The sequence below is a fragment of the Pseudochrobactrum kiredjianiae genome, from assembly GCF_030362795.1.
Taxonomy (GTDB): domain Bacteria; phylum Pseudomonadota; class Alphaproteobacteria; order Rhizobiales; family Rhizobiaceae; genus Pseudochrobactrum; species Pseudochrobactrum kiredjianiae.
Map to the genome: position 1 here is coordinate 57672 of NZ_JAUCBM010000003.1, position 57671 is coordinate 115342.

Consider the following 57671-nt stretch of genomic DNA (forward strand, 5'->3'; position numbering starts at 1 on the left):
ACGGTGAGCGGACTTCCATCCGGACCGATGACGTACTTTACTCGTGGTCTTACCAGATCGGTCATTGTACTCTCTACACAACACTCAAGGACCTAATCACGCTTCACGATAGCGTCACAGCTTTAAAAAAGAGCTAAGCACTCGGTAAGGCTCTGGTAATAAATAATAATTTTTATTAATCATTAAGCAGAAGAAGCTTGAAAACGCCATATTTTGGTCGTTTTAAGCGTTTTTCACGTGTTTTCGTGTCAAAAAAAAATATTAAAAAAACGCGTTTAAGCTGCGGCATCTTGGCAAGGCGGTTCAGAATGGCCTATATAAGGGGAGAATTTGAAGCAAGATATCGGGTTATTGCCCGGATATGGATCCAATCATGAAACTGAACAGCCTCGATTTACCGGGTAAACCGGAAGATACACGCATTGTTGTTGCAATGTCTGGGGGCGTTGATTCTTCGGTCGTTGCCGGTATTCTTAAACGTGAAGGCTATGATGTTGTTGGCGTAACCCTTCAGCTGTATGATCATGGCGCTGCCGTGCACCGTGCCGGTTCCTGCTGTGCAGGACAGGACATCGAAGATGCGCGCCGTGTTTCTGAAAGCTTGGGCATCCCGCATTACGTCCTGGATTATGAAGCACGCTTCCGCGAAGCCGTTATTAATCCTTTTGCCAATAGCTATGTGAGCGGTGAAACGCCGATTCCATGTGTTGCCTGTAACCAGACAGTAAAATTTGCTGATCTGCTGGCCACAGCGCGCGATCTGGGCGCGGCGGCACTTGCGACCGGTCACTATATCCGCAGCGGCGAGAACGGCGACCACAGAGCTTTATTCCGTCCTGTTGATGCGGATCGCGATCAGAGCTACTTCCTTTTTGCCACTACGCAGGAGCAGATCGATTATCTGCGTTTCCCGCTGGGCAATCTGCCAAAAGCGCAGGTTCGCGAAATGGCTGAGGAAATGGGACTGACTGTTGCCAAGAAACAGGACAGTCAGGACATCTGTTTTGTTCCGCAGGGCAAATATTCCGACATTATTTCCCGTTTGAAGCCGGAAGCCGCAACACGTGGTCATATCGTGCATATTGACGGCCGTGTTCTCGGCGATCATGAAGGTATTGTTCATTATACCGTTGGTCAGCGTCGCGGGATCGGCATTGCTACCGGTGAACCGCTTTATGTGGTGCATCTGGACGCTGCCCATGCGCGCGTTATTGTTGGCCCACGTGAAGCGCTTGAAACGCATAAAGTATTCTTGCGTGATGTGAACTGGCTGGGCGATGGTTCGCTTGATGATCTGCCTGCAGAAGGTGTTGAAGTTTTTGCCAAGGTTCGCTCAACGCGTCCGCCAAAGCCTGCTGTGCTGCATCATGCAGACGGACAGACCTGGGTGGAGCTGATCGACGGCGAAAGCGGTATCGCTCCGGGACAGGCCTGTGTGCTCTATTCCGATGACAGCAATACGGCTCGTGTGTTTGGCGGTGGTTTCATTGCCCGCTCAGAACGCGCGCCTGAAGCTGAAAAAATGCTGCGTGAACTGACAGGGAGTGGCGCAGCCGCGACATCAAAGTCGATTTCTGCTGCCTGATACAGTCTGAATAATCTGAAATGCTTGAACAGCCCTAATCCAGTGGATTAAGGCTGTTTTGCTTTGTGCTTTTTGAAATAGGGATCATTTGGCAAGCAGATATGGTCAACTGTCAAACTCCCTAAAACCATTAGATACGGCATTGTTAGAGTTTGGCTGTTTGAGGGGCATGTGAAAGAGGCAGAGCGACCTGTGTGTGCAAAGTCGGGTACGTGGCGCTCTGATAACCCTCAACCGGTATCAAGTAGAGAATAGTGGCTCACAGTTGCCTGTCCGGCTGGCTGCAGCGTTGAAAGCGTAGCCGATGGTAGGTCGGATTGATCGCCATTGTATGGCTACTCGCAGAGCTGCTTTAGTCGCCAATCTGTCAGTGTTCAGTCGATTTATTGTGCAGACTAAAAAAGCTGTTCTGTCTGTGAGTGTTTTGGGTTGTTTCTGCATGGCGAAAACAGCGCATTTATAACACCTGAGGCTGAAGCCGTTATTCGCAAAATTTATATGTCTCATCAATAAAATTGAGGTGACGGAATTTATGAAAAAAGAGTATTGAAATTCATATATTTACGAAAGCTGAAATTTTTATATACGGTCATTGTCATGCAACCTAAGATTGTTATGGCAAAATTTTGAGACGTAAGTTTTGCTTTTTGATCTTTTATAATGATGCGTATTTTGGCTCAGGCAGAAGCTGATATTCGGGCTAAACTGGCCTTGTTTTTCAGTGCAGTGCCGTTTTCAGTCTAAGATTTACAGAAAGCTGGAGCGGCTCAGGCAAGACAGTGCAATGCCGGAAGCTGTTGCAACATTCAGGCTGTCAAACTGGCGCGACATAGGAATACGCGCTGTCTGTAGTGAGGAGAGAAGATGGTTTGGTAATCCTTCGCCCTCTGTGCCCAGCAGTAGCGCTGTGCGACCGTTTACGGGCATATCGTAGAGTGATTGCGTGCTTTGCGGAGACAGGGCTATGAGGTTAACTCCGGCCTCTGCGACAGTCTTCACAATATCATCAATCTTGCCGGAATGGGCATATGGCACCTGCAAAGTAGCACCGACCGAAACCCGGATTGCTTTGCGATAGAGCGGATCACAGCAGGTTTCATCCAGCAGTACACATGCGGCCTCAAAGGCAGCAGCATTTCGAAAAATCGAGCCAATATTGTCATGATTGGATATGCCGCAAAGAATAAGCATCTGTGCGTCTTCTGGCAGATTATCAATTAATTCACTGATATTATTTGGATTTTTTCGAATGCCAACGGCAAGAATACCGCGATGAACGTGAAATCCGGCAATCTGATCCATATCTGCTGCGGAGACCGCATAGATGGGAGTATGTGCTGGACATATCGATAAAATATCCTGAAGGCCGGCCAGTTTATTTTCAGAAATAAGAAGAGATTCCGCTTCAAACTGTGCGGAATTAAGCAGAACGCGTAAAACAACTTTGCCTTCTGCGATAAAGCGAGACTGACGTCCTGTCAGATCTCTTTCTTTAATATTGAGATAAGCGCCGAGGCGCTTATCTTCTAAGTCATTGATAAATATTACGGAATTATTCACAGTCTGATCGTTCATCCGTTCAGTTAAGCGAATGCTTCCCGTCGTCTTTCACTGCGTTCCAGATAAAGACCGCCCAGTGTTGATAGTACCAGTTCAATATGCGGTGATGAAACAACGTAATAGATTGTCTGAGCATCGCGTCTTGTTGAAACAAGATTAAGCGCACGCAGCTTGGCAAGATGCTGAGACAATGCTGACTGACTTAAGTCAATTGCTTTCGCAAGACTTCCGACAGACATTTCATTGTGCAACAACTTACAAAGGATCAGCAATCTTTTGTTGTTTGCAAGCGCTGACAGAAAGTCAGCGGCCTGATCTGCATTATCAACAAGATTTGCGTATATGTTGTCATGTTTCATGTGCAGTCCTACCCCCGTATGACAGCAATTTTGATGATACGCTTATAAGAAAAATATCAGCGCACTATTACAACTACCAATAGAATTAATATTTGCAAGAATTATTTTAAAAGTCTCAGAATAATTACTCTTTCCGGCACTGGATCAGCGACCGGAAAAAACACCTTTAATTTTCAGTGCCGAGCATGTTCGAAAACGATAAAATGCCGTTTTCATTCGAAATGTGACTAAATTTGTATTATAAATAATTCTTAAACATAGGCCGGAAATATTTCCCCTGTGGAAATGCATGGCATCGGCATATAGTTTTTGTGAGAACACATTTCTGTGAATTACCGCTGGTGTTATTCATGAGCGGCCTTAAACCCATCCGCAGTAGCTTTTACTACAAGTAAATCACGACTGCGGACGGGAGAGGGACGAGAAGCTTTAACTTATTCCGGCTTATGCGGATGATGAAGCGCTTAATGAGCGTGTAAAATATCTTCCGGTTTCAAATGGAACGCTTTACCAAAGCCGCCATTCAGGCCGGCGCTTTCAATGTTGAGGCGGAAAATCACAAAATCGCCGAGGTCAATGTAGAGTTTAACTTTAGGACGCTTTTGCAAGAATAAATCGCGCAGACGCTGGTAGCCTTCGCGATCGCGCGTAAATTTCTCAGCCACACAAGCGAGTGTAATACGCGGATGTACCAGCGGATCGCCTTTATCTGCCGGTTCACCCAGCAAAAGTGAGCAGACAGGATTGGCGTCGAGCGCAGGTGTGTGGGTCGCAAGACCGGAGGCCAAAAGCAGGGGCGTATTATCTGTATCTGTGGTGATAGCGACACGGGTAACGCTCGGACGGCCGGAGGCGGGATCGAGCACGGCAAGCGATCCATAAGTCGCATCGGTCATCAGCCGTAAAGCCAGATCGCGTGCTTCATCGGTGGTCTGTTGAATAACATCTTTCTTTTCACTCATAATCCTGCCTCAAATTTCTATCTTATTGTGATCTGTCAATGACTTGCGTAACGCGGAGTACGCTTATGCGATTCTGGTCTTGCATCATGCAAAATGCTGCTGCATGGGCTATTAAAGCATAAAATCGTACCGTTATGCTCATGATTTTGAAACGGTTCAAATTACAAAATTTCTTTTAAATATCAAATATATGTTACTGTATGCTAATCGTTTAGAAGGGATTTAAATTTCAAGGCGTTGACCTAGACGTAAAATAAACTTGCCTTTTTACCACACACAATGCTTCTTTACCGTTCAGACTGCGACGTGAGGCGTTGCAGCTTGTTATCGGGTGGAGGCCTATAATGAAATTTCACACTAAACTTCTTGCTGCGACTGCGCTGACTGCTGCCATGATGGCCGGTTACTCAGGCGCCGCATCCGCCAAGACACTGGTTTATTGCTCGCCGGCATCGCCGGAGGGTTTTGATCCGGCACCTTATACTGGTGGTGATACTTTTGATGCGGCTGCGCATCCGGTTTATAACCGTCTTGTTGAGTTCGAAAATGGCACAACCAATGTTGAGCCAGGTCTCGCAGAGAAATGGGAAGTTTCCGAGGATGGTTTGGAATATACATTCCATCTGCGTCAGGGCGTAAAGTTCCAGACAACGGATTTCTTTACACCAACCCGCGAGTTTAATGCGGATGACGTGCTGTTCTCGTTTGATCGTCAGCGCAACAAAGATAATCCATGGCATGAATATACTGCAGGTATTTCCTACGAGTATTTTGACAGTATGGATATGGGCGTACTGATCAAAGACGTTGTTAAGGTCGACGATCACACAGTTAAATTTGTTCTGACCCGTCCTGAAGCACCGTTTATCGCTAATATTGCGATGCCGTTCGTTTCGATCATGTCGAAAGAGTACGCGGACAAGCTTGAAGCTGATGGCAAAAAAGAAAACCTGAACCAGTTCCCAGTGGGTACCGGTCCGTTTACTTTCGTTGCTTATCAGAAAGACGCGGTTATCCGTTATAAAGCTAATCCGGATTTCTGGGGTGAAAAACAGAAGATTGATGATCTGGTTTTCGCGATCACGACTGATGCTGCTGTGCGTGCACAGAAGCTGAAGGCTGGCGAATGTCACCTGATGTCCTATCCGGCTCCTGCCGATATTAAAGGCCTTCAGGAAGACAAAAACCTTAAAGTTGATCAACAGGCCGGTCTGAACGTTGCTTATCTGGCTTACAACACCTTGACCGCTCCGTTTGACAAGCCTGAAGTGCGTAAGGCACTCAATCAGGCTGTGAACAAGCAGGCAATTATTGATGCGGTGTTCCAGGGCTCTGGCCAGGTTGCTAAAAACCCGATTCCACCGACAATGTGGAGCTATAACAACGCCGTTGAAGACGACAAGTATGATCCGGACGCCGCTAAGAAGGCTCTCGAGGACGCTGGTGTTAAAGGCCTGAGCATGAAGCTCTGGGCGATGCCTGTTTCCCGTCCTTATATGCCGAATGCCCGCCGTACAGCGGAGCTTATTCAGGCTGATTGGGAAAAAGTTGGCGTTAAAGCAGAAATCGTATCCATGGAATGGGGCGAATATCTGAAAAAATCATCGGAAAAAGACCGTGATGGTGCTGTTATCATGGGCTGGACCGGTGACAATGGTGATCCGGACAACTTCCTCAGCGTCTTGCTGTCCTGCGTAGGTGTTGGCAACAACAACCGTGCGCAGTGGTGCTACAAGCCATTTGATGATCTGATCAACAAAGCGAAGATCACTTCGGATAAAGATGAACGTACCAAGCTTTATGAAGAAGCACAGGTAGAGTTCAAGAAACAGGCTCCTTGGAATACACTGGCACATTCCACTGTTTATGTGCCTATGTCCGCTAAGGTTACGGGCTTTAAGATGAGCCCGCTCGGTGATTACCGTTTCGACGGTGTTGATATTTCCGAGTAATATTTAAGGGAGAATGACCGGGCGCTGAGTGAAATATTTCAGCGCCCGGTCTTGCTATATTCATGATACGATTCATTTTAAGCAAAATTGCCTATCTGGTACCGACGTTTTTCGGCATCACTATTCTTGCTTTCGGTTTTGTGCGCGTTCTGCCGGGTGATCCGGTTCTGCTGATGGCGGGGGAGCGCGGCGTATCGCCGGAGCGACATGCGGAGCTGATGAAACAGTTCGGTTTTGACAGGCCGATGTGGCAACAATATCTGGACTATATCTGGAATTTGCTGCACGGCGATTTCGGCATGTCTATGGTCACCAAAAAACCGGTGATTACCGAATTTATGACCTTGTTTCCGGCGACAGTTGAGCTGGCGTCTTGTGCTATTCTTCTGGCTGTGCTGATCGGTATTCCGGCCGGTGTGATCGCCGCTGTCAAGCGCGGTTCCTGGTTTGATCAGACCTCCATGGGCGTTGCTCTTGTTGGCTATTCGATGCCAATTTTCTGGTGGGGCTTGCTGCTGATTATCCTGTTTTCAGGTATACTACAGTGGACACCGGTATCGGGGCGTATTTCGCTGATGTATTTCTTCCCTCCGGTTACAGGCTTCATGCTGATTGACAGCCTTTTATCCGGACAGAAAGGCGCGTTTGCCTCAGCAGTCTCGCATCTGATCTTGCCGACTGTTGTTCTGGCGACAATTCCGATGGCGGTGATTGCACGCCAGACCCGTTCGGCAATGCTGGAAGTGCTTGGTGAAGATTATGTTCGTACAGCACGAGCCAAAGGTCTCGGCCAGCGTCGCGTTATCGGTCTGCATGCGCTGCGCAATGCGTTGATACCGGTTGTGACCACGATTGGTTTGCAGGTCGGTGTTTCGCTTGGCGGTGCTATCCTGACTGAAACTATTTTCTCCTGGCCGGGGGTCGGCAAATGGATGATCGACAGTATTTTCCGTCGTGACTATCCGTCAGTTCAGGGCGGTTTGCTCCTGATCGCGATCCTTGTGATGGTTGTTAATCTGGTTGTTGATTTGCTTTACGGCCTGATCAACCCGCGCATCCGGCATAAGTGAGGTTTCCAATGAGTAATTCTACGCTACCAATGGAAAAGCCGGTTGATGTGTCGTTCCGACGCCAGCTTGCAGATTTCTGGTATTATTTCAGTGTTAACCGTGGTGCGGTTATCGGTCTGTTCGTCTTTGTAACACTGTTTCTAGTGGCTGTTTTGGCACCCTTGATTGCGCCGCATGATCCAACACAGCAATATCGAGATGCATTGCTAACCCCGCCGGTCTGGCAGGAGGGCGGCAAAGCTGCCTATCTTCTTGGTACCGATGCGGTTGGCCGCGATGTGTTGTCGCGACTGATTTATGGCTCGCAATATTCACTGTTTATCGGTCTGGTTGTGGTGGTGCTGTCGCTGGTTTCCGGTGTGACGGTCGGCCTGGTTGCCGGTTTCTTCGGCGGTGTGGTTGATACAGTCATTATGCGCGTGATGGATATCATTCTGTCCTTTCCGTCGCTTATTCTTGCGCTGGTTCTGGTGGCTATTCTCGGGCCTGGCCTGATGAATGCGATGATCGCGATTGCTTTGGTGTTGCAACCGCATTTTGCACGTCTGACCCGTGCAGCCGTTATGGCAGAAAAGAACCGTGAATATGTGATTGCGGCCCGACTGGCTGGTGCCAGTCGCCTGCGTTTGATGTTCAAAACCATTCTGCCGAATTGCATGGCACCGCTGATTGTGCAGGGCACTTTGTCCTTCTCTAATGCGATCCTTGATGCAGCAGCTTTGGGCTTCCTCGGTATGGGCGCACAGCCGCCGACACCGGAATGGGGTACAATGCTTGCGGAAGCGCGTGAATTTATCACTCGTGCATGGTGGGTTGTGACTTTCCCGGGTCTTGCCATTCTGATTACTGTTCTTGCCATTAATCTGGTGGGTGACGGTATGCGCGATGCGCTTGATCCAAAACTGAAGAGGAGCTGAAAATGGCTCTTTTGGAAATTAAAAACCTTACGGTTGCCTTTGATACATCAACCGGTGCTTTCAAAGCGGTAGACGGCATCGATATTTCTGTCGATGCAGGTGAAGTGCTGGCAATCGTTGGTGAATCCGGTTCCGGAAAATCAGTTGGCATGCTGGCAGTGATGGGGCTGTTGCCTAAAACGGCGACCGTTACTGCTGATAAGATGGAGTTTGATGGTCGTGACCTGCTCAACATGAGCGATAAAGACCGTCGGGCTATTATCGGTCGCGAAATTTCGATGATTTTTCAGGAGCCGATTGCCAGTCTCAATCCGTGCTTCACCGTTGGTTTTCAGCTTGAGGAAGTTTTGCGCTTCCATCTTGGAATGGGCAAAGCGCAGCGCCGTGCCCGCGCCATTGAATTGCTGGAGCTGGTCGGTATCCGCGATGCGGGAGATCGTCTCGGCAGCTATCCGCATCAGATGTCCGGCGGCCAATGCCAGCGTGTGATGATTGCAATTGCGATTGCCTGCAATCCGAAGCTGCTGATTGCAGATGAGCCAACGACAGCGCTTGATGTGACCATTCAGAAGCAGATTCTCGATCTGCTGATGCGGTTGCAGGAAGAACACGGTATGGGACTGCTGATGATTACCCATGATATGGGTGTTGTGGCGGAAACCGCAGATCGTGTGATCGTGCAGTATAAAGGCCATAAAATGGAAGATGCGGATGTTCTCTCGCTGTTTGAGAACCCGCAAAATCCCTATACCAAAGCGCTGCTTTCAGCCTTGCCGGAAAATGCAACCGGTGACCGTTTGCCAACGGTTTCGGATTTTGTTTTGCAGAATGCCGCACCGTCAGGAGCTGCCCTATGAGTGAGATCGTTCTTGAAGCCCGTAATATCGTGCGGGATTATCACAGTGGCGGTGGTTTGTTTTCCAAAGCAAAGACTGTCCATGCGGTGAAGAATGTCAGCTTTTCGGTTGAGAAGGGCAAGACGCTGGCGATTGTTGGTGAGAGCGGTTGCGGCAAGTCAACGCTTGCCCGCATCCTGACTTTGATTGATCCGCAGACATCCGGTGAATTGCTGATCGACGGGCATCCGGTCAATATTGCGACTGATGGCCTGACTCGTGAAATGCGCCAGCGCGTGCAGATCGTGTTTCAGAACCCTTATGGTTCGCTCAATCCACGTCAAAAAATTGGTGACGTGCTGGCTGAACCGCTTTTGCTGAATACCAATATGTCAGCAAAAGAGCGTCAGGAAAAAGCGATGCAGATGTTGCTCAAGGTCGGTCTTGGCCGTGAGCATTTCAATCGGTATCCGCATATGTTCTCCGGTGGTCAGCGTCAGCGCATTGCAATTGCCCGTGCTTTGATGCTCAGCCCGCGTTTGCTGGTGCTGGACGAGCCGGTATCGGCGCTTGATTTGTCGGTACAGGCGCAGGTGCTCAATCTTCTTGCTGATTTGCAGGAAGAGTTTGATCTGACCTATGTCTTCATCAGTCATGATCTGTCCGTGGTGCGTTATATCGCTGATGAAGTGATGGTGATGTATTACGGTGAGGTGGTTGAATACGGCACGCGTGATGAAGTGTTTAATCATCCGCGCCACGACTATACCAAGAAGCTGTTTGCGGCCACACCACGCTCGGATGTTGAAAGCATTCGTCAGCGTGTTGCAGAACGTGCGAAAAAACGCTCTGCTGCTTAGAGCGCATCCCGAAAAGTGTGAAACGGTTTTCGGATAAGATGCGCGTTAAAGCAAATGATTAGAGCGCTAATCTGATCCAATCAGATCGAAATGTGCTCTAATAAAGCTGATTAGAAAATAGAAACGCCGCGCTGATTGCTCAGCGCGGCGTTTTTATTGAAGTTTAAGATTTATCTCTGATGGCGGGTAAGGCTCCGCACTACGTCATCTGCAGAGATTTTGCCGACAATTGCGCCATTATGCACCACGCCGACATCACCATTATTACGCACCATCGCCTGCATAATATCCTGAATAGGTGTGTCTGGCTTGGCGGTCGCCGCAAAAGGACGCGGCGGTGCACTGCGGTCAAGTGCTGACATAATATCGGCTGCCAGCAGAACGCTGAGCGGATTCATATTCGCGACGAAATCGGCGACATAGTCATTGGCTGGTTTGCTGAGAATATCCTGACCATTGCCGCACTGAATGATACGGCCACCTTCCATGATTGCGATGCGGTTGCCGAGCTTCATCGCTTCATCCAGATCATGGCTGACAAAAACGATAGTCTTTTTCAGATGGTCCTGCAAATGCAGCAATTCATCCTGCAAACGTGCGCGGATCAGCGGATCAAGAGCGGAAAAGGGCTCGTCCATCAATAGGATTGGTGCGCCGGTGGCAAAGGCTCGGGCAAGGCCGACACGCTGCTGCATGCCGCCGGAGAGTTCACCGACTTTGCGTGTTGCCCAGTCCTGTAAACCAACGAGTTCCAACTGATGCGCGACTGCCTCTGTGCGGTTCTGCTTTTTAAGGCCTGCAATTTCCAAGCCGAAGCCGACATTATCGGCCACCGTGCGCCATGGCAGCAGGCCGAATTGCTGGAACACCATTGAGATCAGATGGGTACGCAGATAGCGCAAATCTTTCGCGCCGGCATCTGTGACATTAAAGGCCTGATTGTCGTGATAGACAGTGACACAGCCACGGCTGATCGGAGTGAGGCGGTTGATGGCACGGAGCAGCGTGGATTTGCCGGAGCCGGACAGCCCCATCAGAACGAGCAGCTCGCCCTCACGAATATCCAGTGAACAATTATGAACGCCAAGGATATGTCCGGTTTCTTCCTGAATTTCCGTGCGGCTAAAGCCCTGATCGGCAAGATCAAGCGCGCGATCTGTCTTATTGCCAAAAACAATACTGATATTTTGAAGGCTGATTGAAGCCATGATTATTTTTCCCTGCCCGGACGGAAGATGCGGTCGAGAATAATAGCGACAACAACAATGACTAATCCGGCTTCAAAGCCAAGCGCGGTATTCACGGAGTTCAATGCGCGCACAACCGGCACGCCAAGGCCATTGGCACCGACAAGCGCAGCAATCACCACCATCGACAAAGACAACATGATGGTCTGGGTGAGGCCTGCCAGAATTTGCGGCATGGCATAGGGCAGCTCAATCTTCCAGAGCAATTGCCGACGGGATGCGCCAAAAGCCTCACCGGCTTCTTTCAGGTGGGCAGGTGTTGAAGAAATACCGAGATGGGTCAGGCGTACAGGAGCAGGCAGCACGAAAATTGCTGTGGCCAGCAGCCCCGGCACCATACCAATGCCGAAAAACACAATCGCCGGAATAAGATAGACAAAGGTTGGCAAGGTCTGCATCAGATCGAGGATCGGGCGAATAGTTGCATAAAGCTTTGGCCGGTGCGCAGTCGCAATGCCGATTGGCACGCCGAGCGCCATACAAATGAAGCAGGCCGAGAGAACCAGCGTTAATGTTTCCAGTGTCTGATCCCAGTAGCCCTGATTGAGAACGAAGAGAAAGCCGAGAATGGTCAGGACTACAGTTGAGATTTTGCGCTGCAAACCCCATGCAATCGCTGCAAAAATCGCAATCAATATAAACGGATGAGGAAATCTAAGTGCCGTCAATAGGCCATCAATCAGTGTCTGCATAATGGCGGCAAAGCCGTCAAACAGCCAGCCAAGATTGTCAGTTAACCAGGTGACAGCGTTTTTTGCCGTGCGCCCGACGGGAATTTTTTGTGATGTCAGCCAGTCCAAAAGTCAGGCCCCCGTTTCCTGTCAGTTTATTTCGAAATATTTTGCGTGCCGAAAGGCGTTGCAAATCTGAAACAGCTGTCCTGAGGGTCAGGACAGCTGCTTTTCTTCAAATATTAAAGACCGAAAGCTGCTTTCACTGTTGCCAGTCCGTCTTTACCATCCACTGTGGTGACGTCTTTCAGCCAAGGGCTGAGCGCGTCCGGATTGGCTTTGATCCATGCGGTCGCTGCTTTTGCCGGATCCTCACCATCATCGAGAATTTGACCCATGATCTGGTTTTCCATTTCAAGGGTGAATTCGAGATTGGTAAGGAATTTACCGACATTCGGGCATTGCTCTGTATAGCCGTTCCAAACATTGGTTTCGACTTTTGCACCACCGAGGTTCGGACCAAAGAACTCATCGCCACCTTCGAGATAACGCATATCAAAGCGCGAATTCATCGGATGCGGTTCCCAGCCTAAGAAGACTACAGGCTTTTTGGCTTTAATATCTTTGGCGACCTGTGCCAGCATGCCTTGTTCTGAGGATTCGGCAAGATCGAAACCTTTAAGGTCAAATGCGCCTTTGGTGATCATGTCAAGGATCAGGCGATTGCCGTCATTGCCTGGCTCAATGCCGTAGATTTTATTGCCGAGTTTGTCTTTGAACTTGGCAATATCGGCGAAGCTTTTCAGGCCTTCATCATAGGCAAATGCAGGGACTGCCAATGTATATTTGGCGCCGGTCAGATTAGTGCGCAGGGTAATGACAGTTTTATCATCAAGATAAGGTTGCAAATCCGCGGCCATAGACGGGTTCCAGAAACCGAGGAACACATCAATGTCTTTCTTGCTCAGTGATGCATAGGTCACCGGAACGGACAGAATTTTGATGTCGGTTTTATAGCCAAGGGTTTTGAGAATTTCTGTTGTGACGGCAGTGGTCGAGGTAATATCTGTCCAACCGACATCAGAGAAACGGATGGTTGAGCAGGCTTCAGGCTCCGCAGCCATTGTACCGGAGCTGCCGGCGAAAAGTGCAGCGCAGGTAAGCGCCAGAGCTGCTGCCCGATTTTTCGTTATCGACAGTTTGGTTGGGTACAGATGTGTTGCTGACAGGAAATGCATGAATCTCTCCATTGACCGGATTATATTTATTTATGCAGAGCATTTCCGCTTCCCCGAAACTGCTCTGTTGTTGATTTTATGCAGTTTGAACAGAAAACCGCAGCACAATTTTGCGCGACATGTTCCGGCCCCTCAAGGTTAAACAAGCATCAAAGTCCGGAGTCTTCAAGCTGTTTTGTTCCTCTAGAATCCGCAAACACGACAATTAAAGTCGGAATGAGGCAGGCTAAAAATAATATGCAGTAATTTCAAGGCTAAAGCTGAAAATTAAATTCAGAATCACCATTGAATGCCGGATGTCCCGTTTTATATCCCGATAAGAATACCTAAATTGACGGTAAGGATGCGGCTTCAAAACACTTTCTGTCTGTAGTGACGTTTCAGTGTTTAACGACATCTGCTTGAATATGCGCATCATGATTTAAAAATCCGGTGCTGTTGCGTATTTCTGTGAAACTATGCAAGGGTTTACGGGAAAAATGTTTTGTCCGGTTTCAGGCTGATCAGCATGCCGGATATGAGCTGAAATAAAGGACGAGGCTGTGAGGATCATCGGAAATATCTTTGCTTTTATAGGGCGTATGATTGCAGCATTGCTGCGCCTGATCGCTGTGCCGCTCGCCGCGCTCTGGCGCGTTTTTCGCCGTTTGAGTGTCTTGTGGAAAACCATTGTCGCGGTGGTCGTTATCGGCTGGGCGGGCCTCTATGGCTACTTCATGATTCAGACACAGGTCTGGACAAATTTTGATCCGGACTATCCGGCCAAATATGCCTATCAAAACGCTGTTACGCCGGGTGAGGCGGTTGATCCTGCCAAAAATATTATGCCGCTGACTACGCCGGAGCCTGCAAAAGAGCTAGTTGATACAACTGCTGTGCCTGCTGACACAACTAAGGATACTGCAGAAAATGCTCCGGCAAATCCGGAAAACACAGAGCAACAGCCAGCGCCGCAAAGTGCATTTTCGCAGTCTTCGAAGCCACGGGTTTGTGCGCCGTCTGCCTTGGCTGAGGTAACGGCAGAATTGACAGATTTCAACGTCAATCAGAATGCGTGGATTTCATCCATGCTGTTTTATAAAGTCGGCTTCTTCGGGATGGATTGGGACAGGACGCCGTTTCTGGATAATAAAGCATCTTTCCAGCGCGGTGTGCATTCGGCTGTCCGTCGTACCACGATTGAGCTGGTGGATTCCCTTGGGCGTCTGCGCGGAACATCGCAGATTGACGGCGACTTGCAGAAAGCGCGCGGAAATATGCAGTTCCGTGAAGATACATGGTATTTCGGCCTGAGCCCGTTTGGCCCTAAAACACCGACACCAAGCTATTATCGTTCTGCAATCAAGGAACTGCGCTCGTTCAATGCGCGTCTTGAGAATTGCGAAGCGACCTTTGATGCGCGTGCGGATAATCTCATCCAATATGTTGACCGTATTGCCAGTGATCTTGGTTCGACCTCGGCTATTCTGAAAGACCGCTCAGACAATTATCATGCAGGCTGGTTTGATACCCGTGCGGATGATCGTTTCTGGTTCGCCTATGGCCAACTCTATGCCTATTATGGTTTGATCCGTGCAACGCATTCTGATTTTAAAGCTGTTCTGGCAGAAAAACATCTGGATGGTCTGTGGGATACAATGGAGCAGCAACTGCGTTCCGCATTGGATATGCAGCCGGTGATTGTTTCCAATGGGCGTCAGGACGCATGGTTTACGCCTTCGCATCTGACAACGATGGGTTTCCACATCCTGCGTGTACGTTCCAATCTGGTGGATATCCGTCAGGTTCTGGAGCGCTGATTATCAGAGCAGCTATGTTTTAAATCACTCTGCCGCATGCTAGAGCGGTTCCTGTTTAATGGAACCGCTCTAGCATGCGGCAGAGTTTTTTATCAGGATGAGACTATGGAATTACCGGCTGCATTGAGACAGGCTGTGGATGCACAATTGCAGGGCGTTGCACTGGCTGATTTGCAGCGTGCGTCGGCTGTTTTGAGCCGTCGTTATCGTGCTGAAACCCGTGACGGTAAGTGGCACTTATCTGACGAACTGGCAGCATATGCTTATCTGGCGGCACGTTTGCCTGCGACTTTTGCCGCTGTCACCTCTGCTTTGCAGGAAACTGCGCATATATGTGATGCGTTTTCTCCGCGTACTCATTTGGATATTGGCGCAGGGCCGGGAACAGCGCTTTGGGCTGCATCTGATGTCTGGCCGGAGATCGAACAATCCCGTTTGCTGGAGGGCAGCAGTGCTATCCGCACAGTGGGCGAGAAGCTTTCAGCCCATGCGCCGGTTGCGGATGTGCAATGGGTGGCAGCCGATGTCACAACAGGTTTGAAAAATGCAACCGCTTCGGATCTGGTGACGCTTGCCTATGTGCTGGATGAGCTGAATGAAGCGGCGCGTCAGAAGTTGCTTGTGCAATTGTGGAACCTGACACAAGGCGTGTTTGTGATTGTCGAACCCGGTACACCAGCTGGCTGGCAACGTATTCTTGCTGCGCGTAGCCAATTGCTGGCTTTGGGTGCGCATGTTGCTGCACCTTGTACACATAGTTTGTCTTGTGCGGTACAGGCGCCTGACTGGTGTCATTTTTCGCGGCGCGTTGCGCGAACCAAAATCCACCGCATGACCAAAGAGGCGGATGTGCCGTGGGAAGATGAGAAATTCAGCTATCTGGCGGTATCGCGTCAACCGGTTACTCTTGGCGGACAACGCGTATTGATGCAGCCGAAAATCGGTGGTGGTAAAGTCACTGCCAAGCTCTGCCATACGGATGGTACTGTTGCGGAACAGCTGATTACCAAGCGCGATAAAACCTTATTCGCGCAGGCGCGACGTGCCGATTGGGGCGATCTGATCGGAGCAGAGTAAAAGTTGAGATACAAAAAAAGCCCGCTGAAAGCGGGCTTTTTAAGTGAAGGATTAGAAGCGGTAGGTGATACCTGTACCGATCAGCCATGGGTCAAGTTTCGCTTTGCCGCTCATTTCTGTGCCGCCGACAGTTACGTCGAAGTTCGGACGCAGATAGAGCTTTTTAACGTCAAAGTTGAAGCCCCAATGATCGTCGATCATATAGTCGAAACCAACTTGAAGCGCGCCGCCAAAAGTGTTCTTAATCTTCAGATAATCGGTATCGTGGTTCTTCTGATTATAGAAGAAGGTGTAGTTCACACCGGCACCGATATATGGCTTGAAAGCGCCAAAATCAGTGAAATGATATTGCAGGGTCAGGGTTGGTGGCAGCAGCCATGTTTTACCTACATCCAAGCCATCAATAGCGCCTTTGCCGGTAATGTTGGAATAGGTTGTGCCGAGGATCAGTTCAGCCGCAATATTGTTGGTGAAGTAGTAGGAAATATCGAGTTCCGGAACCACAGTATTGGATGATTTCAGACCCGAACCCGGTACCTGATCCACATGGCCTTTATTTTCTGTGATTACACCGAGTGCACGAACGCGAACCTGCCATGGACTCAGTGCAACCGGAAATGCCTCTGTAACCTGTGGTTCTACCGGTGCGACAACGGCATCGGCAGCCAGAACCGGCTGCACTGCAAGAGCAGTAAGTGCTGTTGCGGCCAGAAGGGCGCATGTGTGGCGGTTTGCCGGAAATAATGCCATGTCAGATATCCTCAAAGCTCAGAGATGCACAGGTTAAATTAAGTTGTGCTTATGAATGCATGTAAGATGACAGGCAGCAAGGAGCTCTCCATTGATTGAAATCAATGAAGCATAGCAAAACACCGCATTACATATTGATTGTAATGCGGTGTGATAAAATTAACACGCCGATGAGTGCGTTCTTTTATAATCATTCATAATAATTTTATGTATATAACACTCTTTTCAAGTGCTTTTTACTGAATGAATCAAGTTATAATCAGTTCAATATTTTAAAATCGATTGCGATTATGCGGTTCATTATAGTCTAGTTGAGGGCCAAGCGGTACAACGCCGGTTGGATTGATGGTTTTATGGCTCATGTAATAATGATTTTTAATATGAGCGAAGTTAACCGTGCCGGATATACCTTCCATCTGATAAAGTTCACGCACATAGTTTGAGATATTCGGATAGTCGGCAATACGCGCTTTATTGCATTTAAAGTGCCCGACATAGACCGGATCAAAACGGATCAGCGTGGTGAACAGACGCCAGTCTGCTTCTGTCAGGCGGGTGCCTGCCAGATAGCGCTGTTTGCTGAGAATATCTTCAATCTTATCCAGAGCATCAAACACATTATTATAAGCTTCTTCATAGGCATCCTGTGCAGTGGCAAAGCCTGCACGGTAAACGCCGTTATTGATATTCGGATAGACGAACTCATTGAGGGCATCAATTTCACTGCGCAGTTCTTCCGGATAAAAATCTAACGATGCATCGCCGAATTCATTGAAAGCCGTATTGAGCATACGGATGATCTCGGCGGATTCATTGGAGACTATCGTCTGCTGCTGCTTGTCCCATAAAACAGGCACAGTCACGCGGCCGGAATAATGCGGATCGGCGCGGGTATAAATTTCATAAAGGCGTTTCGCGCCATAGAGATGATCCGGTGTTGCGCCGTCTTTACCGGTGAGTGTCCAGCCTTCTTCCGCCATCAGGTAATCAACAACAGAAACGCTGATGACATCTTCCAGCTTTTTCAAGGCGCGGAAAATCAATGTGCGGTGTGCCCACGGACAGGCGAGGGATACATAAAGATGATAGCGTCCGGCTTCAGCTTTAAAACCGCCGGTACCGCTAGGGCCTGCGCTGCCATCCGCTGTAATCCAGTTGCGAAATTGTGATGCGGAACGGACAAATCGGCCATCATTGGCCTTGGTATCATACCATTGGTCGTGCCATTTTCCGTCAACTAAAAGACCCATGAGACTATCCTTTATAGTGGCCGCTCTGAGCCGGATTATTCAACGGCAGCGGCATAAAACCTAAACCTTAATGTAGTGCAAAATATCGAAATGTCTTGTCTGATCTGGCAGTTTTTGCGGAACACGCTGTCCTGAAAACAGGACGATACTTGCATTGCTGCATTTTTCATTGGGGCTCTTTACGATGAAAAAGAATGATGCTAAGCAAACATATCCGCATCAGTTTGCGGCTATTCACCTTTCAGGAGAACGGAATTGACAGGTCTGCAGTTCATCCGACGATGAGATTGTAAACGGTGCGCGGCACCGGTGGAACCCTGTTTGCGTTTATACGCCCTTTGATGGCGACCGAAGAACGCGAAAATTCTGAATACAAAATCTCTGAAATTGTGATGTGCCATGTTGCAGACTGATCTGACTTATACGCAGGAAACCTGCGTCCACGATGCGGAAATCGAAGAAATCAATGAACTTGCTTTTGGTCCGGGCAGATTTGTCCGTGCGGCGGCACGTATCCGCGAGGGTGGGGCGCATGATCGCGATTTGTCTTTCGTGGCGCTTCATGGCGGCCGGATTATCGGATCAATCAGAATGACACCGATTGCAATCGGCACGACACCAGCTTTGTTGCTGGGGCCGTTGGTTGTGCGCGATGGCTGGAAAAGCCGCGGTATTGGCCGGATTTTGATGAACCAGTCGATGGAAGCCTCGGCACAAGCCGGACACCGGCTGAGCCTGTTGGTTGGCGACGCACCTTATTACAATGCGTTTGGCTTTGTGAAAGTGGATGCCAATAAAGTTATAATGCCGGCACCAGTTAATCCTGAAAGATTGCTGGCTTGTGTCCTGCCCGGAGCAGAGCATTTGTCGGGCCCTGAACTGCATGAACTTGCAGGGCGGGTAAAGCATCTCAATCAGCTTTCATCTTAAAAATAAGGCGGTTTCAGTGATCTGAAACCGCCTTTTTCTTTTTTAGCGCCCTTCACGATACCATGTACCACCGAGAATGAGCAGCAATGCTGCCAAAGCCAGCAGGCTGGTGAAAAGCGGAATGCGATGCACCGCCACCAGACTTGTGTCCTGTGTCGGTTTGAAGCCGAGCATATTGGCAGGGCTTTGCGTTTGTGTGTGGTTCATCAAGGACACATCCGGCATGGTGATGGACGTTTGCTGCATGGTTTCCCGCAGGCGCATTATATTGCCACCGCTGGTTTGTACTACCGGCTGCAATTTCTGTGTGGTGGAAATGCTGTCGCGCAATTCCGGCGTATCCACATTGCCGACATGCGCGAGAACGGAATAATCACCATTCTCAATTTTATAGAGCCCTTGCTCCGAGACCGGCAATTGCACGGTGAACTGACCGGCAACAGATTGCGTGAGCGGCACATCAATCACTTTGCCTGACGGCGTGGTGACTTTGGCAGGCGGTGCCTTGTCACTCATCGTCTGACGGGTAATTTCCAGACGATCGGCAGTGCCTTTCGCTGTCAGGGCTTCTTCTTCCAGTTCCGGTTCTTGCATCAGCCAATGTGCCATACGTCGATAGAGCGATGCATAAGGGCCGCCGCCCTCAAAATCACGCGCCCAGAGCCAGCCCTGATCGGACAGCAACATGCCCACACGGCCTTTGCCCTGATGGCCAAGCACCATCAACGGCTTATTATCGGAGCCTTGCATCACGGTTTCGCCCTGCGGTGCGTTAATATCAATAGAGCGGAACCAGCGCCCCCATTGTGGTGGTTCCTGCTCACTGCCTTCAAGGCCGCGGGTGACGGGATGGCGTTTGCCAGATTCAGTAAGGCGCGGATAAAAGCCTTTTTCCGTGACAGTTCCGGTTGGCAAGGCGGGCAAAACACTGAGCAGGGGTGTGCGGGCGATAGACATGCTGCCTGCATATTCAGGGCCAGCTGCAATCAGCAAAGCGCCGCCATTTTGCACATATTGCGCGATATAATCATAATAGAGCAACGGCAGTACATCGCGGTGCTGATAGCGGTCAAAAATGATCAGATCGAAATCTTCCACCTTATCGACGAACAATTCGCGTGTCGGGAAGACGATCAGCGATAATTCATTGATCGGTGTATCGTCCTGTTTTTCCGGCGGACGCAGAATGGTGAAGTGCACGAGATCGACTGAAGTGTCGGATTTGAGCAGGTTGCGCCATGTGCGCTCACCATTATTCGGCTCGCCGGAAACCAGCAGCACACGCAGATTTTCACGAATGGCATCAATCAGTGCCACTGCCTGATTATTGGCTGTCGTGACTTCGCCCTGTAGCGGTTCTGTGGTAATTTCAACAATGTTGCGACCGGCATGGGGCAGGGTAATCTCGGTTTTGACATCCTTGCCGCTTGGTGCGGGGAGCGTTGCAACCGGCTCACCATTCATGCGGATGGTAACAGTGGCTGGGAGTGCATCCGCGGGTGTTTTGCCCGTATCCTCGACACGGAAAACCAGTTCCTGTGACTTGCCGCTCAAACCAAAGCGCGGCACGCGGATGAAGCGGATGCTGCGGTCAAACTCATCACCTGTACCGGTAATCAGCCCGTGAACGGGGGCTGTGAAATTCAATTCATCTGCTTTGGCCGGCACATCATGCACCTGACCATCGGTAATCATAACCGCGCCGCCAATACGTGAGGGCGGTACATCACGCAGACCTTCATTCAGTGCTGTGAACAGGCGGGTCGTGTCACGGTTTTCTTTACCGGCACCGGTTTCGATAATTCGTGTTTCAATATCGGGCTGCGCGCTGAATTTTTGTTTCAGTGCGTCAAGAGCGCTGTCTGTATCCTGTGTGCGGTTGCCCTGAGACTGGCTGGCGCTGCGGTCAACGACAATGCCAACAATGGTTTTCAGCGGTTCACGTTCTTCGCGGGTCACTTCCGGATTAAACAAGGCCAATGCGAGCGCTGCAAAACCGGCGAAGCGCAACAGGCTGCCACGTTTGCGTAAGGCTAAACCTGCAAGGGTAATGAGCGCCAGTGGCACCAGACAGAGTGCGAGCCAGAGGGAAGGGAGCAGCGGAGAAAAATGGAGAGAAAACAGGCTCATCATCAATTCCCCAACCGTTCCAGCAATGCAGGCACATGCACCTGATCTGCTTTATAATTACCGGTCAGCACATACATAACCATATTCACACCACCGCGCAGCGCATAGGTCCGCTGCATCGGATCATTTGGTACTGTCGGATAAAGCGGCTGCCAGTTTTCATCCATCGCCCATGCGCCTGCGAGATCATTGGCCGTAATCAGGATCGGGCTGACGCCGTCGCCGTTGCGAACAGGTCTGTCAATCGGTTGACTATTGGCATCGGGAGTATCAACCGGCGCTTCAGCCCAGAGCGGACTGCCACGATAACGACCCGGAAAATCGGGCATCAGATAAAAAGTTTTGCTCAGAACATGATTGTCTGCGACAGGGGCAAGCGGCGGGATATTCATGACATCCAGCATATCGCGAAGGCGTTGCGTTGCAGGGCTGTTATCGATAAGTCCGCTGGCACCGGCCGAAAGCTGGTCGCGGGTGTCAAAAATAACCGTGCCGCCTTGCTGCATATAGGCATCAATACGCTGTAAGGCTTTTTCACTCGGAAACGGTGCTTTCTCATCCACCGGCCAATAGATCATCGGGTAGAAAGCCAGTTCATCTTTTTCAGGATCAACACCCACCGGTGCACCCGGTTCCATGGATGTTTTATCTGACACGAATTGGCTGAGGCCGGTAAGGCCGATCCGGCTTGTGTCATCAGCGGCTTTGTCGCCGGTAAGCACATAGGCCAGATGCGTAACATCAAGCACGTCAATTTTTGCCTGATCGTCCGGTCTGTCGTCATCTTTGACTTGAACGGTCTGCGCCTGCACTGGTTGTGCGGCGAAAGGAGAGGCAGCAAATGTTGCAGACAGGGCAAACAGGATCAGCAGGGATTTGACCGTGCCGGAGGATTTTGTTTTGAAGCCGCGCAGTCCGTTACGTGCGAAAGTGCCGCCAATCCAGAACATCAGCAGACCATCAAGTGAGAGCAGCAGTGCAGCCAGTGCAAAGAACGGGCCCTGCAGATTAATGGTCTGGGCTTTGGTCGCCGGTACCATGCTGACATTGCTGGTCATATCCGGTTTAGATAATGGGTTCAGCACAGTGTCAGCGGTCATCAGGTTCAAAGCTTTATGCGCCTGCTCTGTGCCGTAGAGGCCGGGCGGGTTGAGAATTGAGCTTGCGGGTGTCTTGCCTTTTTCAATCACCAATGGGCGGGCGGCAACCTGTTGTCCTGTCAGATTACCCGCAGCATCGAGCAGGCGATAGGCTGGCAGGGTGATTGTCTGGTCAGCGCTACCCGTCGCACTTTGTGCGCCGGAGGTTTCAGTGATGCGACGCAGCAGATCGACGAAACCACCTGATAGCGGCAGGCTCGACCAGCCGATATCCGGCGCGATATGAAACAGGACCAAGCGACCGGCGCCACGGTTTTCACCGGTAATCAGGGGTGTACCATCTGCCAGATTAAGCCAGCTTTTCTGCATCAAATCCGGTGAAGGTTCTGCCAACACTTGTCGCAGCACGGTCACATCATCGGGGAGCTGAATATTGCGGAACGGGCTGTTTTCCGGTGCGGGGGCAATGGATTGCGGTGTTGACCATGACAGAGTGCCGCCAAGATTACGCTGACCGCTGCGCAATTGCACCGGCAGGAGCGGATCACGCTTATTGCTCTGGTCACTGCTTTGTACTGCTGCCAGACGCGGGCCTGCAAAACGCAGCAATGTACCGCCTTCATCAACCCACTTCAATAATTTGGTGGTCGCGCCTTCCGGCAAACGCCCGATATCAGACAAGATGATGACGGATGGTTTCTTTTCCAAAAGACTATCAACGGACTGAGCCAGATCACGGTCATTAGCGCTGATCAGATCGGCAAAGGGTGCCATGGCGGACGAAATATAATGCAGCGGCGACAGCAGTGAATGTGCCTTATCCGCATTGCCGGCATCGAGCAAGCCGACACGGCGGCGGCGATTATTATCATCCAGCAACCATGTGGCAGCGGCGTGGCGCATTTGGTCTGCACGCACCATGGCAATATCATTGCGCAATTCAACCGGTATGGTCAGTTGCGCGGTTGCCTTGTCAGCATTTTCTGCAAATTCCGCTTGGGTCTGCGCCAATACGCGCCCCTGATTATCATAGGCGCTGATCTGGGCTCGCGAAGCTTTACGATCATCAGACGGGCGCAACAGGCTCACGGTCAACGCATCCTGCTGATTGGAAACGCCTTGAATGGCATAAAGCGGCTGGCTTTCAGGCATGATCAGTTGCAAGGAAACCGCCTGAACCTTATCCAGCGCAGCAAAAGCTTGTTTGTCCTGTGCGCTTTCCAGACCATCATTCAGATAAAATATGCGGGCTTCCGGTGTGTTTTTCAGAGCAGTGGTCAGGCGTTCTGCTGTGGCAAGACGCTCAACCGGCACAGGGCGCGGCTCCAGTGCTTGCAGACGTTCCAGTGCTTGTGCGGCCGTAAAAGGCCCGCTTGCCGAATTCTGCGGATCTGCCGTCGCGGTCAAAAAGACCGGCGCATCATTTTTCTCGGCATTGGCGATCAGCCATTGTGCCTGATTTTCAAATTCTGCCCAATGTGGTGCCGAAGCCCAGCCATTATCAATCATAATGACAACCGGTTGCGCGCCGGTAAAAGTGATGGGCTGTGGTTTCCAGACAGGGCCCGCCACGGCGAAAATGACGAGTGCTGCCAGCAGCAGGCGCAATGCCGTCAGCCACCACGGGCTTTTGCTGGCTTCCTGATCGTGGCGTGCAATCCTTGCCAGAATAGCCAGTGGGGGAAATGGTTCCTGCGCCGGTTTTGGCGGCGTTGCCCGCAGCAGCCACCAGATAACAGGCAAAGTTGCCAGACCGGCAAGCAGCCACGGGGCAGTGAAAATCAGCGGCATTTAAAACGCGCCTCCGGATGCGGTGTGAGACTGCGCTAAAAAGCCATGCAATGTCGTGAGCGCCTGTGCTGCCGGTTTGTCGGTTGGGCTGGTGATAAAGCTCCAGCCAAAGCGCGTGCAGGTCTCGCGTAAAAATTCGCGCTGCGCCTGATAGAGCCTGCGATATTCTTCCGCATAGGTCTGCGCCTGACCGGCGATCAGAACCGCTCCGCTGACCGGATCACGAAATTCCGTGCGGCCTGCAAAAGGAAAATCTGCTTCGGCAGGATCGGCAACGGTGATGAGATGTGCGCGGATGCCGCGTCTCGCAATTTGATCCAGCTTGGCGCTCAGGATATCTGCCGGTTGCAGAAAATCGCTGATCAGCACCAGCTCGTTAAAGCGCTGCAAAGATTGTAAATCAGGTTCTGCAGATACTGCTTTTTGTTGCAGCAATGCAGTTGCCAGCCGCTCAGCGCCGTTACGCGCAAGCAATGGCTGCATCACTTCCGGATAGGCGATGCGCTCACCGGAACGGCTGAACAATTCGGCCAGCGCCAAAGTCAGCACCAGCGCACGGTGTTGCTTGGAAACAGGACTGAAACGGGACTGATACAGCATAGACGGTGAAGGATCGCACCACAACCAGATCGTATGTGCCGTTTCCCATTCGCGATCCCGCATATAGGTATGGTCATCACGGGCAGAGCGCCGCCAGTCAATACGCGAGAGCATATCGCCCTGCGCATATGGGCGGAACTGCCAGAAATTATCGCCGGCACCGCGTTTGCGTCTGCCATGCCAGCCATTGATTACAGAACCGGCAATATGACGTGCCTGTGTGATCAAATCCGGCATCAATGCTGCCTGCTGACGGGACGGACTAAGCAGGTCAACGGCCTGTTCCGGACTGGTTATGGCACCCGTCGCAACCATTAATCGAGAACCTGTGTCAGTTTGGCGATCACATCACGCACGCTCACACCATCGGCACGGGCGGCAAAATTCAGAGCCATACGATGCTGGAGAACCGGTTCAGCCAGCGCTTTCACATCATCAACGGATGGTGCGAGGCGGCCTTCATAAAGCGCGCGGGCGCGGGTGCAGAGCATCAATGCCTGTCCGGCACGCGGACCCGGTCCCCAGCTGATGTGGTTCTTTGCGTGAAGATTATCCGCATCAGGGCGGGCAGAGCGTACCAGTTTGAGGATAGCTTCAAGCACAGTTTCCGGCACCGGCATCTGACGGATCAGCTGTTGGATTTCCTGCAGGCGGGCAGCTTCAATCACTTTGACCGGTCGTGCCTGTGCTGTGCCAGTGGTGTTGAGCAGAACCGCACGCTCGGCATCCAGATCGGGATAATCCAGATCAATCTGCATTAAAAAACGGTCAAGCTGTGCTTCCGGCAGCGGATAAGTGCCTTCCTGTTCCAGCGGGTTCTGCGTTGCCAGTACATGGAACGGGCTTGGCAGATCATGGCGCTGACCGGCGACACTGACATGATATTCCTGCATCGCCTGCAACAAAGCAGACTGGGTGCGTGGCGAAGCACGGTTGATTTCATCGGCCATCAGCAGCTGGGCAAAAACCGGCCCTTTAATATAACGGAAGGAGCGGCGGCCGTCGCTGTCCTGATCCATCACTTCAGAACCGATAATATCGGACGGCATCAGATCCGGTGTAAACTGGATGCGTTTTTCATCAAGACCGAGAACAGTGCCCAGCGTTTCCACCAAACGTGTTTTTGCCAAACCCGGCACACCGACCAGCAGGGCATGACCACCGGCAAGCAATGCGACCAGCGTATTCTCAACGGCCTGTTGCTGACCATAGATGACCTGTCCGATTTGCTCACGTATCCGGTTGATATCACTGACAGCCTGATCGGCAGCCTTTATAACGGCCTCAGGATCAATGTTCGGCGCAGTGGTAAAATTCATAATGTCCTCTTAATTCCTGAACAGATGCTTTATCCAGATTACTTGAATCATCGGGCAAGACTATGTCATGCTAAGGCAAGCGTAAATGGTTCTGCACTGTTTAATCGTGCAGCATTGGATTATCGGGCAGCGGTCTTAACAGGAAACTGAAATGAATAGCGGCAGTGACATGAAAAACAATCTGAATGCCGGTGTGACTATCAGTTCTGAGAGTGGTCTTGATGCCCTGATGCGTCGTGCTGCAAGCCAGTTACCTGACGGTAAAGAAGGGAGCGGCCTGCCACCGGTTGAACGCTGGGAACCGGATTTTTGCGGTGAGCTGGATATGGAAATCAAGGCCGACGGTACATGGTTCTATATGGGTACACCGATTGGCCGTCCGGCGCTGGTGCGTTTGTTTTCAACAGTGTTGCGCAAAGATGCAGATGGCAAAACCTATCTGGTAACGCCGGTTGAGAAGATTGCCATTCGTGTTGAGGATGCCCATTTCAATGCCGTAGAGATGCATGTTTCCGGTGAGGGGGACACACAGGTTCTGACCTTCCGCACCAATGTCGGTGATGTGGTGAAAGTGGATGCAGAACATTCGCTGCGTTTTGTTATTGATGATGAAACCGGCGGATTGAAACCCTATATATTGGTCAGAGGGCGTCTCGAAGCGCTGGTCAGTCGTGCTGTGATGTATGATCTGGTGGCGCTTGGTGAAGAGCTGCTGATCGACGGGCAGCTGATGTTTGCCTTGCGCTCAAGCGGCCAGTTATTTCCGGTAATGGCTGCTGAAAACTTACAGTGATAAAATGACAGATTTTATAACGAATACGGGTTTTACTGCGCTGGATTTAATGCGCAGAGTTGAACAAAAACAAAGCGCTATGGCAATTTCTGATGAATTTGATTCAGTCGGCCTGCCTGTGTCCGGCGATCATGCGCTCAATCCGCAATGGAATGCCTCCCATGTTATGGCAGGTGCTGATCCGCGCTTGAAGATCAAACTCAAACCGGCAGCAGTCTTGATCCCTGTGGTGGATCGTGGTGACCATGCCAGCGTCTTGCTGACCACGCGTAATGCGCAGATGCGTAGCCATTCGGGGCAGGTGGCTTTTCCCGGTGGCAAGATTGACGCCGAGGATTTAAGTCCAGAGCATGCGGCACTGCGGGAGGCTAATGAAGAAATCGGGCTGGACTTGAGGCAAGCCCAGACACTGGGGCGCCTGCCGCAATATATGACCGGCAGTGGCTATACGATTACACCGGTCTTGGCTGTTGTGCGTACACCGTTTGAACTGCGTGCCAATCCGGATGAAGTGGCGGATATATTTGAAGTGCCGTTGCACTTCCTGATGGACCCGCAACAGCATCAGCGCGAGAGCCGGATCTTTGCAGGGCATGAGCGGTTTTTCTATGCCATCCATTATCAGAATCGGAATATCTGGGGCGCAACCGCGGGGATTATCCGCAGCCTCTATGAAAGGCTTTATGCGTGAGTGAGAAAACAATGACAGTGCTGAATATTGCGGATCGTGCGGACTGGCTGAATGTGCCGTCTTTGCAGCAATTGCTGGCAGCGCTTTCAGAGGGTGGTGAAGAGGCACGGGTTGTCGGCGGTGCGGTGCGCAATACATTGCTGGGCGAGCCGGTGGGCGATATTGATATTGCCTCCACAACCTTGCCGCAAGAGACCAAAGCGCGGGCAGAAAGCTGCGGCTTTAAAGTTGTGCCGACGGGTATCGATCATGGCACTGTGACGGTTGTGGCTCATGGTGTGCCCTATGAGGTGACAACGCTGCGTGCCGATGTGGAAACGCACGGACGCCAAGCGACCGTTGCCTTTGGCCGTGACTGGCAGACAGATGCCGAGCGCCGTGATTTTACCGTCAACGCGCTTTATGTGTGCGCCAATGGCGATGTAGTGGATTATGTTGGTGGACTGGCCGATATTGAAGCCAGAGTTCTGCGTTTTATCGGCGATGCTGAAATGCGGATTACCGAAGATTATTTGCGTATCCTACGCTTCTTCCGCTTCTTCGCTTGGTATGGCTCAGGGCGACCGGACACGGCAGGGCTGAAAGCCAGCGCCAAGCTGAAAAGCCATTTGCAGACATTGTCGGCTGAACGGGTTTGGTCGGAGTTGAAGAAACTGCTTTCTGCACCTGATCCGTCACGCGCATTGCTATGGATGCGTCAGTCCGGTGTGCTGACCCAAATTCTGCCGGAAAGCGAAAAATGGGGCATTGATGGCATTCATGCGCTGGTGCGCAGTGAGCGCGATCTGGGCTGGAAGCCGGATGCTTTGTTGCGTTTGCAGACAATTGTGCCGCCGGATGCCGCACGGATGACTGAGCTTGGCAAACGATTGCGCCTCTCCAATGCCGATAAAGCACGGTTGGAAGCCTGGGCGCTGGCTGATCTGCCAAAGCCTGAATTGTCCGATACCGGTCTGATCAAATTGATCTATGGTGGTTCGCGGCAGGCTCTCATTGACCGGATGAAACTGGCGCTGGTCTCTGCGCGCGCAGAAGCGGAAAATGATAATCAGGCCATGATGCGGGCAGGGCAGTATAGTCGTTTGCTGGATGTTGCAGAAACGGCAGATGTGCCGGTGTTTCCGCTTAGCGGTGCTGATCTTATGAAGCTTGGTTTTGAAAAAGGCCCCGAGCTTGGCAAGCGGCTCAAAGCGCTGGAGGCAGCATGGCTGGCTTCCGGATTTGAGCTTACAAAAGAAAATCTGTTAGCAACTTTATCCTGACATATCGGGGCGGAAATTCCGCCCCGTTTTTGTTTTTATCTACCGGTTCAGGTGAGTAAATATTTTTCAGTATTCCGGAGTTGTGTATCATGGATAAAAGATTGCGATCAGCAGCATTATTGGCTTTGGGTTTGACAGGCGGGATCAGCTTTCAGGCACAAGCCGCTGAAAAGGGCGTTGTTGCTGAATGCGCGGTGGTCATGGATGCTGCAACGCAGAAAATCCTTACCCGTAAAGGTGTGTGTGATAAGCGTTTCACGCCAGCATCGACGTTTAAAGTACCGCTTGCCGTGATCGGTTATGACAAAAACATCCTCCACTCGGAACATGATCCGGTATGGCAGTGGAAGCCAGAAATGGAAGCACCCGAGCGTGACAGAATTGCGGTTGATCCGGCACGATGGCTGGAGCAATCGGTTGTTTGGTATTCACGTGAGATTACACGGCAATTGGGACAGAAGCAGTTTTCTGAAGCAGTTGCAGCACTTGATTACGGGAATAAGGATGTTTCGGGCAGAGCCGGAAAACAGGACGGGCTGACAGGCTCATGGATCGGCTCTTCACTGGAGATTTCACCGGACGAACAGGTGCAATTTCTGAATAAGCTTGTGCATGAGACTTTGCCGGTTTCAAAGCAGGCACAACAGAAAGCCAAAGCTGCAATGACAGTTTTTACGTCGGAAAAAGGCTGGAAGGTTACCGGTAAAACGGGTGCAGCGCGGCTGCGTGATGCAAAAGGAAAATTTGCAGGTGAGCAGCGCTTAGGCTGGTTTGTCGGCTGGGCGGAAAAAGATGGCCGTCAGTTGGTTTTTGCGAATATGCAGGTCTTTGACAAGCCGGTAAAAGTGAGCCCCGGTATGCTGATCCGGGCACAATTCCTGAAAAATTTTGATCAATAAAAAACGGGGGCTCATGCCCCCGTTCTGATATTTATATTAAGGCCATTTTACCACAGGCGGCATGGAAGACAGGATCGAGGCGATATTACCGCCGGTCTTGAGACCAAAGATCGTGCCACGGTCATGCAGCAGATTGAATTCCACATAGCGGCCACGGCGGATCAGCTGTTCTTCACGATCTTCTTCTGTCCATGGCTGATTGAAGTTCTGGCGCACAATATGAGGATAGACCACCGCGAAGCAGCGGCCGACATCGCGGGTGAATGCAAAGTCAGCATCCCATCCGCCCTGTTCGTCATTTGAATGTAGCCAGTCATAGAATATGCCGCCGATACCGCGTGGTTCCTGACGGTGTGGCAGATAGAAATATTCATCGCACCATTGTTTCATCCGGTCGTAATCGGCAATACCTGCATGTTTGTTGCAGACGAAATTCAGCGCTTTATGGAAGGCCTGACTATCGGCATCTTCCTGTGTCCGGCGACGATCCAGCACAGGTGTCAGATCGGCACCACCGCCGAACCACTGGCGGGTTGTGACAACCATACGGGTGTTCATATGTACAGCCGGTACATTCGGGTTATGCGGATGTGCAATCAGTGAAATGCCGCTTGCCCAGTAACGCGGGTCCTCATCAGCTCCCGGAATCTGTGCGCGGAACTCCGGTGAAAATTCACCATAGACGGTAGAGACATGCACCCCGACTTTTTCAAAAACACGGCCATGCATCATCGACATAACACCGCCGCCGCCACGGCCTTCATCTTTAGCCCAAGGCGTGCGAACAAAACGACCGGCCTCACGATCACTCAGCGGACCTGCGACTTCGTCTTCAAGCGTTTCAAACAGGGAGCAGATACGGTCACGCAGTTCTTCGAACCAGTTTTGTGCCAGTTGTTTTTTCTCATCAATATTATCTGGAAGATGAGCTGGAAGATCCGGACGTTGCATGCTTGGTTCCTTGTTATGTTTTGGGCGCTTTGGGTGAAGCCGCAGCACCAGCATATCAGCAGCTGTCAACAGGTTATATAACATTCATAAACCGGATTATGTTTATGAATGCTTTCTGTTTTTTGGAAAAAGACAGATTCCGTTCACACTTTATAGCGATAAGACATACGGAAATGACTCGTTTCAAGCGAGATTCTACGGTAAATTGCAATATAGGGTTGTGAGGGTGTGCAGCTACGGATTGTAACCCTTTGTCAATGGCCAGACTATGAGTGATTATTATGTCCGCTTTGTCTTTTGTCTCTTTTGAGGCGTTGTAAAGGAGATTGCATATGACATCCATTCCGCCAAAGCCACCGCTTGAAGGTCTGCGCAGGCAGATGCGCAAAGCTGCGTCCGGCGTAAGACCGAATATCAGTGACGGCTATATTCGCGAAACATTTTCACTGCCGCGCAGCATTGCCCGTGTGAAAGCACGGGAATGGTTTGATGCCTATCCGAAGGCAGCTTACTGGACTGAGATTGAAAGCTGGTATGTGCGACCAAATGATGTGATTGAGTTTACCATCCGGCGCCTGCCAAGTTCTGACTAGAGCGCCGTGCGCCCAGGTGGGCGCACAAAGGTCGCTCTAACACTTTATATTTACAGCATAATTTTACCTTAACCTGATTCAAGTTTAAGGAATTATGCTGTAGAGCATTTCGCATTTAAGTTTAAGCACTCGAAATGCTCTGTCTTTTCGTTTTACGCATGTCTTTGCCCCAAAACCGGTGTCCACTTTTGGGAAATATGCTGTAAGCTATTTAGTGGAATTTGCTGATGTTCTGATTCAAGAAGATCAGAATATGATTCCGCTTTTGTTGCTAAATTACTGAAATTTAAAGATTTACCTGGCGAAGTGCCTCTCCTGTAGCCATTGCTGCAGAAAGCGCGAGATTGAGTGAGCGTGCGCCTTCAACCATGGGAATAATAATGCGCTTTTCGCAGGTGTTGTGAACATAATCCGGTACGCCCGCAGATTCACGGCCAAATAGCAGAATATCATCCGGTTGATAGCTGAAATCCGTATAGGGTTGCGCGGCCTTTGTTGAAAGCAGCACCAGCCTGCGATTTTCCGACAGGCGCCAGTTGTTGAAATGCTCCCAGTCGAGATGACGGGTCAGTGCTGCCTGTTCCAGATAATCCATGCCTGCACGTTTCAATCCGCGATCAGAGAGATCAAAACCGGCGGGTTCAATCACATGAACTGCCAGTCCCAGACAGGCCGCCATACGCAGAATGGTGCCGGTATTGCCGGGAATGTCCGGTTGAAAAAGGGCGATATGTATGGTCATCAGGTAGTCATTTCTTTTGCAGGTGCATCGGGTCTTTTACAGGGGCGCGAGGTCTGTCGCACAGTCATCACGTGCGACCGATATAGCATATAGTCTTTGCATGTTAAGAATTGTGTGTAATCGGTCACAGTCTGGCGCATTCTCGGCAAAGTGAACGGAAAAATTTTGCTTTAATCTAGCCGCTCAAAAAACATGATGCTATAGGGGTCTTCCATTTTATCAGATTGACCATGAAGGAGGCTGTGATGACCATTAAGATTTCTATGAATCTTTCCCCAGTTGCAGCCGCTTCTGTTTCCGGTGTGATTAACCCCGCGCCGGTAACCTGTATGGTGGGTGCCGCACCAATAATTCCTGCGGCACTCTCTCCCGAATTGTTCTTGCGGGCGTTGCGCTGAACGGGACTGTTAAAATGAGCGTATTCATCAGATTGCTGTAGCAAACCACCTGATAGCCTGTTTCCGGCGTTGAGTTGTGCCGCCGGACTTGCAGGTAAAATACGATCTTCCATCATCTTCTGATTAAATGTTCTCACGCATTTAATCCTCAACAGCACTGAAATGTACCGGATGACATGTCCGCTCATACTTAGTGTTCTCAAAAATGCTCAAGTTTCGTCTTATGCTCGGCTTGCGAGAGGAGAGACGGAACCGCATATGAAACAAAGCCGTTCCTGTCATATCCGTTTTGCGGAAAAGGCATAAAGGATCGGTTTCGCACGGGATTCCCCGTATTTGAGGTCTGAAATGTTTCGTTGGTTCGAAAAAAAGCTGAACGCCTATCCGGATGTTCCGCTTGAACAGCCGCCGAAAGGCTTGTTCAAATTCTGTATGTATTACAGCCGCGGTGCGTGGGGCTGGATACTTGTTATGGCGCTGCTGACAGCGTTGATTGCAATTTTTGAAGTTTCACTGTTTGCATTCCTCGGCAATGTCGTGGATTGGCTGGGCGAACACAGCCGTGAAACCTTCCTGCAACAGGAAGGCTGGAAGCTGGCGTTGATTGGCGGTGTTATTCTGGTGATCCTGCCATTGATTGTCTTGTTGCAATCTTTGGTCTTGCACCAGACGCTGATCGGGAATTTCCCGATGCGTGTGCGCTGGTTGATGCATCGCTATCTGATCCGTCAGTCGATGACATTCTTTCAGGATGAATTTGCCGGACGTATCTCCACCAAGCTGATGCAGACAGCATTGGCGGTGCGCGAAACGGTGATCAAGCTTGCGGATGTGATGGTCTATGTCTCGGTTTACTTCACCGGTACATTGTTTATCGCAGCTACAGCAGACTGGCGACTGATGATCCCGTTTGTGGTCTGGTTGCTGGCCTATGTCGGTTTGCTGCGCTATTTCATTCCGCGTCTGCGGGTGATCTCCGAGGCGCAGGCTGATGCCCGTTCGGAAATGACCGGCCGTATCGTCGACAGCTATACCAATATTGCTACGGTCAAACTATTCTCGCATACCCATCGCGAGGAAAGCTATGTCCGTGACAGTCTGGAGCAGTTTCAGGGAACCGTGAACCGTCAGATGCGTATGGTAACGCAGTTTTTCGGCTCATTGTATTTCATGAACTCTGTATTGCTGTTCTCGGTCGGCGCCTTAGGTATCAAGCTGTGGATCGATAATATTGCATCGGTTGGTGCCGTGGCTATCGGTATTGCCCTGTGTTTGCGTCTGAATGGTATGTCCCAGTGGATCATGTGGGAAATGTCTGCGCTGTTCGAGAATATCGGTACAGTACAGGATGGTATGCGCTCTATCGCGCAGCCGCGTAAAGTGGTGGATCATGAAGGTGCAAAACCGCTGCATGTACGCTCCGGTGAGATTACATTCGACCGGATCGGCTTCCACTATGGCAAAGGCAAAGGCATCATCAATGATCTGTCGCTGAATATTCGTCCGGGTGAAAAAATCGGTCTCGTCGGCCGTTCGGGTGCGGGTAAATCAACGCTGGTCAATCTGTTGCTGCGTTTCTACGATCTTGAGCAGGGTAAAATCCTGATCGACGGTCAGGATATTGCCAAGGTCACACAGGACAGCCTGCGTGCCAATATTGGCATGGTGACACAGGATACATCGCTGCTTCACCGCTCGGTTCGTGACAATGTCGGCTATGGCCGTCCTGATGCAACCGATGAAATGATGCTGGAAGCTGTTGCCCAAGCTCAGGCCGATCAGTTCCTGCCGCATCTGACAGATCTCAAAGGCCGTCAGGGCTTTGATGCGCATGTCGGTGAACGTGGTGTGAAACTGTCCGGTGGTCAGCGTCAGCGCGTGGCAATTGCCCGTGTGATCCTGAAAGATGCGCCGATCCTCATTCTGGATGAAGCAACTTCTGCGCTCGATTCAGAAGTGGAAGCGGCCATTCAGGATAGTCTGTACCGGTTGATGGAAGGCAAGACCGTGATTGCAATTGCCCACCGCTTGTCAACGATTGCGGCTCTTGATCGTCTGATTGTGATGGATGAGGGGCGTATCATTGAAGATGGCACGCACGAAGAACTGATTGCACAGGGCGGTATTTATGCTTCGCTTTGGGCACGTCAGTCCGGTGGTTTCCTCGGCTTTGATGAGGAAGATAAAGTAGCACAGTCTGAACCTGCGCAGTAATTATTGCGCAGACTATAAGAAAGGCAGCCGCTTCATCAGGGCGGCTGCCATTTTCCATTATTTTCAATATTTTGTCCTGTTTGTATAATGGACAGAAGTTTTTTCTCTTATGTATTAAGATCATTTGCAGTATGCCTGATGGTATTGTTTTACATGCGCCTTTCCGTTGATAGCTTCATCATGTTTGGTTGCGGGATACTGCGGAAAGGCTTTTCCGATGAATATTATTTATCGCTGGTTTGAAAACTGGATTAATCCGTTGCAGGATTTTGACGGTCAGCGTCCGCCACAAACAACTTTGCGTTTTTTACTGCATTATATGTATCAGGCGCGTTGGCCTTTGCTGCTGGCTTTGTTCGTCGGCGGCATTTTGCCATTGCTGGAAGCAGGACTGTTTTATTTCACCGGTCGTATTGTGGATATTCTTGACCAGAGCGCTGTAGAGCGCAGCTGGCATGGTCTCTATGTTTCTGCTGGTACCGAACTCTTGTTGATGGGCTTCATTGTGCTGGTGGTGCGGGTGCTGATGACGGCGCTCAGCTCGTTGCTGGACGATCAGACAATTACCCCCGGTTTTTACAATATGATCCGCTGGCAGGCCAATTCCTATGTGCTGCGTCAGTCCTATGCTTTTTTCCAGAATGATTTTTCCGGCCGCATTGCAACTAAAGTCTGGCAGGCAGGGCAGGCTGCAGGCGATCTGATTACCAGTTTCATTCAGGTCGTGTGGTTTATGATCATTTACAGCGTAACAACGCTGTTGCTGTTTGGCCAACTGGATTGGCGTCTCGCTGCGCTGGTGGTGGTGTGGATGATGCTGTTTGCATGGATCGCACGCATTTATCTGCCTAAGATGCGTAAGCAGGCAGAGGCCAGTGCCGAGGCCGGATCGCTGATTAATGGCCGCATTGTTGATAGCTATACCAATATTCAGACGATCAAACTGAATACGCCGGATATGGATCAGGCTTATTTACGCTCTGGTTTTGCCAGCTATATCAAAACTATGCTGCCGTTTATGCGCACGCTGACCGGAATGCGCGTGGCAATGACGGCACTGTCCAGCCTGATGATTGTGCTGGTAGCAGCGTTTTCCATTGACCTCTGGACCAAGGGACAGGCCACGGTCGGTGAGGTCGCTTTTACCCTCGGTCTGGTGCTGCGCATGAATATGCTGCTGGGTCGTCTGATGATGCAGATGAACGGAATGCTGCGCTCATACGGGACGATTGAAAACTCAATGCGGTTGATTTCTGCCCCTCTGGGCATGGAAGACAAGCGCGATGCGAAGCCGCTCACTGTAACATCCGGTGCTATTGAGATTGATCATGTGACGTTCCGTTATGGATCGGAAAATGAGAATAAGGAAAAAGCCGGTGTGTTAAGTGATATCAGCCTGTCGATACGGGGCGGCGAGCGCGTCGGGCTGATTGGTCATTCCGGCGCCGGTAAAACCACGCTGATCAATTTGATGCTTCGGCTTTATGATGTTGATGAAGGTGCGGTGCGTATCGACGGGCAGGATGTGCGCGATGTGACGCAAAGCTCGCTGCGTGCTGCCTTTGCGGTTGTCAGTCAGGAGACGGCGCTGCTGCACCGCTCGTTGCGCGATAATATCATGCTGGCAAAAGCGGATGCCTCTGAAGAAGAACTGCGTTTTGCGGCCAGTCAGGCAGAGGCTGAAGAGTTTATCGGTGCATTGGAGGACTATAAAGGACGCAAAGCCTATGATGCTTTTGTGGGGGAGAGGGGTGTCAAACTTTCCGGCGGGCAACGACAGAGAATCAGTATTGCCCGTGCTGTTTTGAAAAACGCGCCGATTCTTATTCTTGATGAGGCCACGTCCGCATTGGATTCCGAAGTTGAGGCAGCCATTCAGGAAAACCTGACGAAGCTGATGGCTGGCAAAACGGTGATCGCCATTGCGCATCGCCTGTCCACAATCGCTCAGCTGGATCGTCTGGTGGTCCTGGAGCACGGACGCGTTGCGGAAAGCGGTACGCATAATGAACTGATTGCACATGGTGGTATTTATGCCGGTCTGTGGGCACGTCAGTCGGGTGGTTTTCTTGGAAAAGCCGACAATGAAAGCTGAGGTCAGTGCCGATAAGCAGGCGCAGTTTTTGTGCTTTTAAGGCGCGCTAAAACCATGAAATCACGGTTTTATGATGTTTTTTTAAATATTTTAGCACAACATCTCCGCATTGAATATTTCAAATGCTGAGATGTTGTGCTGGTTATTAATAGCGTCGTTGTTCTCCAAATACCTGTTCGCGCGCGCTTGAGCGGTTTTCGAAACTTCTGTTTGTTTGCCTGTACTCGCCAATGCTATGTAATCAGCCGCTTTATCAGCAGATAAAGAAATGCGGTTCGCCGCGGCTTGCTACAGCCCGATTTTCCATTGCTGAGAGCCATAACAGGTCATTTTCAATGCCTGCGACATGGTGCCGTAAGCGCTTCTGATGACTGGACAAGCTTTTTTATCCTGCCTAAACCTTGAGATAGGTGGGGGTGTTATGTCCGGTTTGTACCTGTTTCTCAGGTCTTTCAGCTCTCAGCACATAAGATCATTATAAGAACAGACGCATGTGCTCACGGACAAAGAGGACAGTTCAACATGCAAGTCAAAAAGGAAGTGGTACGTGAGCGCACACGACACAGCTGAGCCGACACGGCGTGATTTTCTGTACATAGCGACGGGAATGGCCGGCGTGGTCGGTGCTGCCGGCTTGGCATGGCCGTTTATCGACCAGATGCGGCCGGATGCTTCGACCCTTGCGGCGGCATCTATCGAGGTGGATGTTTCCTCTCTCGCAGAAGGCGGATCGCTGACAGTAAAATGGCGCGGTAAGCCGGTCTTTATCCGTAACCGTACGGCTAAAGAAATCGATGATGCCAAAAACACGCCGATGTCTGCGTTGAAGGATCCTCTGGCGCGTAATGCCAATCTGGCACCAGACGCACCGGCTTCGGATCTGGAGCGCACCGCCGGTGAAGGCAAAGAAAACTGGATCGTCATGATCGGTGTTTGCACCCATCTGGGTTGCGTGCCGCTTGGTGAGTCCGGTGAATTCGGCGGATGGTTCTGTCCGTGCCACGGTTCGACTTACGATACGGCTGGCCGTATTCGCAGTGGTCCGGCACCGGAAAACATGCACATCCCGGAATTCGCATTCATTTCCGATACCGTCATTAAAGTCGGTTGAGTGGTCTGAGGAGAAATTTTATGAGCGGCGGACACTCTTCATATACGCCAAAGACCGGTATCGAAAAATGGGTTGACGCACGGCTGCCTTTGCCGCGCCTCGTCTATGACTCGTTTATTGCCTATCCGGTTCCGCGTAACCTGAACTATATGTATACATTCGGCGGTATTCTGGCCTTCATGCTGATTTCTCAGCTGTTGACCGGTATTGTGCTGGCTATGCATTATGCGGCATCCACCCAGCTGGCTTTCGGCTCGGTTGAAAAAATCATGCGTGACGTAAACTCAGGCTGGTTGCTGCGTTACATGCACTCCAATGGTGCATCCTTCTTCTTCATCGCGGTTTATCTGCACATTGCCCGTGGCATGTATTACGGCTCCTATAAGGCGCCGCGCGAACTGCTGTGGATTCTCGGTGTTGTGATTTTCCTGCTGATGATGGCAACAGCTTTCATGGGCTATGTGCTGCCATGGGGACAGATGTCCTTCTGGGGTGCAACCGTTATTACCGGTTTCTTCACGGCATTTCCGATTATCGGTGAGCCGATCCAGCAGCTTCTGCTTGGTGGGTTTGCCGTTGATAATCCGACACTGAACCGCTTCTTCTCGCTGCATTATCTCCTGCCATTCATGATTGCAGGTGTGGTTGTACTGCACGTATGGGCGCTGCATGTGACCGGTCAGACCAATCCGACCGGTATTGAAGTGAAGACGAAGACTGATACACTGCCTTTCACACCTTATGCGACGATCAAAGACGCATTCGGTTCGGTCGTGTTCTTCATCTTCTTTGCTTATTTTGTTTTCTATATGCCAAACTTCCTTGGCCATCCGGACAACTATATTGAAGCAAACGCGATGGTAACGCCGGCGCATATCGTTCCTGAGTGGTACTTCCTGCCGTTCTACGCAATGCTGCGTGCGATTACTTTCAATGTCGGCCCGATCGACTCCAAACTTGGTGGCGTTCTGGTGATGTTTGGCTCGATTGCAATTCTGTTTGTGTTGCCTTGGCTTGATACTTCAAAAGTGCGTTCAGCGGTTTATCGCCCTTGGTACAAAATGTTCTTCTGGGTATTTGTCGTGAATGCGATTTTCCTCGGCTGGCTTGGTTCGCGCCCTGCCGAAGGTATTTATACCTTCATGGCGCAGATCGGTACGCTGTATTATTTCGCATTTTTCATTGTTATTCTGCCGGTACTCGGTTTGGTTGAAAAACCAAAACGCATACCAAACTCCATTACTGAAGCGGTTCTCGGTTCAGATGATGAAGTTGCCAAAGCAGAATCCAAAGCCTGATTGCGGCACGAGATAGGAAGAGTACAGTTATGAAAATGTTCTTTACCGGTCTTGCTGCTTTTGGTCTGGCCACAGCGCTCACTCTGGGCGCTGTGCAGGCTGAGACCGCAGGCAACGAGGCAGAACCGGCACATTTCCCGATCAAACATCCTGTTCAGCAGAACTGGTCGTTTGCAGGGCCTTTTGGTACCTATGACAAGGCACAGCTTCAGCGTGGATTGAAAATCTACAAAGAGGTCTGCTCTGCCTGTCATTCTATGAAACTGGTACCATTCCGCACGCTGAGTGATCTTGGTTATAATGATGACCAGATCAAAGCTTTTGCAGCGGAGTATGAAGTGCAGGACGGTCCGAATGCTGATGGTGAAATGTTCACCCGTGCAGCACGCCCGGGCGATTATTTCCCGTCACCTTTCGCGAATGCGGAAGCCGCTGCCGCTGCAAATAATAATGCAGTGCCGCCGGATTTCTCGTTGATTGCTAAAGCACGCGGTGTGGAACGCGGCTTCCCGACATTTGTGTTTGATATTTTCACACAATATGCGGAAGCAGGTCCTGACTATATCCATTCGTTGCTGACGAATTATGATGAGACACCACCAGCCGGAATGCAAATTCCGGAAGGTACGCATTACAATCCGGGCTTTATTGCCGGTAAGTCTTTGGCCATGGCCAAGCCGATCAGCGATGGTCAGGTGACTTATGATGACGGTTCACCGGAAACAGTTGAACAATATGCACGCGATATTTCGGCGTTCCTGATGTGGGCTGCAGAGCCGCACATGGAAGATCGTAAGAAAACCGGTTTCCGCGTTATTGTGTTCCTGCTGTTGCTTGGTGCATTGGTTTATGCTGCTAAACGTCGTGTTTTTGCCGGTGTTAAACATTAATTCGGACTTCACACGGATTGTGTGATCATATAAAAAGAAAAAAGGGCGCTTCAGGCGTCCTTTTTTATGGAATGCATTATGTCTGTACTGAAGTGTTTTATGGCAGTGCAGACGATGTGCAACATGACAGCGTGTTGTTTTTAATTGTTGCATGTTCACGGGAACTCAAATGAAATCATTTGAGCCAGACATGCTTTACCGGCGATTGTTTGCCTCTGCTCGTGGCAGACCGGATGATTGCCAGAGCTTGCAGGTAAGGATTTGCCATGAATGATGAGACCCAAGAGTTTCTCAAAGCCTCGCTGCGTACAATTCCGGATTATCCGCGCCCGGGCGTGATGTTTCGTGATGTGACAACGCTGATGGGAAATCCGCAGGCTTTTCGTCGTGCGATTGATGAGTTGGTCTTTCCTTATGCCGGTGGTAAGGCAGATAAGATTGCCGGTGTCGAAGCGCGTGGCTTTATTCTCGGCGGTGCGATGGCACACCAGCTGTCAGCCGGTTTTGTGCCGATCCGCAAAAAAGGCAAACTGCCTTATGAGACGGTTCGCATTGCCTATAGTCTTGAATATGGCATTGATGAAATGGAAATGCACCGTGATGCGATCGAACCGGGGGAGCGCGTTATCCTCGTTGACGATTTGATTGCCACCGGTGGTACGGCTGTTGCTGCGGTTAATTTGCTGCGCCAGATGGGCGCTGAGATCGTTGCAGCCTGCTTTATTGTTGATCTGCCTGATCTTGGCGGTCGCAAGAAGCTGGAAGAGCTGGGCGTGAATGTACGCACACTGCTGGAATTTGAAGGCGACTAGCTATGGCTGCAGAGCTGATCTCTCTGGTCAAAATTGGTCTTTTGGTTTTTCCAAATATTCAGCAACTGGATTTGACCGGCCCGTATGAAGTGTTTTCATCAGCACAGGGCACACAGGTTTATTTGATCTGGAAAGATAAAAACCCTGTTGTTTCATCATCAGGATTAACATTTTTCCCGACAAATACATTTGAAGATTGTCCGCAGCTCGACGTGATTTGTGTGCCCGGTGGTGGTGTTAATCCGCTTTTGCATGATGAAGATGTTTTGCAATTTGTCAGAGGTCAGGCTGAAAATGCAAAATATATAACATCCGTTTGTACAGGCGCACTTGTGCTCGGGGCTGCAGGATTATTAGTTGGAAAACGGGCGAGCACGCATTGGAACGCCTTAGATTTCTTGACTGTATTAGGTGCAGAACCGGTAAAGGAGCGCATTGTCCGTGATGGAAATATCATTACCGCAGGCGGTGTCACCTCCGGTATTGATTTTGGACTGGCGATGCTTGCTGAGATTTTTGGGCAAAAGGAGGCTGAAACTGTGCAGTTGACGCTTGAATATGCGCCATCACCTCCCTTCAGTTCAGGTACACCGGAAGACGCATCATTTGATGTTGTCGATTCTGGGCGTGAACGCCTATCAGCTTCCCGTCAAGCGCGCGAAGCTATTTTCGCACGCTGGCCGGAGAAATAACATCAGGTTTGAGGCAGCATTACCAGAGCGGCGCCGTCAAACTCCATCACGCGCTCTCCATGCTGGTTGGTGCCGGTAGCATGGTGGCTTAACATAGACCAGCCCGGTTTCGACGCCAGCGGACGCAGTGCAGTGATCTGAGCAGTATAGGCAATAACATCATCGGCATAGACCGGATGTGCCCAGCGCAAATTCTCAAAACCAGGTGAGGGGCCGAATACCGGTGGTGTTTCACCACGCTCCATACAGCCCTTAATAATTCCTGCCATGGATTGGACATTCAGTCTCATCCATACGGCAGTGGTATGCCAGCCGGACGCACACAAGCCGCCGAACAGGCTGGTCTTGGCAGCTATTGGATCGGTATGAAAAACCTGAGGGTCATATTTTTCCGCAAAACGGATAATACGGGCTTCGGTAAATTCATAAGAACCAATGGTAACGATTTTACCGATATTGTCTTCGAGAATTGAAGGTTTTGAATTCGCTTCCATCGTCATGCCTCCTGATTTTGCACATGCATGAAAATCGAACCCTGTGCTTCACCGACCAGAATATTGTGCTGATTAGTAATTTTATGGTTCAAGCGGATAATGCCGAGTGAGGGTTGAGAGCGGGAGATGCGCTTTTCCAGAACAGTCGATGTTGCCGAGAGTGTGTCACCCGCCAGTACCGGTTTTAGCCATTTTACATAATCCACGCCAGGTGCACCCTGACTGTCGGAGTTGCTGATATAGCTGTCAGCCATCATCCGCATGAGCATCGCGCATGTGTGCCAGCCTGAGGCCGCAAGGCCACCGAGAATTGTGGCTTTGCCTGCTTCTTCGCTGAGGTGGAACGGCTGCGGGTCAAACTCGCTGGCAAAAGCGATGACTTCTTCTGCTGTAACCTCTTTTGAGCCAAGCGGGATACTCTCGCCGACAGTGAAATCATGATAAGTGAAATGATGACGGGACTTGTGCAACGGCGTTCTCCTCCGTTTATGCAACAAGCAGACTGCTCCGTATATTATGGGAGACTGCTTTGCTTCTGATGCTATCCTATGATTTTTGACGTAAACGTCAAATAGTGATTGTGTGATAAGCACAATAAAAAAGCCCGCGAAAATCGCGGGCTTAGGATTTTTCTGAAAGACAGATCAGGTGTTGAATTTGAACAACATCACATCGCCGTCCTGCACCACATATTCTTTGCCTTCATCACGGGCTTTACCTGCTTCTTTAGCGGCAACTTCGCCCTTGTAGCTGACATAGTCATTAAATGCGATGGTCTGCGCACGAATGAAGCCGCGTTCAAAATCAGTGTGGATCACACCGGCAGCCTGCGGAGCTTTCGCGCCGCGATGCACGGTCCATGCACGGGTTTCTTTTGGTCCCGCAGTGAAATAGGTGATCAGATCAAGCAGGCTGTAGCCAGCGCGGATCAGACGATCAAGACCTGGTTCTTCCAGACCCATTTCACCAAGGAATAGCTGTGCATCTTCATCAGGCAGCTGCGAAACTTCCGCTTCGATTGCCGCAGAGATGATTACAGATTGTGCGCCCTGTTCCTGCGCCATTTTGGCGACGGCTTCCGTGTGTTCGTTGCCTTTTGCTGCATCGCTTTCCGCAACATTGCAAACATAGAGAACAGGCTTGGAAGTCAGCAGGTTCAGACCTTTGAGGATCAGCAGATCGTCCGGTGCAATGCCTTTCAGCAGCATGCGAACAGGCTCACCATTCTGAAGCAGCTTCAGGGATTCTTCCATCATTGGCAGAACGGTTGTGGCTTCTTTGTCTTTACCGGTCGCGCGTTTGCGGATCTGTACGATGCGGCGCTCAAGGCTTTCGAGATCAGAAAGCATCAGTTCTGTTTCAACAGTCTGCGCGTCGGATACTGGATCAATACGGCCTTCGACATGGGTGATGTCGTCATCTTCAAAGCAACGCAGCACGTGAACAATCGCATCGACTTCACGGATATTGGCGAGGAACTGGTTGCCCAGACCTTCACCCTTGGAAGCGCCGCGTACCAGGCCGGCAATATCAACAAAGTTGATACGGGTCGGGATCAGTTCTTTAGAGCCAGCAATATCTGCAATCTGGCGCATACGGCTGTCCGGCACTGCAACTTCACCGGTATTCGGCTCGATAGTGCAGAAAGGATAGTTTGCAGCCTGTGCCGCAGCAGTTTTGGTCAGTGCGTTGAAGAGGGTGGACTTGCCAACATTTGGCAGACCAACGATACCGCATTTGAAACCCATAATAGAACCTTATCCGGTCTGGTGCTGAATTTTTGAAAACGACCGGCAGATTTTGCGGTTCAGCATTCAGAGTTCAGCATGAAACGTAAATGAATATTGCCATTGCCTATGCGCTATGGGGCAAGCACAGGTCAAGGGCAGTGGTGTAAATTGCGGGCAAAAGCCGCTGAAATTTAGCGGCTGTGACCCAAAAATCAAATTAGCTGTCTTTTTTGCCGAAGAGTTTGGCCAGCATATCTGCCATTGGCCCTGAAGCCGGCAGTTTCGGTGCCGTTGTATTGTTCTGTCGTGCCTGACGGATATGGCTTTGTGCTTTTGGCGCAGCTTTTACCGGTGCTTCCGCTTTGGTCTCATTCTGTTTGCCGCCCATGACGAGAGAAATCTTGTTCATGAAGCCATTATCGTCTTTTTTGATGAGATAAGACAGATTGTCGGCAATGCCTGTAAAGAGCAGATCCAGCCATTCATTATCGGCTTTGGCGAAATCGCCCAGCACATAATGATGCACCAGTTCTTTCGCACCCGGATGGCCGATGCCAAGCCGCATACGGCGATAATCTTTTGAATTCAGCAGTCCGTGCATATGCTGGTCGATGGATTTGATACCGTTGTGACCATTGGCGCTGCCACCGGCTTTGATGCGTAATTTGGCAGGCGGCAGATCGAGTTCATCATAAACCACAACGAGATCGCTGATTGCCAGCTTATAGAAGCGCATGGCCTCACCGACGGACTGACCGGAGAGGTTCATAAAGGTTTGCGGTTTAAGCAACAGCACCTTTTCCCCATCGATCATGCCTTCGGAAATCAAACCCTGAAACTTTTTCGACCATGGCGAAAAGCGATGACGGGAATGAATTTCATCCACGGCCATAAAACCGATATTGTGACGGTTTCGCGCATATTGCGCACCGGGATTGCCGAGGCCGGTTATGAGCAGCATGGTCGTCTCCGAAGGTTTTTATTTGAAACGCTTTTAGCAGGCTGTTCCGGTATCACAAACAAAAACATCTCCGGTTTGCACCGGAGATGTTTTGTAAATCAGAAACCTGAAGACCTGAGACTTATCGCGTATTAGGCAACGCGAATGAAGTCTACGTGGATTGGCGTGTCTTTAACGCGATCCATCTGGTAGTCTTTAGGCTGAACTTTGATAGTCTGGCCGTCAACATCAATGTTGAAAACGGTAGACTTGAAGCCGCCGCCATAAATCAGGTAATAAACTGTTTTATAGTCGATTGCGACTGAAATAGCAGGCTGCTTGTCACCATAGATGACAGCTGGAATCTGACCGTTGTCGCGAAGTGCACGGGAGGACCCCTTACCAGCCCGTTCGCGTTTTACGGCCTTGAGAGTTTTAACTTCGCTCATGGCTTTTCCTTATCAAGTAATTTGGAGTGTTCCGCAAAATCAGGTGAGATTCCGAAACATGATATATCCGCGAAATACGCAGCAAAAACAGCGATGATGCGGGCATATCATTCCGCGTTGCCTCCAAGGGTGTCTACGCGGATGCGTTCTCATAGGGGATTAAGCCGGATTGTGCAAGGTTTTGTGCTCAAAAACGGTGTTTTTTACCCGTGCAATGGTGAGCCTGTGTATTCAGAGAATAGAGCGCTTTCCGAAAAGTGTGAAGCGCTTATATAGGGAGATTTGTTCGCTGGACTGATTTCTTTTCCTGCTTCGATCAAATTAAAATGCGCTAAAACAAAAAACAGAGCGGTTTCAACAGTTCAATATTAACTGAAACCGCTCAGGTGTCATAAATGCACGAGCTTCGTGACTTGGTGTTATGATACAGACCTGATAGAGAATATCCATATCCCGAATCTTATTTTTTATGCCCCCGTTGATATGGGAGCTTTTTCACGTTCATTTCAGGAGGCAGTATGAAGGTCGGCATCGACATGGGAGCCACGACAAACGGCACCGCGGCTATGCTCGATCTCGAAGAGCTGCTGGCCACACGTTTGCTGGTGCAAGGGAACTCCGGTTCCGGTAAATCCTATTTGCTGCGCCGCCTGTTGGAACAGAGCGCGCCTTGGGTGCAGCAATGTATCATTGATCCTGAAGGCGACTTTGTCACGCTGGCCGATGTCTATGGTCATGTGGTGGTTGATGCTGCGCGCACCGAGGCGGAACTGACCCGTATTGCCGCGCGTATCCGCCAGCACCGTGTTTCTGTGGTGGTTAATCTTGAGGGGCTGGATATTGACCAGCAGATGAAAGCCGCCGCCGCATTCCTCAACGGTATGTTTGATGCTGATCGTGATTACTGGTATCCGATGCTGGTAGTTGTCGATGAAGCACAGCTTTTCGCCCCTTCTGTCGGTGGTGAAGTATCGGATGAAGCGCGCAAAATTTCGCTGAGTGCCATGACCAACCTGATGTGTCGTGGCCGTAAGCGCGGATTGGCCGGTGTGATTGCTACACAGCGTCTGGCCAAACTTGCCAAAAACGTGGCGGCTGAAGCCTCTAACTTCCTGATGGGGCGTACATTCCTTGATATTGATATGGCACGTGCCGCCGATCTTTTAGGCATGGATCGCCGCCAGGCCGAGCAATTCCGCGATTTGCAGCGCGGCCATTTTGTGGCTCTGGGGCCTGCCTTGTCCCGCCGCCCGCTGGCTGTAAAAATCGGTGCGGTGGAAACCTCTGCGCGCTCGTCCAGCCCTAAGCTGATGCCATTGCCGGACTCACCGGTTGATGCCGCTGATCTGATTTTTACGCCGAGTGCGGCTGAGGCGAAGATGATTGTGCGTCGTCCGCCGCCACCACCGCCACCGCCGCGCCCGATTGCAGAAATTCTGGAGCAGGTGGTGAAAGCCAAGCCAGAAGCGGAAGTGCCGGATGAACCGCTGTTTCCGGGGTTGGTGGAAGCCGAACGTGAAGACATGCTGGATAAGGTGATGACTGAGATCATCGAAGATCCGGAAGCAGCTTATCGCACTGTTGCAGTGCTGTATCAGGACTTTTTGGTGCGCTGCCGTATTCATCGCGTGCCGGGGGAGCCGCTGGCCTTGCCTGCGTTCCGTCGTCGTCTTGCCGTAGCGCAGGCCAGTGGCGGGGATGAACTGATTGATGATGAGAAGTGGCAGACAGCGCTGCAACTGTCAGAAAGCCTGACAGATGATGTGCAGGGGGTGTTCCTGATTGTGGCACAGGCCGCGGTCAAAGGTGCGCCATGTCCGTCCGATGCGACATTGGCGCGTGCTTATGGCAGCCATTCCACCAGCCGTGCACGTCGTCTGCTGACTTATTTTGAAGAGCGCGGCCTGTTGGTTGTCCGCAATGACTTCAAAGGTATGCGTGTCGTGGCTTTCCCCGATATGGGCTGTGAAACAGCTGCCGGTGATCCGAACGGACCCGACGAGGGCGCAGACAGCGCTGAGGCTGCGGAATAATTCGTTGCTTTGTTGTTATAGCGGTTCCAGTTAAGACTGAATCGTTGGAGCCGCTGTAATTATTTGTTTTGACGCATTATCCATTGCCAAAACCGGTTCGCACTTTTGGCTCGCAAATGCTCTAATTTTAAAGTGTTAGAGCGACCTTTGTGTGCCAAGTATGGCACACGGCGCTCTAATGCCATATAATGAGAAAAGCCGGATCAGTGATCCGGCTTTTTTGAATTCTGAATAGATGCAGTTTGTTAGTCAAACAGGCTGGATACGGATTCTTCAGCGGCGGTGCGGGCAATTGCTTCACCGATCAGACCGGAGATCGACAGAACACGGATATTATGTGCCTGATCGATTGCAGCAGTTGGCTGAATGGAATCGGTGATAACCAGTTCTTTCAGCTTGGAGCTGGTGATACGGGCAATAGCGCCGCCTGAAAGAACACCATGCGTGATGTAAGCGGTAACGCTGGTTGCGCCTTTGGCAAGCAGAGCTTCAGCCGCATTGCAAAGTGTACCGCCGGAATCAACGATATCGTCGAACAGCAGGCAATCTTTGCCGGTCACATCACCGATTACGTTCATGACTTCCGATTCACCCGGACGGTCACGGCGCTTATCAACGATTGCCAGCTGCGCATCAATACGCTTGGCCAATGAGCGGGCGCGAACCACACCGCCAACGTCCGGCGAAACAACCATGCAGTTGCCGGTTGCGTAATTGGCTTTAACATCACGGGCAATAACCGGAACCGCATAGAGGTTGTCGGTCGGGATATCGAAGAAGCCCTGAATCTGACCGGCATGAAGGTCAAGGGTCAGAACGCGGTTTGCACCGGCTTCAGTGATGAGGTTAGCAACCAGTTTGGCGGAAATCGGTGTGCGTGGGCCTGGTTTGCGATCCTGACGGGCATAGCCGTAATAAGGGATCACTGCTGTGATGCGGCGCGCTGAAGAGCGGCGGAATGCATCAATCATGATCAGCAATTCCATCAGGTGATCATTGGTCGGATAAGAGGTGGACTGCAGAACGAAAACGTCCTCACCGCGCACATTTTCCTGAATTTCTACGAAGATTTCCTGATCGGCAAAACGCTTCACAACGGCTTTGCCGAGTGGAATATTAAGGTGTTTTGCGACGGATTCTGCTAGGACACGATTGGAGTTGCCCGCGAAAAGTTTCATGCTTTTTTGCCTCTGGCGCTGGTTTGCCTAACGCATGAACCTTAAATGCATTTCGCATTGGTCATGCGCGGATTCCCTGTATCCGGGTTTTCATCAGAATATGCGGTTTATAAGGCCGACTATCCCGTATTGTTAAATTCCATCAATTTTATACAAGCCTGCATAAAACTGGTCTGATGAGCGGCCTTTTACAAAGCTTGGCTCGTATTGCAAGGGTACAAAAGCCGCAGGGCAGCATTAATGCCCCGATATTTTACAAAACCTGTCTTTTCTCGCCCTCTATAGGCCAAAAAGACACGCTTGTGTGAAGTTTCTTGTAACAGGCTTAACAGGGTAAACAAAAACCGGTGAGAGTGAGTCTCACCGGTAAGGCGCTTATTGGGCGTTGGCTGAAACCCAGCGGAAATAATCGGCCATCGTATCATCAGCAATTTTGCTCATGACAGTTGCGGGAACAGCTGACCAGCCGTTTTTGCCGGAAACCTTCTCCTGTCCTTGCAGGCGATGGACGCGGTTGCCCTGTTTGTCCATCACATCCCAGACATAAAGCACGGTGGTTTGATTATTCTCTGTGAGGTTGGAGAAGTAACCTTTGAGGATATAATCAGCATCCGTTTCCATATTGGCGGCCAGCGTAATGGACTGTGTTTTAACAATCGTATCAAAACGCAGGGAAAGCGGTGTCACAATTTCCAGCGGAGCGCCGATAATCGGCGCGATGAACAATTTATAATTGCGCACCTTGGCCCTATCGATCGGCGCTTTGCTGGCTTGTGCAGGTTGGCCGAAATCAGACGTCAACGGTGCCAGACTGGCACTGCCACCGGACGGGGACGTACAGCCCGCAAGCATTAATGCACCTGCAAGGGCTGAAAAGAAGACAAGTTTTTTGAAAGAAGCATGAACAGAGGCAGATACGCACACTGGCATCGGTTTCAGTCCTTTTCAGAGCGTATCCCGAAAAATGGGAGCCGGTTTTCGGATAAGATACGCGTAAAAAATAAATCGATGGAGCATTTCTTATGCTTCAGGATAAGCTGGAAATGTTCTAGAGCGGATTACTTTCGTGTTGGATCGCTCTAGATTCTTTAGTTTTCGCATTATCCCGGACTGTCCAAGTTGATCCAACTTGACTGTGAAATGCTCTAGATAACCATCAGGTCAAGGCTGCTTTTCGACAGGCTCTCGGCAGGGCCATTGGTTGTCAGATAGGTCTGGCCGAGCGTCATGGCAGTATTGGTCTCGGAATCCATGATAATCATATGAGCGAACAGCGTCATATCCGGCTCAATTCGCTCTGCACTGCCGGCATAGAACATCTGCGGATCCATCCATGAAGGCGTAAAGCGTGCGCCGACAGAGTAGCCGCAGGCATTGAGCCGGTGGCGTGTCAGTGAGTGCGCCTCCAGTACTTTGGCATGGGCTTCAAACACATCGCCAAAGGTTGAGGCAGGGGTCAGGGCGGCTTCTACAGCCAACAGGGCTTCATGCGCTGCATTGTAGAGTTCTTCATGACGCTTGGTGGTCTTGCCGGTCAGCACAGTACGCATCATCGGTGCGTGGTAGTGCCGGAAAACGCCGGACCATTCCAGTGTAAGCTGGTCGTTCTTATGCATTTGCCTGCGACCTGATTTATAGCGGCAAAGCAGGGCATCAGGGCCGGAGCCGATAATAAATTCATTGGCCGGAAAATCGCCGTCACCGAGAAAGTTGGCTTCCATCATTGCTGCCAGAATATTGGCTTCATTCGCATTCTTGCGCATCTGCTCGAGAGCGGCATCATAGATTACATCGCTGAGCGCGGCAGCCTTGCGGGCATAGTCAACTTCCGCAGGGCTTTTGAGCAGGCGCAGACGATCCACCATACCGGAGGCATCAATGACCTTGGCAAAGCTGTTGAGCTGCTCGTCAAGCTTGCGGCCGTTGGCGGCAGTCAGGCCGTGGGTCTGATACTCAACTCCGATGCGGGCGCCGAGCAAATCCATATCATTGAGCAGATTACGCAAATCCATTGCAGGATTGGCATTCTCACGGTCTGTCCATTGTACGATATGTTCAAGGGTCGATGTGTGGCGTGCCTGTCGCAGATCGGCAGAGCGGGTCATCAGCACCATGCTGCCGTCTTGCTTGACCACCAGACACTGGAAGAAGCAGAAACCGAATGTGTCATAGCCGGTGAGCCAATACATGCTCTCTTGCGAGAACAGCAGCATCGCATCCAGCTTATTTTCGGCCATGCACAGCATCAGCCTGTCACGGCGAGCTGCAAATTCTTCCGGTGCAAAGTGAAGTGCCATAATTATCTCCGCATTGAACACATGACCATGCGGGCTGAAACCACTATCCAGCCTCGCAGGATCATGCATGTTCTCTGAACCGGAAGCACTTACTTCCGGAGTGCAATAGCGGCGATCTGGCGACCGTAATCCGGTTCCTTGCGGTGGGTGGTGCGGCGATAAGAGAAAAACCGCGCTTCATCCGCATAGGTACAAAGATTAAGAGATGCAGCCTGCACACCGCTCTTTGTCAGACGATCACTGATAAAGCTCCAAAGATCAAACATTTTACGCGCCGGATCGGTTGATGGGCGGAAATATTGTTCATAAGTCTGGTCACGGGCAGTGAACTCGGCCACGAATTCAGCCCCCACTTCATAATTGTCCTGACCGATGCATGGCCCCAGAACTGCGCGGATTTTTGACCGTTCCGCACCCAGATTGACCATGGCCTCGACAGTGTTTTCCAGAACACCGGCCAGAGCACCGCGCCAACCGGCATGAGCGGAGCCGATAATGCCTGCATCCGGCTCGCAAAATAGCACGGGGCCGCAATCGGCACTCAGTGCCCCCAGAATCAGTCCCGGCACATTGGTCACCATCGCGTCGGCCTGAGGGCGCGGTGAAGGCAGTGCTTCAGTGATGGTCAGAACGGTTGGCGAATGCACCTGATAAAGGGTCTGCAGGTCTGCCGGTTGCAGGTCAAAATAAGCGGCAACACGGCGGCGGTTCTCTGCCACAGCTTCAGGGGCATCTTTCGAGCCAACGCCGACATTGAGACTATCGTAAATGCCGGAGGACACACCGCCAATGGTGGTAAAAAAGCCGTGCGCGATACGGTCATTGGTTTCAAGTAAAGGAGAGCGGATCGGATCAGGCATATTGGTCATGATAGTCTCTCTGGAGAATGAAATATCAGATTGTTTTGAGGTCAGGGTAAGTGACGCTTAAGACTTTAAAAAGGCTGCCCATCTGGTTCGGTGCTGCCAATCGCTCCACATCATCGCGGATTTGCTCTTGCACAATCGCGGATTTGCCGGCACCGAGCTGACCGGCGCGGCTGAGCAATCCCATTCGCAGCAGGAAGTCACCTTGTTCCTCAGCTTTGATCGTGCAGCCAAAGCTTGCGGCTATTTGGGCGAGGGAGGCAAAGTCGACATGGGTGGTAATGTCTGCTTGGCCGGGCGCAGTAAACACATCCTGATAGGCATGCTGATAGAGTGCCTGCAAAGTGTTGCCGAAGCCGGCTTTATGTGAGCCGTAGTCAATCAGCAGGGCAGCGCCCTGATATTTGCGGATATGCTCGCTGATATGTTGCATCAGAGCGGAGCGTGCCGGTGAGGCTTCAAAAATTGTGCCTTCCGGTGCTGTTTCATGCCCCTTAGGCAGCAATGTAGGATCAATGCCGCCGGTACCTGCTGTGAAGCAGAGCTGCGGCTCTGTTTCAAAGCAGGTGGCGACCATGCGCTCAACAAAATGCCCTTGATGCTTGACATATTGATGATCCGGCAGGGCATCGAACAGCTCATTGGCAACGAGGATCAGTGTGTTCTGCGGCACTTCCTCAAAACTCTTATACCAAGCTATATGGGGTGCTGCACCCTCAAGCTTTTTCTTCTGCACACTCGTCAGGCGGTCGCTGGTTTCCACCATCGCAATATGGGCGCTGCGCAGCATATCGGGTGCGAGTTTGCCAGCCGCACGCAACAGGTCACTCATCAAAGTGCCGCGCCCGCCACCAATCTCGCAGATGGTGAATTGCGCAGGCTTGCCCAAGGCTTCCCAATGGCTGACAACCCAGATGCCAATCAGTTCGCCGAACATCTGGCTGACTTCCGGCGCCGTGATGAAGTCACCTTTGGTGCCGAACGGCTCGCGGGTCATATAATAGCCGCCGTCATGATCCGCGAGGCAGAATGCCATATAATCTGCAACGCTGATCGGCCCGCCATTGCTGATGAGGCGGATCAGGCGTTGTTTTAGCTTGTCAGCAGCAGGAATTGTCATTTCACTCATCGATCAGGCCTTTGCCGCCGCGCGATTAGCGCGCACCATTGCCCAAGCGCCAAGCAGAACCATTGGCACAGACAGAACCATGCCCATTGTCATCCAGTTACCGACGAGATAGCCGAGTTGTGCATCCGGCTCGCGGAAGAACTCCACCAGAATGCGCGACAGGCCGTAACCGGCAACAAAGGCACCGGCGATAAAGCCCGGTGCTTTGAGCTTGTTGCCCTTCCAGATCAGCAGAGCGAGTACAAAGAACAGCACAAAGCCTTCAAGCGCTGCCTCATAAAGCTGGCTTGGGTGGCGTGGCAATGGCCCGCCATTCGGGAAGTATACCGCCCATGACACATCGCTGACGCGACCCCAGAGCTCGGAATTGATGAAATTGGCAATCCGCACCACGCCAAGGCCAATCGGCACACCAGCGGCAATCGTGTCAAACATGCTCCAGACCGGAATGCCGCGCTTTTTGGCAAACAGGATCATGGCAACGGTGGTGCCGAGAATACCGCCGTGGAAGGACATGCCGCCGTCCCAAACAGCCGGTATTTCTAGCGGGTTACTGATATAAAAACCGAAATTGTAGAACAATACATAGCCAAGGCGACCGCCGATCACCACACCAAGGGCTGCCCAGAGCACAAAATCGTCCAGTGCGAGCGGATCCATCGGCGCATTATTGTTCGGCCAGAGGCGTGCATTGTTGACAAGTTTTTTGCCGTACCACCAGGCGAACAAAATGCCGATGACATAGCCGATACCATACCAGTGAACGGAGAGCGGTCCTACCGAGAAGAGAACAGGGTCAATATTCGGGAAGGGGAGTGCAGCCATCATGATCTGCGGTTCGGTCATTCTTCTCTCCGTTATGGCTGCGTTTGAAAATGCGCATTAAGATCAGCATCGGTTTGCTTTGCCGTTGATGAGGCATAGCGAATTTTCGGTCAGGATAAAAGTCTATTGCTTTTATGGCTTTATTTCGCTGCCAGCCTTAAGCCGGTCTTAAATGTCCGTCAAAGTAAGGCTGTTTAGTCTTGCATCCTTTATAGTACGGGCTTATCTCAGAAGCAGAGATTGATTTCCGTTGTGGCGGAATTTGTAATGATGCCGTCTGTAGCGGCTTTAAAAGAGGTGATGATATGAGTAATCCAACTGGTAAAGTTCTTGATGAACTCGCAAAACTCGTCACTGACGCTGCGGGTGCTGCTCAGGGTGTTCGTCGCGAAGTTGAAACCGCGATGCGTTCGCAGGGTGAAAAGCTGCTCAACACATTAGATGTTGTGCAACGTGAAGATTTTGAAGCAATGCGTGAAATGGCGGTCAAAACCCGTACTGAAAATAGCGCTCTGACTGTCAAAATTGCAGAGCTGGAAGAGCGTCTTGCTAAAATTGAGGCCGCGCTGGCAGAAAAGCCTGCGAAAAAAGGTGCTTAAGGGCTAAAAATCTAAAAGATTTTTTAACTTTTTATTCACAGGGGCGAATGCCTAAAAGCCCTTATTCCAGAATCGGTTACAGCGGCGCCCCATCGGGCGCCGTTTGTTCTTTCCACATGGTTTCTTAGAGTTTTGACAAAAAGGGCTGGTACTCTGACTCAGCATCAATAGACTGAAAACACTGTATGATTCGTAATCGGGTCATGAAGCAGGGCAGAAACGGGGAGCGGCGGAACGAAAGATTCAGCCGCACTGATCCGGTGGATGCGTCAGTGTAACAGTCATGTGTTTGCGCGTGTGTTGGAGGCGGGGTTGCAGCGTTTAGTAACTTTTGTCTCGGCCTATTAACCAGTGTGTCTTTTGTGTGGCAATTGCTGCACAGTCGCACTCCGGCTGCGTGTTTATGACAGCCGGAATCCGGATTTTGCTTTCATAGGCAAGTCCAAAGACAGGGAACGAACATGAACCTTCTTGAGCTCGATATCGCTCGCGATGCACATCCGGTGGATGTCATTGAACAGGTTGCGCACGCCAATGACTGGGCTTTTGATCGTACCGGTGACGACGAGATTGCGGTTTCTGTTGTCGGTAACTGGACGGATTATCATCTTTCCTTTTCCTGGATGGAAGAGTTTGAAGCGCTGCATCTGGCTTGCGCTTTTGATGTGAAGGTGAGCGAGCCACGCGTCAATGAAGTGATGCGCCTGCTATCGCTCATCAATGAGCAATTGCTCATGGGGCACTTTGATCTATGGCGACAGGAAGGGGCGATTATGTATCGCCAGTCCTTGCTGCTGGCAGGCGGTGCAAAGCCGACCAGCCGTCAGGTTGAAGTTCTGCTGGCCAGCGCACTGGAAGCTTGTGAGTGCTATTATCAGGCGTTTCAGTTTGTAATCTGGTCCGGTGTTCCGGCCAAGGAAGCTTTGCAGGGCGTGTTGTTTGAGACTGTTGGCCGCGCCTGAGACAATACAATAAGCGCTGTCCTGTTCGGGCGGGCAGCGCTTTAAAAGACTATAGATATGTGGGGGATCGGGTGTCAGAGCATCAGGAAATTACTTTTGCGGATTTTGAAAAAGTCGATATCCGTACCGGTACGATTATTGAAGCAGAAGTTTTCTCTCAGGCTCGCAAACCCGCCTATAAGCTGAAAATTGATTTTGGTGACGCAATTGGCGTTAAGAAATCATCGGCACAGATTACAGTGCATTATACACCGGAAACACTGATCGGGCGTCAGGTGCTGGCTGTTGTGAATTTTCCGCCGCGCCAGATCGGCCCTTTTATGTCTGAAGTTTTGACGCTCGGTTTTTCCGATGAAAATGGCGATATTGTGCTGGCGGCGACCGAGAAAAATGTGCCAAACGGTCGTAAGCTGATTTAATATTATCGTATAAAAATAAGTATTTAATAATATAGATTATAGTTATGGGTTGTTGTTATGCTCATAATGTCGTCATTGTGTTTTATATGCTTCTAAATTATATTTGGGGCTGACATAGATAGCGTGTCTGCGTTTACTTGAACCACCAGTGTTGCAGAACCTTGATGAGGTTGGCAACAGGGCGGTGATTGAAGCGCCATTCACACTCCTTGATGATTGGAAAAAGCGTGTCTGTACGGGCATTTGGGATGACAACGACATGAACCTTGCCACCTCGTTTCAAGAGCCAGAAGACCGGAACTTTGCCCGCCGCGCCGCGCCCGCACTTGCCTTTCCTGCGTCCGCCGAAATAGCTTTCATCGACTTCTATCTCGCCGCCTATCAAGCCCGGCTCTGATGCAACCAATTCCTCGAAAATCACTTCGCGGAGCTTGTGGAAGAACAGGATCGCTGTGTTGCGATTGACGTCCGTCAACTCCGCCGCTGAGCGGGCCGTGATACCTGCGCAAAAATACTTTAAAAGCTCAAATTGAATACTTTTCGGGAGCCTGCTTCGCCGCCTTGCTATAATCATCTGACAAAAATAGCCTTTCTCAGCTATCTATGTCAGCCCCTTATATTTTTAGGAGTGTGTTATGTTTAGAGCAAAAGAATTTTTTATAGCATTTTTGTTGGTTGCTATGGTTGGTACTGCCTATGCTGAGGCTAACAGCGAGAAAGAGACTGAAGCAGGCGACAAACCGCCGATGGTTATTTCTTCTGTCCGTGAACTTTCTGCGACGAGCATTGGTGATAAAATCACCTATTCAAAATCGTTTACCGTTTTCATTTCCAATATGAGCAAAAAACAATTACTTGATCTGGCGAAAGGCTGTTTCAAGGCGGTGATGCCGGATAAATCAGAGCGCAAAGTGAGCGTGATTGATGCAGTGCTGGCGCAGGGCAAATTGAAGCCAGATGAAAACCGTTCGAGTTTTGTCGAGTTCTCAACGGATGATGACAGTATCTACAAGGCTGTAGCGGTTAAATATCAGATGGTCTGTCAGTAATACAGTCTTATGCCGGAATGCTGATAATAGCACGCAGCCCGCCCGTCGGGCTGCTTTCCAATGTGATGTCGCCACCATGATTGCGGGCTATGTCACGGGCAATTGCCAGTCCCAAACCAGTGCCGCCGGCATCCTGATTGCGCGCTTCATCTAAACGAACAAATGGCTTGAAAACTTCTTCGCGTTTATCTTCCGGAATACCTGCGCCATCATCATCAACCGTGATGGTCAGCCAATTGTCTTTATGTATTGCGGTGAGATGTACGGATTGCGCATAGCGGAACGCATTGCCGACCAGATTGCTGACCAAACGCGTAAACGCATTCGGACGTACCTGAATCTGGCTGCTGCCATGCATTTCACTCGAGAAGCCGCGATCACGCAGCTTGGCTTCTTCTTCCAGTTTGCGGAAGAGGGTTTGCAGATCAAGTACATCCTGCTCTTCACTGCCTTCACCGCGAGCAAAAGCCAGATAACCCTCCAGCATATTCTGCATGTCGGTGATATCTTGATTGAGCGGTACTGTATCAATCTTGGTGCCTGCAATCGCTAATTGCAGTTTGAAGCGCGTCAGGATGGTACGTAAATCGTGGCTGACTCCGCTCAGCATAGCTGTGCGCTGTTCAATCTGGCGCTCAATGCGCTCACGCATCTGTATGAAGGCAATGCCTGCCTTACGTACTTCTTCTGCGCCGTGCGGGTAGAAATCCGCTGGCATCGGTTGCCCTTTACCAAAACTCTCTGCGGCTTCAGACAATTGCTGGATCGGTTTGATCTGATTGCGCAGGAAGGCAATCGCGATGGTTAGCAGCACCAATGCCGTGCCGATCATCCATGTCAGGAAGATCAGCGTATTGGAGGCGTAGGCCTGACTGCGTTTGGCAAAAACGCGCAAGACTTTATCCTCCAGCTGAATACGAATTTCCACCAGATCGGAATCCCCGACGGTATCAATCCAGAACGGACGATTGATCTGGCGGGTGATCTCTTCATTCAGGAAGTAATCCAGAATCGAGAAGAACGGTTTCGGCCCCGGTGGCGGCAACGGGGCAGGAGGCAGCACGGACACATTGAGATCTAACCGCTGTTGTGAAATGCGGATAATATTGGCGTAATCCGGCTCTTGCGGATAGGTTTCCAGAATATCAATAATCGCCGAAATATCGCGCACCACGGCGGTGGAAAGCCGCTCGGTGACCATTTGCCAATGCCGTTCCATAAACACGAAGGCAATAACCGACTGCAACAGCACCATCG

53 protein-coding genes and 2 pseudogenes (2 of these 55 cut by a window edge) are annotated in these 57671 nt (G+C 50.7%); 26 read left to right on the forward strand and 29 right to left on the reverse strand.

Annotated features, from left to right (window positions below):
* Positions 1-65, reverse strand: partial view of a CtrA inhibitor SciP gene (sciP, locus tag QUF18_RS08030; RefSeq protein WP_075655983.1) — the 5' portion only. It extends 211 nt beyond the left edge of the window; the window shows 65 of its 276 coding nt (coding positions 1-65); the start codon lies at positions 63-65; its stop codon lies beyond the left edge, outside the window.
* A gap of 308 nt (positions 66-373) precedes the next feature.
* On the opposite strand from sciP, the gene mnmA reads away from it, so the two are divergent.
* Positions 374-1585, forward strand: coding sequence for a tRNA 2-thiouridine(34) synthase MnmA (mnmA, locus tag QUF18_RS08035; protein ID WP_289386544.1), 1212 nt, complete (start codon positions 374-376; stop codon positions 1583-1585).
* 747 nt (positions 1586-2332) lie between these two features.
* Here the strand turns inward: mnmA and QUF18_RS08040 are convergent.
* From QUF18_RS08040 to QUF18_RS08050, 3 genes are all read right to left on the reverse strand, one after another.
* Positions 2333-3160 carry a TrmH family RNA methyltransferase gene (locus QUF18_RS08040; protein ID WP_289386545.1) on the reverse strand — a complete coding sequence of 276 codons (828 nt, stop codon included), beginning with the start codon at positions 3158-3160 and terminating at the stop codon, positions 2333-2335.
* Positions 3161-3168: 8 nt separating this feature from the next.
* Positions 3169-3504: an ArsR/SmtB family transcription factor gene (locus tag QUF18_RS08045; protein ID WP_113944628.1), complete on the reverse strand. Its 336-nt coding sequence runs from the start codon at positions 3502-3504 to the stop codon at positions 3169-3171.
* A 464-nt stretch (positions 3505-3968) separates the two neighbouring features.
* Positions 3969-4466 (reverse strand): HugZ family pyridoxamine 5'-phosphate oxidase, encoded by a 498-nt coding sequence (locus QUF18_RS08050; RefSeq protein WP_289386546.1) that lies wholly within the window; start codon positions 4464-4466, stop codon positions 3969-3971.
* Between the two features lie 344 nt (positions 4467-4810).
* Between QUF18_RS08050 and QUF18_RS08055 the strand changes: the two genes are divergently transcribed.
* The 5 genes from QUF18_RS08055 (at position 4811) to QUF18_RS08075 (ending at position 10101) form a co-directional block, all read left to right on the forward strand.
* Complete coding sequence (locus QUF18_RS08055) at positions 4811-6418, forward strand: ABC transporter substrate-binding protein (protein WP_289386547.1); 1608 nt, start codon at positions 4811-4813, stop codon at positions 6416-6418.
* 62 nt (positions 6419-6480) lie between these two features.
* Positions 6481-7488 carry an ABC transporter permease subunit gene (locus QUF18_RS08060; RefSeq protein WP_289386548.1) on the forward strand — a complete coding sequence of 336 codons (1008 nt, stop codon included), beginning with the start codon at positions 6481-6483 and terminating at the stop codon, positions 7486-7488.
* An 8-nt stretch (positions 7489-7496) separates the two neighbouring features.
* The gene (locus tag QUF18_RS08065; RefSeq protein WP_289386549.1) at positions 7497-8405 is read left to right on the forward strand and encodes an ABC transporter permease subunit; all 909 of its coding nucleotides are present in this window, start codon (positions 7497-7499) and stop codon (positions 8403-8405) included.
* A gap of 2 nt (positions 8406-8407) precedes the next feature.
* Positions 8408-9262 carry an ABC transporter ATP-binding protein gene (locus QUF18_RS08070; protein ID WP_289386550.1) on the forward strand — a complete coding sequence of 285 codons (855 nt, stop codon included), beginning with the start codon at positions 8408-8410 and terminating at the stop codon, positions 9260-9262.
* Positions 9259-10101: a dipeptide ABC transporter ATP-binding protein gene (locus QUF18_RS08075; RefSeq protein WP_289386551.1), complete on the forward strand. Its 843-nt coding sequence runs from the start codon at positions 9259-9261 to the stop codon at positions 10099-10101. Before QUF18_RS08070 ends, QUF18_RS08075 begins: the two co-directional genes overlap by 4 nt.
* Before the next feature lie 170 nt (positions 10102-10271).
* Here the strand turns inward: QUF18_RS08075 and choV are convergent, their stop codons facing one another.
* The 3 genes from choV to QUF18_RS08090 form a co-directional block, all read right to left on the reverse strand.
* The gene (choV, locus tag QUF18_RS08080; protein WP_289386552.1) at positions 10272-11309 is read right to left on the reverse strand and encodes a choline ABC transporter ATP-binding protein; all 1038 of its coding nucleotides are present in this window, start codon (positions 11307-11309) and stop codon (positions 10272-10274) included.
* A 2-nt stretch (positions 11310-11311) separates the two neighbouring features.
* A complete protein-coding gene (choW, locus tag QUF18_RS08085; RefSeq protein ID WP_289386553.1) occupies positions 11312-12148 on the reverse strand; it encodes a choline ABC transporter permease subunit in 837 nt (278 codons plus the stop codon).
* Positions 12149-12261: 113 nt separating this feature from the next.
* A complete protein-coding gene (locus tag QUF18_RS08090) occupies positions 12262-13143 on the reverse strand; it encodes a choline ABC transporter substrate-binding protein (protein WP_289386794.1) in 882 nt (293 codons plus the stop codon).
* Positions 13144-13838: 695 nt separating this feature from the next.
* On the opposite strand from QUF18_RS08090, the gene QUF18_RS08095 reads away from it, so the two are divergent.
* Together QUF18_RS08095 and QUF18_RS08100 are read left to right on the forward strand one after the other, a co-directional pair.
* Complete coding sequence (locus QUF18_RS08095) at positions 13839-15056, forward strand: DUF2333 family protein (RefSeq protein ID WP_289386795.1); 1218 nt, start codon at positions 13839-13841, stop codon at positions 15054-15056.
* 105 nt (positions 15057-15161) lie between these two features.
* Entirely contained in the window at positions 15162-16133 is a 972-nt protein-coding gene (locus QUF18_RS08100; RefSeq protein ID WP_289386554.1) for a small ribosomal subunit Rsm22 family protein, read from the forward strand.
* Positions 16134-16184: 51 nt separating this feature from the next.
* Here the strand turns inward: QUF18_RS08100 and QUF18_RS08105 are convergent, their stop codons facing one another.
* Complete coding sequence (locus QUF18_RS08105; RefSeq protein ID WP_289386555.1) at positions 16185-16883, reverse strand: OmpW/AlkL family protein; 699 nt, start codon at positions 16881-16883, stop codon at positions 16185-16187.
* 272 nt (positions 16884-17155) lie between these two features.
* The gene (locus QUF18_RS08110) at positions 17156-18133 is read right to left on the reverse strand and encodes a glutathione S-transferase family protein (RefSeq protein WP_289386556.1); all 978 of its coding nucleotides are present in this window, start codon (positions 18131-18133) and stop codon (positions 17156-17158) included.
* A gap of 399 nt (positions 18134-18532) precedes the next feature.
* Here QUF18_RS08110 and QUF18_RS08115 point away from each other — a divergent pair, with 399 nt between their 5' ends.
* Positions 18533-19063 (forward strand): GNAT family N-acetyltransferase, encoded by a 531-nt coding sequence (locus QUF18_RS08115; protein ID WP_289386557.1) that lies wholly within the window; start codon positions 18533-18535, stop codon positions 19061-19063.
* 42 nt (positions 19064-19105) lie between these two features.
* Here the strand turns inward: QUF18_RS08115 and QUF18_RS08120 are convergent, their stop codons facing one another.
* From QUF18_RS08120 to QUF18_RS08135, 4 genes are read right to left on the reverse strand one after another with little or no spacing between them, the layout of a single operon-like run.
* On the reverse strand, positions 19106-21193 hold the full coding sequence (locus QUF18_RS08120) for a glutamine amidotransferase (RefSeq protein ID WP_289386796.1): 2088 nt from the start codon (positions 21191-21193) through the stop codon (positions 19106-19108).
* A 2-nt stretch (positions 21194-21195) separates the two neighbouring features.
* On the reverse strand, positions 21196-24084 hold the full coding sequence (locus QUF18_RS08125; RefSeq protein ID WP_289386558.1) for a DUF4159 domain-containing protein: 2889 nt from the start codon (positions 24082-24084) through the stop codon (positions 21196-21198).
* On the reverse strand, positions 24085-24999 hold the full coding sequence (locus tag QUF18_RS08130) for a DUF58 domain-containing protein (protein ID WP_289386559.1): 915 nt from the start codon (positions 24997-24999) through the stop codon (positions 24085-24087).
* Positions 24999-26003 carry an AAA family ATPase gene (locus QUF18_RS08135; RefSeq protein ID WP_289386560.1) on the reverse strand — a complete coding sequence of 335 codons (1005 nt, stop codon included), beginning with the start codon at positions 26001-26003 and terminating at the stop codon, positions 24999-25001. Before QUF18_RS08135 ends, QUF18_RS08130 begins: the two co-directional genes overlap by 1 nt.
* A 169-nt stretch (positions 26004-26172) precedes the next feature.
* On the opposite strand from QUF18_RS08135, the gene QUF18_RS08140 reads away from it, so the two are divergent.
* The 4 genes from QUF18_RS08140 (at position 26173) to blaOXA (ending at position 29648) form a co-directional block, all read left to right on the forward strand.
* The gene (locus QUF18_RS08140; RefSeq protein WP_289386797.1) at positions 26173-26796 is read left to right on the forward strand and encodes a DUF1285 domain-containing protein; all 624 of its coding nucleotides are present in this window, start codon (positions 26173-26175) and stop codon (positions 26794-26796) included.
* Positions 26797-26875: 79 nt separating this feature from the next.
* On the forward strand, positions 26876-27487 hold the full coding sequence (locus QUF18_RS08145; protein WP_289386798.1) for a CoA pyrophosphatase: 612 nt from the start codon (positions 26876-26878) through the stop codon (positions 27485-27487).
* Positions 27488-27498: 11 nt separating this feature from the next.
* Entirely contained in the window at positions 27499-28749 is a 1251-nt protein-coding gene (locus QUF18_RS08150) for a CCA tRNA nucleotidyltransferase (protein ID WP_289386799.1), read from the forward strand.
* A gap of 89 nt (positions 28750-28838) precedes the next feature.
* A complete protein-coding gene (gene blaOXA / locus QUF18_RS08155) occupies positions 28839-29648 on the forward strand; it encodes a class D beta-lactamase (RefSeq protein ID WP_289386561.1) in 810 nt (269 codons plus the stop codon).
* Between the two features lie 36 nt (positions 29649-29684).
* On the opposite strand, the gene hemF is transcribed toward blaOXA, so the two are convergent.
* Entirely contained in the window at positions 29685-30599 is a 915-nt protein-coding gene (gene hemF, locus QUF18_RS08160) for an oxygen-dependent coproporphyrinogen oxidase (RefSeq protein WP_289386562.1), read from the reverse strand.
* Positions 30600-30931: 332 nt separating this feature from the next.
* Here hemF and QUF18_RS08165 point away from each other — a divergent pair, with 332 nt between their 5' ends.
* On the forward strand, positions 30932-31192 hold the full coding sequence (locus QUF18_RS08165) for a hypothetical protein (RefSeq protein ID WP_289386563.1): 261 nt from the start codon (positions 30932-30934) through the stop codon (positions 31190-31192).
* A gap of 286 nt (positions 31193-31478) precedes the next feature.
* Here QUF18_RS08165 and QUF18_RS08170 read toward each other — a convergent pair whose 3' ends face one another.
* Both QUF18_RS08170 and QUF18_RS08175 read right to left on the reverse strand, forming a co-directional pair.
* Positions 31479-31934: a tRNA (cytidine(34)-2'-O)-methyltransferase gene (locus QUF18_RS08170; RefSeq protein ID WP_289386564.1), complete on the reverse strand. Its 456-nt coding sequence runs from the start codon at positions 31932-31934 to the stop codon at positions 31479-31481.
* A 175-nt stretch (positions 31935-32109) separates the two neighbouring features.
* Positions 32110-32469: a hypothetical protein gene (locus tag QUF18_RS08175; RefSeq protein WP_289386565.1), complete on the reverse strand. Its 360-nt coding sequence runs from the start codon at positions 32467-32469 to the stop codon at positions 32110-32112.
* Between the two features lie 211 nt (positions 32470-32680).
* On the opposite strand from QUF18_RS08175, the gene QUF18_RS08180 reads away from it, so the two are divergent.
* From QUF18_RS08180 to QUF18_RS08210, 7 genes are all read left to right on the forward strand, one after another.
* Positions 32681-34546 carry an ABC transporter ATP-binding protein gene (locus QUF18_RS08180; protein WP_289386566.1) on the forward strand — a complete coding sequence of 622 codons (1866 nt, stop codon included), beginning with the start codon at positions 32681-32683 and terminating at the stop codon, positions 34544-34546.
* A 217-nt stretch (positions 34547-34763) separates the two neighbouring features.
* Positions 34764-36641, forward strand: a complete 1878-nt coding sequence (locus tag QUF18_RS08185; RefSeq protein ID WP_289386567.1) for an ABC transporter ATP-binding protein — start codon at positions 34764-34766, stop codon at positions 36639-36641.
* Positions 36642-37188: 547 nt separating this feature from the next.
* Positions 37189-37752: a ubiquinol-cytochrome c reductase iron-sulfur subunit gene (petA, locus tag QUF18_RS08190; protein ID WP_289386568.1), complete on the forward strand. Its 564-nt coding sequence runs from the start codon at positions 37189-37191 to the stop codon at positions 37750-37752.
* 20 nt (positions 37753-37772) lie between these two features.
* Entirely contained in the window at positions 37773-39050 is a 1278-nt protein-coding gene (locus QUF18_RS08195) for a cytochrome b (protein WP_289386569.1), read from the forward strand.
* 29 nt (positions 39051-39079) lie between these two features.
* On the forward strand, positions 39080-39940 hold the full coding sequence (locus tag QUF18_RS08200) for a cytochrome c1 (protein WP_289386570.1): 861 nt from the start codon (positions 39080-39082) through the stop codon (positions 39938-39940).
* Positions 39941-40206: 266 nt separating this feature from the next.
* Positions 40207-40752: an adenine phosphoribosyltransferase gene (locus tag QUF18_RS08205; protein WP_289386571.1), complete on the forward strand. Its 546-nt coding sequence runs from the start codon at positions 40207-40209 to the stop codon at positions 40750-40752.
* 2 nt (positions 40753-40754) lie between these two features.
* A complete protein-coding gene (locus tag QUF18_RS08210; protein ID WP_289386572.1) occupies positions 40755-41444 on the forward strand; it encodes a DJ-1/PfpI family protein in 690 nt (229 codons plus the stop codon).
* 2 nt (positions 41445-41446) lie between these two features.
* Here the strand turns inward: QUF18_RS08210 and QUF18_RS08215 are convergent, their stop codons facing one another.
* From QUF18_RS08215 to rplY, 5 genes and pseudogenes are all read right to left on the reverse strand, one after another.
* Complete coding sequence (locus QUF18_RS08215) at positions 41447-41938, reverse strand: MaoC family dehydratase (protein WP_289386573.1); 492 nt, start codon at positions 41936-41938, stop codon at positions 41447-41449.
* A gap of 2 nt (positions 41939-41940) precedes the next feature.
* Entirely contained in the window at positions 41941-42408 is a 468-nt protein-coding gene (locus tag QUF18_RS08220; RefSeq protein ID WP_289386574.1) for a MaoC family dehydratase, read from the reverse strand.
* Positions 42409-42582: 174 nt separating this feature from the next.
* Positions 42583-43686, reverse strand: a complete 1104-nt coding sequence (gene ychF / locus QUF18_RS08225; protein ID WP_289386575.1) for a redox-regulated ATPase YchF — start codon at positions 43684-43686, stop codon at positions 42583-42585.
* Between the two features lie 199 nt (positions 43687-43885).
* Entirely contained in the window at positions 43886-44629 is a 744-nt protein-coding gene (pth, locus tag QUF18_RS08230) for an aminoacyl-tRNA hydrolase (RefSeq protein WP_289386576.1), read from the reverse strand.
* Positions 44630-44763: 134 nt separating this feature from the next.
* Positions 44764-45057, reverse strand: a pseudogene (gene rplY / locus QUF18_RS08235) (50S ribosomal protein L25); the annotation flags it as partial.
* 518 nt (positions 45058-45575) lie between these two features.
* Between rplY and QUF18_RS08240 the strand changes: the two are divergent.
* Positions 45576-47090 (forward strand): helicase HerA domain-containing protein, encoded by a 1515-nt coding sequence (locus QUF18_RS08240; protein ID WP_289386577.1) that lies wholly within the window; start codon positions 45576-45578, stop codon positions 47088-47090.
* Positions 47091-47335: 245 nt separating this feature from the next.
* Here QUF18_RS08240 and QUF18_RS08245 read toward each other — a convergent pair whose 3' ends face one another.
* The 6 genes from QUF18_RS08245 to lgt all read right to left on the reverse strand — a co-directional run bounded on the left by QUF18_RS08245 (position 47336) and on the right by lgt (position 53406).
* On the reverse strand, positions 47336-48268 hold the full coding sequence (locus tag QUF18_RS08245; protein ID WP_289386578.1) for a ribose-phosphate pyrophosphokinase: 933 nt from the start codon (positions 48266-48268) through the stop codon (positions 47336-47338).
* A 375-nt stretch (positions 48269-48643) separates the two neighbouring features.
* The gene (locus QUF18_RS08250; protein WP_289386579.1) at positions 48644-49198 is read right to left on the reverse strand and encodes a hypothetical protein; all 555 of its coding nucleotides are present in this window, start codon (positions 49196-49198) and stop codon (positions 48644-48646) included.
* A gap of 215 nt (positions 49199-49413) precedes the next feature.
* The gene (locus QUF18_RS08255; protein ID WP_289386800.1) at positions 49414-50565 is read right to left on the reverse strand and encodes a M24 family metallopeptidase; all 1152 of its coding nucleotides are present in this window, start codon (positions 50563-50565) and stop codon (positions 49414-49416) included.
* Positions 50566-50654: 89 nt separating this feature from the next.
* Positions 50655-51434 carry a peptidoglycan editing factor PgeF gene (pgeF, locus tag QUF18_RS08260; protein ID WP_289386581.1) on the reverse strand — a complete coding sequence of 260 codons (780 nt, stop codon included), beginning with the start codon at positions 51432-51434 and terminating at the stop codon, positions 50655-50657.
* 25 nt (positions 51435-51459) lie between these two features.
* Positions 51460-52551: a class I SAM-dependent methyltransferase gene (locus tag QUF18_RS08265; protein WP_289386801.1), complete on the reverse strand. Its 1092-nt coding sequence runs from the start codon at positions 52549-52551 to the stop codon at positions 51460-51462.
* 12 nt (positions 52552-52563) lie between these two features.
* Positions 52564-53406: a prolipoprotein diacylglyceryl transferase gene (gene lgt / locus QUF18_RS08270; protein ID WP_289386582.1), complete on the reverse strand. Its 843-nt coding sequence runs from the start codon at positions 53404-53406 to the stop codon at positions 52564-52566.
* A 284-nt stretch (positions 53407-53690) separates the two neighbouring features.
* Here lgt and QUF18_RS08275 point away from each other — a divergent pair, with 284 nt between their 5' ends.
* The 3 genes from QUF18_RS08275 to QUF18_RS08285 all read left to right on the forward strand — a co-directional run bounded on the left by QUF18_RS08275 (position 53691) and on the right by QUF18_RS08285 (position 55365).
* On the forward strand, positions 53691-53984 hold the full coding sequence (locus tag QUF18_RS08275; RefSeq protein WP_289386583.1) for an accessory factor UbiK family protein: 294 nt from the start codon (positions 53691-53693) through the stop codon (positions 53982-53984).
* Between the two features lie 461 nt (positions 53985-54445).
* Complete coding sequence (locus QUF18_RS08280) at positions 54446-54946, forward strand: type III secretion system chaperone family protein (protein ID WP_113944671.1); 501 nt, start codon at positions 54446-54448, stop codon at positions 54944-54946.
* Positions 54947-55017: 71 nt separating this feature from the next.
* On the forward strand, positions 55018-55365 hold the full coding sequence (locus QUF18_RS08285; protein WP_289386584.1) for a tRNA-binding protein: 348 nt from the start codon (positions 55018-55020) through the stop codon (positions 55363-55365).
* Between the two features lie 208 nt (positions 55366-55573).
* Here QUF18_RS08285 and QUF18_RS08290 read toward each other — a convergent pair.
* A pseudogene (locus QUF18_RS08290) lies at positions 55574-55933 on the reverse strand (transposase); the annotation flags it as partial.
* 67 nt (positions 55934-56000) lie between these two features.
* Here QUF18_RS08290 and QUF18_RS08295 point away from each other — a divergent pair.
* Positions 56001-56414, forward strand: a complete 414-nt coding sequence (locus tag QUF18_RS08295) for a DUF4354 family protein (protein ID WP_289386585.1) — start codon at positions 56001-56003, stop codon at positions 56412-56414.
* A 7-nt stretch (positions 56415-56421) separates the two neighbouring features.
* Here QUF18_RS08295 and QUF18_RS08300 read toward each other — a convergent pair whose 3' ends face one another.
* Positions 56422-57671: the 3' portion of an ATP-binding protein gene (locus QUF18_RS08300; protein WP_289386802.1), read on the reverse strand. It continues 46 nt past the right edge of the window; only the last 1250 of its 1296 coding nucleotides appear in the window; its start codon lies beyond the right edge, outside the window — the gene reads right to left on this strand; it ends in the stop codon at positions 56422-56424.

Bases quoted from the DNA above. Each gene is read 5' to 3' on its own strand.
- mnmA (WP_289386544.1), top strand. From the start codon at position 374: ATGAAACTGAACAGCCTCGATTTACCGGGTAAACCGGAAGATACACGC.
- QUF18_RS08040 (WP_289386545.1), bottom strand. From the start codon at position 3,160: ATGAACGATCAGACTGTGAATAATTCCGTAATATTTATCAATGACTTA.
- QUF18_RS08045 (WP_113944628.1), bottom strand. From the start codon at position 3,504: ATGAAACATGACAACATATACGCAAATCTTGTTGATAATGCAGATCAG.
- QUF18_RS08050 (WP_289386546.1), bottom strand. From the start codon at position 4,466: ATGAGTGAAAAGAAAGATGTTATTCAACAGACCACCGATGAAGCACGC.
- QUF18_RS08055 (WP_289386547.1), top strand. From the start codon at position 4,811: ATGAAATTTCACACTAAACTTCTTGCTGCGACTGCGCTGACTGCTGCC.
- QUF18_RS08060 (WP_289386548.1), top strand. From the start codon at position 6,481: ATGATACGATTCATTTTAAGCAAAATTGCCTATCTGGTACCGACGTTT.
- QUF18_RS08065 (WP_289386549.1), top strand. From the start codon at position 7,497: ATGAGTAATTCTACGCTACCAATGGAAAAGCCGGTTGATGTGTCGTTC.
- QUF18_RS08070 (WP_289386550.1), top strand. From the start codon at position 8,408: ATGGCTCTTTTGGAAATTAAAAACCTTACGGTTGCCTTTGATACATCA.
- QUF18_RS08075 (WP_289386551.1), top strand. From the start codon at position 9,259: ATGAGTGAGATCGTTCTTGAAGCCCGTAATATCGTGCGGGATTATCAC.
- choV (WP_289386552.1), bottom strand. From the start codon at position 11,309: ATGGCTTCAATCAGCCTTCAAAATATCAGTATTGTTTTTGGCAATAAG.
- QUF18_RS08090 (WP_289386794.1), bottom strand. From the start codon at position 13,143: ATGGCTGCGGAGCCTGAAGCCTGCTCAACCATCCGTTTCTCTGATGTC.
- QUF18_RS08095 (WP_289386795.1), top strand. From the start codon at position 13,839: ATGATTGCAGCATTGCTGCGCCTGATCGCTGTGCCGCTCGCCGCGCTC.
- QUF18_RS08100 (WP_289386554.1), top strand. From the start codon at position 15,162: ATGGAATTACCGGCTGCATTGAGACAGGCTGTGGATGCACAATTGCAG.
- QUF18_RS08105 (WP_289386555.1), bottom strand. From the start codon at position 16,883: ATGGCATTATTTCCGGCAAACCGCCACACATGCGCCCTTCTGGCCGCA.
- QUF18_RS08110 (WP_289386556.1), bottom strand. From the start codon at position 18,133: ATGGGTCTTTTAGTTGACGGAAAATGGCACGACCAATGGTATGATACC.
- QUF18_RS08115 (WP_289386557.1), top strand. From the start codon at position 18,533: ATGTTGCAGACTGATCTGACTTATACGCAGGAAACCTGCGTCCACGAT.
- QUF18_RS08120 (WP_289386796.1), bottom strand. From the start codon at position 21,193: ATGAGCCTGTTTTCTCTCCATTTTTCTCCGCTGCTCCCTTCCCTCTGG.
- QUF18_RS08125 (WP_289386558.1), bottom strand. From the start codon at position 24,084: ATGCCGCTGATTTTCACTGCCCCGTGGCTGCTTGCCGGTCTGGCAACT.
- QUF18_RS08130 (WP_289386559.1), bottom strand. From the start codon at position 24,999: ATGGTTGCGACGGGTGCCATAACCAGTCCGGAACAGGCCGTTGACCTG.
- QUF18_RS08135 (WP_289386560.1), bottom strand. From the start codon at position 26,003: ATGAATTTTACCACTGCGCCGAACATTGATCCTGAGGCCGTTATAAAG.
- QUF18_RS08140 (WP_289386797.1), top strand. From the start codon at position 26,173: ATGAAAAACAATCTGAATGCCGGTGTGACTATCAGTTCTGAGAGTGGT.
- QUF18_RS08145 (WP_289386798.1), top strand. From the start codon at position 26,876: ATGGCAATTTCTGATGAATTTGATTCAGTCGGCCTGCCTGTGTCCGGC.
- QUF18_RS08150 (WP_289386799.1), top strand. From the start codon at position 27,499: ATGACAGTGCTGAATATTGCGGATCGTGCGGACTGGCTGAATGTGCCG.
- blaOXA (WP_289386561.1), top strand. From the start codon at position 28,839: ATGGATAAAAGATTGCGATCAGCAGCATTATTGGCTTTGGGTTTGACA.
- hemF (WP_289386562.1), bottom strand. From the start codon at position 30,599: ATGCAACGTCCGGATCTTCCAGCTCATCTTCCAGATAATATTGATGAG.
- QUF18_RS08165 (WP_289386563.1), top strand. From the start codon at position 30,932: ATGACATCCATTCCGCCAAAGCCACCGCTTGAAGGTCTGCGCAGGCAG.
- QUF18_RS08170 (WP_289386564.1), bottom strand. From the start codon at position 31,934: ATGACCATACATATCGCCCTTTTTCAACCGGACATTCCCGGCAATACC.
- QUF18_RS08180 (WP_289386566.1), top strand. From the start codon at position 32,681: ATGTTTCGTTGGTTCGAAAAAAAGCTGAACGCCTATCCGGATGTTCCG.
- QUF18_RS08185 (WP_289386567.1), top strand. From the start codon at position 34,764: ATGAATATTATTTATCGCTGGTTTGAAAACTGGATTAATCCGTTGCAG.
- QUF18_RS08195 (WP_289386569.1), top strand. From the start codon at position 37,773: ATGAGCGGCGGACACTCTTCATATACGCCAAAGACCGGTATCGAAAAA.
- QUF18_RS08200 (WP_289386570.1), top strand. From the start codon at position 39,080: ATGAAAATGTTCTTTACCGGTCTTGCTGCTTTTGGTCTGGCCACAGCG.
- QUF18_RS08205 (WP_289386571.1), top strand. From the start codon at position 40,207: ATGAATGATGAGACCCAAGAGTTTCTCAAAGCCTCGCTGCGTACAATT.
- QUF18_RS08210 (WP_289386572.1), top strand. From the start codon at position 40,755: ATGGCTGCAGAGCTGATCTCTCTGGTCAAAATTGGTCTTTTGGTTTTT.
- QUF18_RS08215 (WP_289386573.1), bottom strand. From the start codon at position 41,938: ATGGAAGCGAATTCAAAACCTTCAATTCTCGAAGACAATATCGGTAAA.
- ychF (WP_289386575.1), bottom strand. From the start codon at position 43,686: ATGGGTTTCAAATGCGGTATCGTTGGTCTGCCAAATGTTGGCAAGTCC.
- pth (WP_289386576.1), bottom strand. From the start codon at position 44,629: ATGCTGCTCATAACCGGCCTCGGCAATCCCGGTGCGCAATATGCGCGA.
- QUF18_RS08240 (WP_289386577.1), top strand. From the start codon at position 45,576: ATGAAGGTCGGCATCGACATGGGAGCCACGACAAACGGCACCGCGGCT.
- QUF18_RS08245 (WP_289386578.1), bottom strand. From the start codon at position 48,268: ATGAAACTTTTCGCGGGCAACTCCAATCGTGTCCTAGCAGAATCCGTC.
- QUF18_RS08250 (WP_289386579.1), bottom strand. From the start codon at position 49,198: ATGCCAGTGTGCGTATCTGCCTCTGTTCATGCTTCTTTCAAAAAACTT.
- QUF18_RS08255 (WP_289386800.1), bottom strand. From the start codon at position 50,565: ATGGCACTTCACTTTGCACCGGAAGAATTTGCAGCTCGCCGTGACAGG.
- pgeF (WP_289386581.1), bottom strand. From the start codon at position 51,434: ATGACCAATATGCCTGATCCGATCCGCTCTCCTTTACTTGAAACCAAT.
- QUF18_RS08265 (WP_289386801.1), bottom strand. From the start codon at position 52,551: ATGACAATTCCTGCTGCTGACAAGCTAAAACAACGCCTGATCCGCCTC.
- lgt (WP_289386582.1), bottom strand. From the start codon at position 53,406: ATGACCGAACCGCAGATCATGATGGCTGCACTCCCCTTCCCGAATATT.
- QUF18_RS08275 (WP_289386583.1), top strand. From the start codon at position 53,691: ATGAGTAATCCAACTGGTAAAGTTCTTGATGAACTCGCAAAACTCGTC.
- QUF18_RS08280 (WP_113944671.1), top strand. From the start codon at position 54,446: ATGAACCTTCTTGAGCTCGATATCGCTCGCGATGCACATCCGGTGGAT.
- QUF18_RS08295 (WP_289386585.1), top strand. From the start codon at position 56,001: ATGTTTAGAGCAAAAGAATTTTTTATAGCATTTTTGTTGGTTGCTATG.